The organism is Plantibacter sp. CFBP 13570 (assembly GCF_014841395.1).
In the GTDB taxonomy this organism is placed as follows: domain Bacteria; phylum Actinomycetota; class Actinomycetes; order Actinomycetales; family Microbacteriaceae; genus Plantibacter; species Plantibacter auratus.
In genome coordinates this window covers 1-56,478 of sequence record NZ_JACYTW010000020.1, presented here as the reverse complement: position 1 = coordinate 56,478, position 56,478 = coordinate 1, and the positions used below count along the sequence as shown (strand labels likewise).

Genomic DNA, 56,478 nt, shown 5'->3' with positions numbered 1-56,478 from the left:
GACCCGGCTGGGCGTGAGCACGCGGACGGTGACGCGCGCCTTCGAATCCGAGACCGGGTTGGGGTTCACCCGGTGGGTCGCCGCCGCCCGAGCTCAGCACGCGATCACCCGGCTGACGGCGGGTGACAGCATCGACGAGGTCGCGACCGCCGTCGGGTACCGCTCGTCGACGGCGTTCGGGACCGCGTTCCGCCGCGTCACCGGCATGAGCCCCGGGCGATTCCGGAACCGCTGACGACTGGGTCGCGAATCGATGATCGGGTGTCCGATTCGCGAAGGAACACGTCGGATCCGCTCGATTGCGCCAGGGTGGGATGCCAGCTAACTTTGGTTAGGCAATCCTTCATCATCCCCTCCTCGCGTGTGACGCCGGCCGTTCACGGCCGCCATACCCGACCCCTCGACGACGTCCTCCGACGCCGTCGTTCGTCGTGCCCGCACGCAGGTGTCAGCCAGCAGCACCCGAAAGGACCCCATGCAGCGCGCATCACGTCTCGTCGCCCTCTCCGCGGCGGCGTTCCTCACCATCGGCCTCGCAGCCTGCTCGTCGTCGTCGGCCGAAGAAGGCACCGGCAGTGGCGACGGCTTCACGCCGATCACGATCGAGCACGCCCTCGGCACCACGACGATCGACGCCAAGCCGAAGCGTGTCGCCACCGTGAACTGGGCGAACCACGAGGTGCCGCTGGCCCTCGGCGTCGTGCCCGTCGGGATGGCCGCTGCGAACTTCGGTGACGACGACGGTGACGGGATGCTCCCCTGGGTCGAGGAGAAGCTCGAAGCGCTCGACGCCGAGACCCCGGTGCTCTTCGACGAGACCGACGGGATCGACTTCGAGGCCGTCGCCGACACGAACCCCGACGTCATCCTCGCCGCATACTCGGGGCTCACGCAGGAGGACTACGACACCCTCACCGAGATCGCCCCCGTCGTGGCCTACCCGGAGACCGCCTGGGGCACGTCCTGGCGCGACACCATCCTCTTCAACAGCGAGGCGATGGGCATGGCCGACGAGGGCGAAGCACTCGTGACGCAGCTCGAAGACGAGATCAGCGACGCGGCGGCGGCGTACCCGCAGCTCGAGGGCAAGACCGCGATGTTCCTCACCCACGTCGACACCAGTGACCTCAGCGAGGTCAGCTACTACACGACCCACGACACCCGCACCGCGTTCTTCGAGGACCTCGGCCTCGCGTTCCCCGAGAGCGTCGCGACGGCCTCCACCGAGACCGAGTTGTTCTCCCTGACGCAGAGCGCCGAACAGGCCGACGCGTTCAGCGACGTCGACATCATCGTGACGTACGGCGGCGACGAGCTCATCGCGGCACTCGAGGCCGACCCGCTGCTGTCGCAGATGCCCGCCGTCGCGAACGGCGCCATCGTCGCCCTCCCCGGCACCAGCCCCCTCGGAACGGCCGCCAACCCGACGCCGCTCTCAATCTCCTGGATCCTCGACGACTACCTGAAGCTGCTCGCGCAGGCAGCTGACCAGGCGGCGTGATCACCGGTACCGCCACCCCACCCGCCTCGGGTGTCGCCGTCGTGCGACGCCCGAGGCGGGTTCGTGGGCTCTGGCTCCTCGTCGCAGCCCTCGTCCTCCTCGCCGCGATGCTCCTCTCCGTCACCGTCGGATCGCGTGACGTGGAGTGGTCCGCCGTGCTCGGCGCCTTCTCGGGCGGCGTGGACGGGTTCGATCAGGCCGCGGTGGCCAAGCGCATCCCGAGGACGCTCCTCGCCGTCCTCGCCGGTGCCGCCCTCGGCGTCTCGGGAGCCGTCATGCAGGGCGTCACCCGGAACCCGTTGGCCGACCCCGGCATCCTCGGGATCAACCTCGGCGCCTCCCTCGCCGTCGTGACCGGCCTCGCGTACTTCGGGCTCGCAGCGGCGAGCACCACCATCTGGGTCGCGATCATCGGCGCCGGAGCCACGGCGGTCTTCGTCTACACGGTCGGCTCGCTCGGCCGAGGTGGCGCGACACCGCTCAAGCTCGCCCTCGCGGGCGCCGCGACGTCCGCCGCGCTCGCCTCCGTCATCACGGCTGTCGTGCTGCCCCGCGGCGACATCGCGAGCAGTGTGCGGTCCTGGCAGATCGGTGGCGTCGGTGGCGCCACCGTCGTCCAACTCGAGCAGGTGCTCCCGTTCCTGGTCGTCGGGTTCCTCGTCTGCCTGCTGTCCGCACGCGGTCTCAACTCCCTCGCGCTCGGCGACGAGCTCGCCGCCGGCCTCGGTGAACGCGTCGCCATCGCACGCGGTGCGGCGGCCCTCGGTTCGGTGGTGCTCTGCGGGGCGGCGACCGCGGTCACCGGTCCCATCGGCTTCGTCGGGCTCGTCGTGCCGCATGCCTGTCGGCTCATCGTCGGCGTCGACCACCGGTGGCTCCTCCCCTTCTCAGCCGTCATCGGGGCGATCCTCCTCACCGTCGCCGACGTCCTCGGCCGCATCGTCGCCCGCCCCGCGGAGATCGACGTGGGCATCATCACCGCGTTGATCGGCGCTCCGATCTTCATCGCGATCGTCCGTCGGCAGAAGGTGAGCGCTCTGTGACCGTGCGCGAACCCTTGGCGTCGCCCGGCCTCAGTGGACGGACTCCCTCGACCCTCGACCGCGTCGTCGGTGGACGCCGGGTGCGCCGTCGTCGCCGGGCCGCCGTCATGACCACCCTCGCCGCGCTCATCGTCACGGTCTTCCTGATCTCCCTGATGGTGGGCAACACCTTCTATCCGCCGAGCGACGTCGTGCGCGTCGTCCTCGGTCACGACGTGCCGGGCGCCTCCTTCACCGTCGGACGGCTGCGGCTCCCCCGGGCGGCCCTCGCAGTCGTCGCCGGGGCTTCGTTCGGCCTGGCCGGCGTCACCTTCCAGACGATGCTGCGGAACCCCCTCGCGAGCCCGGACATCATCGGCATCAGCGCCGGGTCGAGCGCGGCCGCCGCCTTCGCGATCGTCACCCTCTCGCTCGGCGCGACCGAGGTGTCGGTCTTCGCCATCGTCGTCGGCCTCGCCGTGGCGGTCCTCGTCTACGTCCTGGCCCACCGCGGCGGCGTCGCCGGAACCCGACTCATCCTGATCGGCATCGGTGTCGCCGCCATGCTCGACAGTGTGACGACGTACATCCTGTCGCGGGCGGCCCAGTGGGACCTGCAGGAGGCGACCCGGTGGCTGACCGGCAGTCTCAACGGGACAAGCTGGTCGCAGGTCGGTCCGGTCGTCGTCGCGCTGCTCGTGCTCGGGCCCGTCCTCCTCACCCAGTCGAGGAACCTCGCCGCGACCCGACTCGGCGACGACACCGCCGCCGCACTCGGCGTCCACGTCGACCGGACGCGCCTGATCGTGATCGTCGCGGCAGTCGGCCTCATCGCGTTCGCGACCGCGGCGTCTGGGCCCATCGCGTTCGTCGCGTTCCTCTCCGGCCCCATCGCCTCGCGGATCGTCGGACGCGGCGGGTCGATGCTCGTGCCCGCCGCGCTCGTGGGTGCCCTCCTCGTCCTCGTGGCCGATCTCACCGGGCAGTACCTCCTCGGCGCGCGCTACCCCGTCGGCGTCGTGACCGGGGTGCTCGGAGCGCCGTTCCTCATCTGGCTCATCATCCGCACCAACCGCGCCGGTGGCTCGCTGTGACCGGCACACCGCCCGACCATCCCGGAGGCACCCTGTGACCACGGAACACCAGCTCCTCGTCGAGCGACTCGCACTCGGCTACGGCGACCGGACCGTCATCGACGGACTCGACCTCCTCGTTCCGCCCGGCCGGGTGACGGCGATCGTCGGCGCGAACGCCTGCGGCAAGTCGACGCTGCTGCGATCGATGTCCCGCCTGCTGACGCCTCGGAGCGGCCGCGTCGTCCTCGACGGCAAGGACGTGCACCGACTACCGGCGAAGCAGCTGGCACGCACGCTCGGCCTGCTCCCGCAGTCGCCCATCGCGCCGGAGGGGATCACGGTCGCCGACCTCGTCGGCCGGGGCAGGCACCCGCACCAGGGCTTCCTCTCGCGCTGGAGCACCGAGGACGACCTTGCGGTCGCTGCGGCGCTGGACGCCACCGAGACGAGCGAGCTCGCGGACCGGCACGTCGACGAGTTGTCCGGCGGACAACGTCAGCGCGTGTGGATCGCGATGGCGCTCGCGCAGCAGACCGACCTGCTCCTCCTCGACGAACCGACCACCTTCCTCGACGTGAGCCACCAGGTGGAGGTGCTCGACCTCCTCACCGACCTCAACCGTTCCCGCGGGACGACCATCGTCATGGTGCTCCACGACCTGAACCTCGCCGCACGCTATGCCGACCACCTCATCGCCCTCGCCGGTGGCCGTCTCCATGCGGCGGGGACACCCCACGAGGTGCTGACGGAGTCGACGGTGCGTGCGGTGTTCGGACTGCAGAACCAGGTCATCACCGACCCGACCTCGGGCAAGCCGCTCATGCTGCCGATCGGCCGTCACCACGTGACGGTCTGAACGGGGGCGTCACCGTCGACCGCGTCTAGGCTGGGCGCATGGGTGATGAGGACCGCCGGAAGCGAGCCGCCGAGCAGGAGGCCCGGGCGCTGCGGGCGCTCGAGTCGATCAGGAACGGCGGCGATCTCGGCAAGGAGACCCTCGACCTCTCGAACGAGTACTCCGACGGACTAGGCACCCGCGTCGCAGCGTGGTTCCGTGGCGCGAGGCGCCGGAAGGACTGAGCGCCGTCAGTCCGCCTGCTCCGGGTGCACCGGGTAGTGGCTCGTGATCGAGACGCGGTTGAAGGCGTTGATGACGATCGCCAGCCACCGGACCGCGGCGATCTGACCGTTCGTGAGCGTCGACAGGTCGTCGTCCGGCAGTCGCCGTCGGTGCTGCACGTCCGCGATCAGGGTGACGTCCTCGGTGATCGCGAGTGCGGCCTGCTCCACCGGGCTGAAGTACTCACTGTCGCGCCAGGCGGACAGGATGGCGAGGCGTTCCGTGGTCTCTCCGACCGCGATCGCGTCGGCGACATGGAGGCGCAGGCAGTACGCGCAACCGTTGATCTGCGAGGCCCGGATGCGGATCAGCTCGATGAGCCGCTTGTCGATGCCGGCGTCGAGTGCCGCGCGACCCGCGGCACGCCCGGTCTCGACGAGCGCCTGGTAGACCTCGGGTGATTCCTTGTCGAGCCAGACGTCGGCGCTCATGGGGTTCCTCTCGTCACTGGGCGGGCGCGGTCCCGCACGCATTCGTCCAACGCTAACGCGCATGGCGGGACGACGTCAGCGTGCCGCGTCACCGTGGCGGGATGTCCTGGCGTGTGACCGGCACGGCTGGTGCGTCGTCGTGGGGTCGCAGTTCCACCCGACGACTGCCGCAGGCGGCGCACCGGAGGTAGCGCAGCGACCCCTCCGAGGTGGTGTGCGCCGACTCCGTCGCCCAGGCGTGGGGGCAGGCGTCGAGGGCGTTCGGCGAGGGTTCGGAGGACTGCGGGGGTGCGTCGAGGAGGGTCATGACTCCACCATGATGTAATGGCGCTATGCATCTCAACCCTTACGGTTCGTACGCCGTCCTCCTGGCCGCGTCGCTGGCGAACGACTGGCCCGACGACCGGGACGGCATCGTCGCCCGCACCCGCGAACACGGGATGACGATGCCCTTCGCGGAGGTGACCCGTGACCACGCCCGCGTCCGCCAGGTCGTCGACGAGTGGCTGACCGTCGTCGACGCGGCCGACGATCAGGCCAGGGCGGCCGCGCTCAACCGCCAGATGGCTTCCGCCGCCGCGTTCCCGCGGCTGACGGACCACGACGGCGAGGGGTGGCACCTGCACTACCGCGACGAGCATCAGGCGCTCCCCGAAGTCCTGGCCGCGGTGATCAGCGTCGGGACCGCCCTCCACCTGACGACGAGGGGGATGCAGCGTCTCGGTCGGTGTGCCGCGGGGACCGAACCCGGCGACACGTGCCGGCGGGTCGTCGTCGACGTCACCCGCAACGGCCGTCAGCGCTACTGCTCGGTGCGGTGCGCCAACCGGTCGGGCGTCCGCAGGCACCGCGCACGCGCGGGCGGCTCAGCCCGCTGACCGGGCGTCGGGCAACAGGAACCAGACGCTCGCTCCCCCGAGCCCCGACTCGTCGATCTCGATCCGGCCACCGTGCGCCTCGACGATGCGTCGGCAGGTCGAGAGACCGATGCCGAGGCCGGCGACCTCGCTCCCCGCCGCGCGTTCCATGAGGTCGAAGACGCGCTCACGCTGCTCCGGAGCGACGCCGGGACCGTTGTCCTCGACCGCGACCAGCACGCCGGCCGAGACCCGCTCGGCCTGGACGAGCACGTGCGGGACGACTCCGGCGGCCGCACTGAACTTCACGGCGTTCGCGATCAGGTTCTGCAGCAGCGCGCGCAGCAGCGTCTCGTCGCCGTGCACCTGGAGGCGCGTGTCGACCTCGACGGTCGCGCCGGTCGACGTGACGGTCGCGTCGAGGTCCTCGACCACGGAGGACACGAGCGGCTCGAGGTCGATCGGGACGCGTCGCGGACGGGCGCCACCGATCCGGGCGAAGTCGAGCAGGTCGGTGATCATCGCCGCCATCCGGTCGGCGGCGGACTCGGCTCGCGCGAGCGCCTTCGCCGCGTGTGGCGCGTTCACCATCTCCGGGCTATCGGTCGCGAGCTCGAGGAACCCGGAGACCGCCATGAGCGGGTTGCGCAGGTCGTGGCTCACCTGGCCGGCGAACTGGGCGAGCTGCTCGTTGGACTGGCCGAGCTCGTGCGTCAGGCGGAGCAGCTCGAGGACGTCGACGACCTGCCTCGCGAGGAGGTCGAGCGCCTTGCCCTGTTCCGGAGTCAGCTCACGCACACGGTCGTCGAAGATGCACAGGGTGCCGATCGGGACGCCGTCGGGGGTGACGAGCGGGCTCGATGCGTAGAAGCGGACGTTGGCGAGCTCACCGGTGACGAAGGGGTTCGCCGCGAAGCGCGGGTCTTCCCGAGCGTCTGGAACGATCGTCCGCACCTGCTGTTGGAACACGACCGCGCACATCGAGTCCTCGCGCGAGCAGCTCGCCGGTTCCAACCCGACCGCAGCGATCTGGTGCTGGAACCGGTCGTCGATGATGTTGATGACGGCCGTCGGCACGCCGCACATGGCCGCGGCGAGGTGGACGAGGCTCTCGAGGTCCGTCTCGGGCGGACGACCGACGACCTGGTATTCGGCGATCGCGGAGCGCCTCGTGATGTCCTCTGCGGTGATCACGCGCGCCCTTTCGTCGTCGGAATCCGGAACGTGTCCATGCTACCCATCCAGGGCACATGCACTGCCCCGGCTGTCGGATACGTCCGGGATGTGCCACTCCCTACCCGGACGGTCGACCGTCGCTCACGCGAGCTGGAGACGTCTCCAGGCGAGTTCGGCGAGCACCGCGGACTGCAGGTCCAGGACGCCGTCATCGAACACCGCGCGTTCGGAATGCAGGGCGACGGAGCCCTCATCGGGGGCGGCACCGACGAAGACGAGCGTGCCGGGGACCTCGTCGAGGATGTAGGCGAAGTCCTCCGACGCCATCGACGGCACCTCCTGCCGGACGACCCGGTCGGGCCCCACGAGCGCGTCGAGCGTGCTGAGGACGAACCGCGTCTCCTCCGGGTCGTTGACGGTGACGGGGTAGGACGCGATGAACGTCGACTCGAGGGTGCAGCCGTGCGCCTCGGCGATCGCGGTCAGCAGCTCAGGCAGCTGCTCACGCACCTTCTCGAGCGTCGCCTTCGACAGCGTGCGGATGTTCGCCTCCAGGCTGACGGCCGAGGCGAGCACGTTGCTGGCCTCGGAGTCGCTGCTCAGCCGGGTGACGGAGATGACGGCCTGGTCGGTGGCCGGAAGCCGACGGGCCGCGAAGGTCTGCACGGCGAGGATGAGGTGTGCGGCGACCGGCACCGGATCGACGGCGAGGTGCGGGAACGCCGCGTGACCGCCCGTCCCGCGGACCGTGAGCTGCAACGCGTTGGCACTCGCCATCATCGCGCCCTCCCGCGTGACGAGCTGCCCACGTGGGGTGCTGCAGTCGACGTGCAGCGCATACGCCGCGACGGGTCGCTCTCCGGCGATGTCGAGCAGATCTTCCTCGAGCATGATCCGCGCGCCGGCCTGGCCCTCCTCCCCGGGCTGGAACATGAACACGACCGTGCCGGCGAGGTCGTCGCGACGGGCGACGAGCAGCCGGACGGCGCCGAGGAGACCCGCCATGTGGAGGTCGTGGCCGCAGGCGTGCATGGCCCCGGAGGTCGACGCGAACGGCAGCCCGGTCGCCTCGGTGACCGGCAGACCGTCCATGTCGGCACGGAGCAGCACGGTGGGGCCCGGGGCACCGCCCCGGAGGACGGCGACGACCGAGGAGAGTCCGGTGCCCGTCGTGACCTCCAGGCCGAGCCCCGCGAGTTCGCGCAGGATGATCCCCTGGGTCGCGGGCAGGTCGAGGCCGATCTCGACGGCCTGATGCAGTTCGCGTCGGACGGCCACGAGCTCGTCGCGCATCGCCGTCGCGTCCTCCCGGAAGCCGGTCACGAGCGCGCCCCCTCGTCCTGCGGCGAGCGCCGGTACACCTGCTCGCCGCGGATCCAGGTCTCGGCGACCCGGACGGTGGCGATCTCGTCCGCGGGGACGGAGAAGACGTCGCGGTCGAGGACGGCGAAGCTGCCGTCGTATCCCGTGGCGATCCGACCGACGCTCTCGAGCGGCGAGAGCAGGCCGGCTCGTCCCGTGTACAGCAGGAGCGCCTGGGCGACGCTGATGGCCTCCTCGGGGACGAAGTCGGCGCCGTTGTACGCCTGGCGTCGGACGGCGGCCTCGACGGAGAGCATGACGTCGTCGGCGCCGCTCCAGGCGGTGGCCGGGCGGTCGGAGGAGAGCGCGAGCGGCCCGATGGTGCGGAACAACCGGGCGATCGGGTAGGCGTCGGGGACCTGTTCGGCGCGGAGGGCGAGCTCGTAGCCGTCGTATTCGGCGAAGAAGAACACGGTGTGGGTGGCGATCCCGAACGTCATGCGCGCGGAGCGGAGCCGTTCGGCGTACTCCTCGCTGATGATGGTCGCGTGCTCGATGCGGACGGAGGGGATGCCGTCGAGCCAGGGCTCCTGGTCTTCGAAGAGGCTCGCGACGCGGTCGAGGGCGCGGTCACCCATGGCGTGCACCGCGAGCTGGACGCCGTTGCGGCGAGCCCAGGCGCCGGCTGCGAGGACGTCGTCGTCCTCGACGAGTCGGAGTCCGTGGTCGCAGGATTCGGGATACGGTTCGGCGACCCAGGCGGTGCGGTTCGAGTAGGCCCCGTCGAGGACGACCTTCACCCCGCCGATGCGGATCCGCCCCTCGCGATCGTCCGGAGTGAGCTCGGCGAGCGGCGCGGAGGGGTCCCAGCCCGGGTAGAGGGCGACGCGGGTGCGGAGCCCCTTGGCGGCAGCGGCGCGGAAGGCGTCGAGGGGGTCGTGCAGTCGGTTGGACAGCAGGTCGCACACGGCGACGATCCCTCGCGAGGCCAGTTCCTCGCCGATCGCGACGAGCGAGGCGACCTGTTCGTCTCGTTCCGGCACCGGGATGAACCTCGCGACCGCCTCGACCGCGGCGATCTCGGTGAGGACACCGTTCGGCTCGCCGTCCGGTCCGCGTTCGAAACGCGCACCGGCCGGGTCGGGTGTGGCGGCCGTGATGCCCGCGAGGCGGAGCGCCGCGGTGTTGCAGACGGCGGAGTGGGCGTCGCAGCGCCAGACGAGGACGGGGCGTTCTGCGGACACCGCGTCGAGGTCGGCTGTGGTCGGCATCCGCCCCTCGGGGAACTTCGTGTCGTCGAACCCGCGGCCGATCACCCAGGCGCTCGGCGCGGTCAGCGTCGCCTGGTGCTCTCGCAGCCGCTCCACGAGTCCGTCGATGGAGACCACTGAGGGCGGGAAGCACTCGGCGGCCACGGCGGTGGCGGCCATGAGCGCCGGGTGGGTGTGGCTGTCGATGAGGCCGGGGAGCACGGTGCGTCCGCCGAGGTCGACCGAGGGTTCCCCCGCGACCGCGGACGCCTCCCCCACCCAGTCGAAGCGGCCGTCTACGATGCGGAACGCGGAGGCGACGTCCGTCTCGTCGGTGCCGGTGAACACCCGGGCGTTCGTGAAGAGCTGCGAGTGGGTCGGCGTCGCGGTGGGTTGCGGTGTCACGGTGGGGGTCTCCGTCTCGGTCTCAGCTGCCATCAGATCGCGCGCCAGGTGAAGCGACCGCCGAGCAGGGTCGCGGCGACCGGCATCGACCGCAGCCGCTCGGCGTCGGCGTCGAACGGGTCGAGGTCCGTGATGACGAGGTCGGCGGGCTGCCCGACCGCGATCGACGTGCGGACGCTCGCGGCCAGGGCCACGTCCAGCGGGAGCCGTTGCTCGGGGTGCCAGGCGTCGCGGCCGTCGCGACTCCGGCTCGTCGCGGAGGCGATCGCCTGCCACGGGTCGAGTGGCGAGACCGGAGCATCCGAGCCGAGCCGGAGGCCGACGCCTGCGCGGTGCAGGGATCCGAACGCGAACGCGCGACCCGTGCGGCCGCTCCAGTGGCGGTCGGCGACGTCCCGGTCGTCCATCGCATGCTCGGGCTGCACGCTCGCGATCAGCCCGAGGCTCGCGAACCGGGCGAAGTCCTGCTCGCGCACGAGCTGGGCGTGCTCGATGACGCCGCGCATCCCGAGCGCTTCGAAGGTGTCGAGGACCTCGGTGTTGGCTCGGTCGCCGATCGCGTGGACGGCAGCCTCGATCCCGGCGCCCCTCGCACGTTCCAGCAGTCGGCGGAGCTCGTCGACCGAGACGCTCTCGACACCGCAGGCGTGCGCACTCGACGGGTCGACGCCCGGATACGGGTCCCAGCACCAGGCGGTCCTCGTGTTCAGGGAACCGTCGACGACGACCTTGAGTCGACCCATGGTGAGGAGTCCGGCCGGGTCGATCGCGTCGCCGGTGCGGAGTCCCGCCGCGATGACGGACTCCAGTCGGTCGGGCCACGCGGCGGCCTCGATCCGCAGGCTCGTCGCGCCGTCCGCGATGCGCTCGGACCATTCGCCGAGATTGTCGGTGTTCTCGAACTCGACGACCCCGACGACGCCGCGTCGGGCTGCCGCGTCGGCGGCATCCCGGTAGGCGTGCGCGGCGAGCCCCGAGTGCTGGTCGATCCGCTGCAGCGCCTCGATCCACGGCGCTTCGGCGACGACGCCGCTCGCGTCGAGGTCCAGGCCGAGTCGTCGCGCGGCGCGCGTGTTCATCCAGGCGCAGTGGAGGTCGCCGCTGACGAGGACGACGGGTACGTCCGATTCGGTGGCCTCCAGCGCGGCGAGCGTCGCCGGCTGCGCCCACAGGCCGTCGCGGAACCCGTACCCCATGAGGAACCCGTCAGTGAGGGGTGCACCGGTGTCGACCGCGCGACGGACGGCCGCGAGGACGTCGGCCGCGCTGGCGGTCTCCGTCAAGTCGATCCGTCGCCGCTGGATCACCCACTGGGTCATGTGGACGTGCGCGTCCCAGAGCCCCGGTCCGATCGTGCGTCCGGCGACGTCCACGACCTCGCCGGACGCCGGGGCCGTCCCGGCCGGTCGGATCTCGGCGATCCGACCGTCGCGGACGAGGATGTCGACGGGCTCGCCGCCGGAGGGCCGTGCGTTCCGGAGCGTGAGGTCGGTCGCGGTCACCGTGCCGGTGTCCCGTCGTCGGTGGTGGGCGCAGCTGTCCCTGCGTCGAGTCCGTGGAGGGCCGCCATGCGGGCGGCAAGGGTCACGTTCTGGTACGGACCCGGCTCCCCGAGCGCCGTGATCACCCGTTCGACGACCTCGGCCGGTTTGTCCTGGCTCATCTTCTCCTTGGCCTCGAACCGGGTCACGCGCAGGCGGAATCCGACCGTCCCATGGACGATGCGTGCCGCGTACTCGCTGTTCGCGATCGTCCCGTTCATCAGGTACGGCTCGGGCAGCACACGCTCGAAATGGGCGACGAGGCGGTCGAGCACCTGCAGGTTCTCCTCGTCCGAGAGCAGTTCGGGCACCCCGTACAGGTGCGCGACCGCGAAGTTCCAGGTGGGGACGGCCGGCGACGTGTCGTACCAGCTCGGCGACACGTACCCCTGGGGGCCGTAGACGATCACCATGGCCTCGTGCTGACCGAGCTCGTGCAGTCGCTCGTCCGGCCGCCCGACGTGGCTGAGGAGCACGATCCCGTCCTCGTCCTCCTCGAGCAGGACCGGATAGTGCGACGAGACGAGCCCACGACCGGGGACGTGACTGACGACCGTTGCCCAGGGGTGCTCGCGCACGAGTGCGCGGACCGCTTCGACGTCGCCCTGAACGTACTCGGTGGTGTGCCTCATCTGCCGCCTCCTGCGGTGCTCGGGGTGTCGACCGCGGACGCTGCGGCCGCCAGGGCCGTCGCCACGTTCGAGGGGGCTGCGACGCCCCGGACGCGCGCCAACCAGACGGTCGTCGCGGCGAGGGCCCCGAGGTCGAGCCCGGTCTCGATCCCGAGCCCGTGGAGCATCCACACGAGGTCCTCGGTTGCGAGGTTACCGGTGGCGCCCTTCGCGTACGGGCAGCGACCCAGGCCACCCACGGAGGAGTCGAACTCGGCGACGCCCAGCGAGAGCGCCGCGTACACGTTGGCGAGTCCCTGCCCGTAGGTGTCGTGCAGATGCAGCGCGACCGCCTCGACCGGGATCCCGGCGGCGAGCACGTCCCGGACGACCCGGGTCGTGAGCCCGGGCGTCCCCACCCCGATCGTGTCGCTGACGGCGACGGTCGAACACCCGGCGCGGTACAGCCGCACGGCGGCCTCGACGACCGTCGCCGGATCGACCGCACCCTCCCAGGGGTCCCCGAACGCCATCGACACGTAGCCGCGCACCGGCACCCCCTCCGCGGTCGCGGTGGCGACGACCTCCTCGGCCCGTTCGACCGCCCCCTCGCGCGAGGTGTTGAGATTGGCCCTGGCGAACGACTCCGACGCGCTCACGACGACGGAGACCTCCCGGACACCAGCGTCGATCGCCCGATGCAGGCCGCGCAGGTTCGGCACGAGGCCGACCGCCCGCGCACCCGTCGGCACCTCGAGGCCAGCGACGAGCCGTTCCGCATCCGCGAACTGCGGGATCCAGGTGGCCGGCACGAAACTCGTCACCTCGAGGTCCCGCGACCCCGCCTCGTACAGGCGCCGACAGAGCTCCGCCTTCACCGACGTGGGCAGGATGTCCGTCTCGGCCTGCAGCCCGTCGCGCGGCGCCACCTCGTAGACGCGCACCCGCGTCGGGAGGCCGTCCACCGGTTCCATCCGGGGCTGCGGAAGGCCGCTCATGCCGACGTCGCCCGGAGCTCGTCGAGCACCTCGCGCGCGTACTCGACCCGGATCCGACGGTCGGCGACGATCCTCGCCGCGACCGCCCCGATCTCATCCACGGTCGCACCGGCGCTCGCCGCGATCGTCCGGGCGTGCAGGGTCATGTGGCCGCGCTGGATGCCCTCGGCGGCGAGCGCCCGACATGCGGCCAGGTTCTGGGCGAGGCCCACCGAGGCGATGACGGCCGCGAGTTCCCGGGCCGTCTCGACGCCGAGGAGGGTCACGCCCGCCTGCGCCGTCGGATGCGCCTTCGTCGCTCCACCGACGAGCCCGACGGCCAGCGGGACCTCGATCGTGCCGACGAGGTTCCCGTCGGCATCCTGCTCGAACTGCGACAGCGCCGAATAGCGACCGGACCGAGCCGCGTGGGAGTGGCAGCCGGCCTCGACCGCCCGGGTGTCGTTGCCCGTGGCGAGCACGACGGCCGTGATGCCGTTCATGATGCCCTTGTTGTGCGTGGCCGCCCGGTACGGATCGGCCTCGGCGAACGCGCTCGCGGCGACGATGTCGGCGACGACCTGCGCACCACCGAGGAGGTCGGCGTCGAACACCGCCCTGGCACGGGTGATGCGCTGATCGGCCTTGTTCGTGAGGATCCGCAGGAGGGTCCGCGATCCGGCGATCTCGGCGATGCGGGGCGCGATCGCCTCAGCCATCGTGTTCACGGCGTTCGCACCCATGGCGTCGCGGACGTCGACGTGGAGGTGGACGATGACCTGCGTCCCCACGCGCGTCGGCAGGATCCGGACGTCGATGTCTCGGGCGCCACCGCCGAAGGAGACGAGGATCGGGTCGAGCTCGTTCGCGAGGGCGAGCAGTTCGTCTCTGGCCTCGAGGACGCGGAGCCGCGCGGCGTGCGGGTCGACGGCGTCGAGGATCTGGATCTGCGCGATCATGACGTCGCCCGACGACGACGTCCGGAAGCCGCCGTGCACGCGTGCGATGCGGGCGGCGTTGGATGCCGCGGCGACGACGCTCGGCTCCTCGGTCGCCATGGGGACGAGTCGGTCCTCGCCGTCGATGGTGAAGTTCGTCGCGACGCCCACCGGGACGGCGATGACGCCGACGACGTTCTCCACGAGGTGGTCCGCCTGGGCGATCGACAGGCCGGCATCGGGTCGCAGTGCGGCGAGCGCCTCCGCCGCGATCCCGGCCCCCTCGGCGACGAGGTCGAGCCGCTCGTCCGGCGTGTGGTCGCGCAGCCCCTGGATTCGGCTGTTTCTCGGCATGGGTCGCCCTTCGGTACAGGCAGACACCGGATCCTCGGTGCTGCGGTCAAGACGACCCTAGGAGCGGTGATCGTCGACGACGATGGGCGGATGACTCAGCGGATCGGCGATCGTGTGGGTGGATCCCACACCCCGCTGGACCGGCCGTCGCTTTAGACTCCTGAGGGACCAGTCAGGAGACCCGATGCGAGAGCCTGCCGACGTGCGAACGGCCACCGACCTCGTCGACGCCGAACCCGTCCACGACACCGAGCGGGAGCTGATCCGGTTGCGACGCCGCGAGCACGAGCTCTCCGCCCTGTTCTCGAGCGCCCGCGAACTGGCCGAGCTCCGCGACAGCGACGCCGTGCTCGCCAGGCTCGTCCAGCGCGCCCACCAGATGATGGGCGTCGATCTGGCCTACCTGTCCGAGTTCGACCCGGTCACCCACGAGCTGCGGGTCCGCGAGACGAGTGGCTCCGTCAGTCCGTCGTTCCAGACGCTCCGGGTGCCTCCCGGGCGCGGACTCGCGAGCGTCGTCGTCGAATCGCGCACGGCCCAGTGGGTCGCGGACTACTCCGACTACTCGACCGACCGACACGAGCGCGGCATCGACGACGCGGTCGCAGCGGAGGGGCTCGTCTCCCTGCTCGGCGTGCCGATGCTCACGAGCGACGACGTCCTCGGCGTCCTCTTCGTCGGCAACCGCGACCGGAAGGACTTCTCCCCCGACGAGGTCGCACTCCTGGCTGCGCTCGCGGACCACGCCTCGGTGATCCTCCAGACCACGCAGACCCTCCGCGACCTGCAGGACTCCGAGGACGCCAGCCGGCGGAACCTCGCGGACCTCACCGCCCACCTCGTCGAACGTGACCGGGCGAACACCGTCCACCAGGAACTCGTCCAGGCGGTCCTCGCCGGGGGCGGATTCGCGCCCGTCGCGGAGACGCTCGCCACCGCACTCGGCCGTGCGGTCGCCGTCACCGACGCGCAGGACCGGGTGATCGCGGCAGCCGGTCTCCCGCTCTCCCCCGGCATGCTCGACCTCGACGACGTCACCCGCGCGGCCATCACCGACAGCCGTCGCTCGGGCCACTGCGTCCTGGTCGCGAGCGGCGGTGTCGGAGCGGTCGCCGCCCTGTCTGCCGGCAGCCGGCATTTCGGCGCCCTCATCCTCGGCGACGGCGACTTCGAGCTCGGCGCCGTGGACCTCCGCACCGTCGAACGCGCGGCGCAGGTCGCGGCACTTCTCGAACTCCAGCAGGAGGCGGCCTCGGGCGCCGACCACCGTGTCCGCAGCGAGCTCATCGCCGACCTCCTCGACGACGTGCCCGAACGCCGATCCGACGTCGAACGACGCGCCAGGCGCCTCGGCATCGACCTGCACGAACTCGACTCCCTGCTCCTCCTCGCCGTCCCGGGAGACCAACAGACCACCGCCGCCCGAGCGCTCAGCCGCCGACTCGACGACCATGCGCTCGTCGGCGAGTACCGCGGGTACGTCGTCGCCGCACACTCCTCCGGCCGTCGGCCGCTCGACGCCGACGCCGTCCGCCGACACGTCGCCGGCAGCATCCAGCAGCCCGTCGTCGCCGTCGTGCCCCGCACCGCCCCCGACGCCCTCACCTCCGCGTTCACCAGCGCGATGCGCACCGCCAGACTCATCGCCGCACTGGAACTCTCGGACCTCACCGCATCGACCGACGACTTCCTGCCCTACTCGGCGATCTTCGACACCGATGCGCGGGCGCTCGCCGACTTCCTGCGAGACACCATCGGACTCGTCCGGCGCTACGACGCCGAGCGGAACGCCGACCTGCTCGGGACGCTGCGTGCGTTCGTGCGGAACAACGCGAGCCCCACCCGCACGGCGCGCGCCCTGAACTTCCACACGAACACGATCCTGCAGCGCCTCGACCGGCTCGACCAGGTCCTCGGAGCCTCCTGGCGCGAGGACGAGCGCATGTTCCGGCTCGGCATCGCCGTCCGCCTCGACGAGCTCCGCGAGCAGTTGCAGTCCGGACGGTAACCTGCAGCACTCGGACCGGCCCGCTCCACGCCGAGCTCCGGATCAGCTCGCGGAGGTCGGCATCGGTGAGACGCGGTCGGCGCTGCGGGCGTGGGACGGGGCGAAGCTCGAGATGTCGTCGCTCGTCTCCCCGTCGAGCGCGAGCTCCGCGAGGATGCGTCCGAACGCGGGCGTGAACTTGAAGCCGTGACCGGCGGCGAGGGCGACGATGACGTCCGGGTGCTCCTCGAGCGGGCCGAGGACGAAGTTCCGGTCCGGGGTGAGCGCGTACTGGCAGGTCACCGTGCGGAGCTCGGGGCCCGACGCCGGCACGAGGTCCGCCATGAAGCCGGCCAGCTGCCCGGTGAGGTCCGGAGACGGGACGAAGGTGCGCTCCGCCGGCGACATGCGGTTCTCCGAGACGTCGCGTGCGGCCTTCACCGTCGGTTCCCCGAAGGTCGGGAAGCCGTAGTAGCACTCCTCGTCCTCCCAGATCCACACCGGGAACCGCTCGCGATCGAGATGCTCGGCGTCGGCCGGGCGGAAGTAGGTGACCTGCTCCTGCATCACGTCGAGCGGGATCGCCGCACCGAGGGGTTCGAGCAGCTCGTTGGCCCACGCGTCGGCGGCGAGGACGACCTTGCCGGCACGCACCGGGCCGCCGGAGGTCTGCACCACGACGCCGGATCCATCAGGGGTCAGCGCGTCGACCCGGGTGCGGTCGCGGATGTCCGCACCGAGCGCCCGAGCACGGAGCTGCAGAGTCGCGACGGTGCGCGCCGCGTGGGCGATGCCGGTGTCGGCGGTGTAGACCGTCTCCACGTTCTCGGGGATCCGGAACTGCGGCCACCGCGCCTGCACCTCGGCCGGCGTCAGCAGCTCGTGCGGGACCCCGCACTCCTCCAGTGCCGCGGTGAAGTCGGTGGCCGAGTAGGGCCCGTCGACGGGCAGGAAGATGACCCCGCCGGTGATGGTGAGCAACCGCTCGCCCGACTCCTGCTCGAGGTCCGTCCAGTCACGGTAGGCAGACTGCGCGAGTCGCACGTACTGCGGTGCGCCGTACGACGTCCGGACGATCCGCGAGGTGTCGTGCGAGGCGCCGCGGACGTGCCCGAGTTCGAACTGCTCGAAGGCGACGACCTTCGCGCCCCGACGGGCGAGGTGGTAGGCGGCGGCACTGCCGAGAGCTCCCATGCCGACAACCGCGACGTCGAACGATTCCATCCGGTGGTGCTCCCTCGTGCTTGCCCGATCGATTCAGGCAAGTGTGCTGGAGCGCCGGAGACCGGCCTATGGACCGATGATCCAGGTTTTCGCGTCAGGAGTGTGCCGTGGCGACGACCCCTCGCCGGGGTCAGTGCCTGCGTCGCCCCGAGAAGAGTGCGTGGAGGAGCGGCACGGCGGAGACCACCATGAAGACGGTGCCGAGCACGGCGTCGTCGGCCCGGAGCACGGTGCCCGCGACGAGCAGCGCGGCGAACAGCACGGCCGAGACGACCCGGCCCGTCGTGCGGTCGAGCCGGGCGATCCGCTGTTCCAGTCTCGGGTTGGTGGTCGCGACCGTGCCGGCTTCGACCCGCGTGATGACCGCGTCGAGACGCTTCGGCAGGCGGACCGCGACCGTGGCGATGTCGAGTGCCTCGCGACCGAGGTCCTGGACGACGTTGCCACGCTCGTCGCGCAGCAGCTGCGCGGCGTAGGGCTCGACGGAGTCCCAGAGGTTGAACTCTGGGTCGAGGGCGCTGCAGACACCGGAGGTGAGCGAGATCGCGCGGATGATGAGCAGGAAGTTCTCGGGCAGCTGGAACGGCAGCGTGCGGATCACCTCGCTGAACTGGTTGCCGAAGTCGCGGAACTCCTTCGGATCGACGTCGCGCAGTTCCGCGAACCCCATGCCGCCGAAGCGCCCGAACAGCGCGGTCATGGCCCGTTCGAGCTCGGTCGTGTCGGCAGAGGGCAGGAGGACGCCGAGGTCGCGGATCGCGTCGACCAGGCCCTTGCCGTCGCGCGATGCGGCGGCGATGAGCAGCTTCCGGAGGCCGCGCCTCGTGGTCGGCGGGACCTCGCCCATCATCCCGAAGTCGATGAAGGTCAACTTCCAGGGTCGCTCGCCCGGGGCAGCCTCGACGGGCGTCACGAAGATGTTGCCGGGGTGCGGGTCGGCGTGGAAGAACCCGTTGGTGAAGAGCTGGTCGAACATGACGGCGGCGAACACGGGTGCCACGTCGACCGGATCGATGCCGGCGGCGCGCAGGGCGTCCGCGTCGGTGATCTTGATGGCGGTGACGTCTTCGAGCGTCAGGACGCGCTGGGTCGTGCGCTCCCACACCACCGCGGGTACGGAGACGCGGTCGTCGCCCGCGAAGTCGGCGGCGAACCGCTCGGAACTCGCAGCCTCATGGAGGTAGTCGATCTCCTCGAGGCTCGTCGCGGCGAACTCCTCGACGAGCGCAGGCATGTCGACGCGGTCGGACACGAGCCGGACGCGGCGCAACCAGCCGCCCACCTTGCGCAGGGCGGCGAGGTCGACGGTGACGATCTCGTCGATGCCCGGCCGCTGGACCTTGAGCACGACGGCGTCGAGCCCCGTGTCCGCGGCGAGCGCCGGAGCGAGCAGGGCGCGGTGCGCCTGGCCGAGCGAGGCCGCTGCGACGGGGCGTTCGTCGATGCCGGCGAAGACCTGCGAGAGCGGCACACGGAGTTCCGACTCGGCGAGCGCGCGGATGCGTGGGAAGGCGACGGGCGGGACTTCGTCCTGCAGGCCTTCGAGCTCCTTCGTGATCTCCGGCGGGAGCACGTCGAGGCGCGACGACATGAACTGGCCGACCTTGATCATGAGGCCGCCGAGGTCGACGGCGAGCACGTGGAACCGTCGTGCGAACTTCTGCATGCGGCGCGTGCGGGTCCGCTCCGTCAGCTTGATGAGCCCGAACCGCGGCAGGACGATCTCGAACCACCAGGCGGCGGCCAGGTGCCAGCTCGCGAAGCGGAGGATGCGACGGTACCGGGCGCGCCCGTGAGCGGGCGGACCGGCTGGAACGCCGGCCCGCCCGCTCATGGGGAGCTCGCCGAAACGGGACGCCGAGTCGCTGGGCGTCCCGCCGGTCGACGACACTCGGTCAGTCCTGGGCGAGGATCGCGTAGAGGCGCTTGCGAGCGTCGTCGAGGATGGTGACGGCCTGCTGGACCTGCTCGGGCGTGCCGGTGCGGCCGACCTGGGCTGCGGCCTGGGCCAGCTCGACGCCGGCCTTCGGCAGAGCGGTGAAGCCGGGGTGCTCGGACGACTCGGCGTTCTGCCACGGAGCGGATGCCCCGGACTCGGCGACCTCGTCGCGACCGGCCTCGGTCAGTGCGTAGGTCTTGCGGCCGCCCGACTCCTCGGCCGTGATGATGCCCTCGTCGGACAGCAGCTGCAGCGTCGGATAGACCGAGCCTGCGCTGGGCTTCCAGGAGCCGCCGCTGCGCTCCTCGATCTCGCGGATGATCTGGTAGCCGTGCATCGGCTGTTCGGCCAGGAGGGCCAGCACGGCGGAGCGGACGTCGCCTCGGCCGACGCGCGAGCCGGCGCTCTTCTCGAACTTCGAACGCAGCTGCTCCATCATCTGCCACATGCCGTCGGTACCGAAGCCGGCTCCGTTGCCGAAGCCTCCGCCGTTACCGAACCCTGCGCCACCGAATCCTGCGCCACCGCTTGGGAATCCACCCATGATTGCTCTCCTTCGTCGTACGTGAACGATGCTCAACGATATATCGGTGAAGCTGTGAACGATATGTGTAATCGGAAGATCGTGATGGCGTAACGTCGCCCTCATGAGCCCCTGGACCGCAGCAGACATCCCCGATCAGCACGGCCGCGTCGCGATCGTGACCGGCGCGAACAGCGGGATCGGCGCGGTCACGGCCCGCGAGCTCGCCGCCCACGGTGCCGCCGTGATCCTCGCCTGCCGCGACACGGACAAGGGCGCGCGGGCCGCGGCGACGATGACCGGCGACGTCGAAGTGCGGCAGCTGGATCTCGCCGACCTCGCGTCCGTCCGCCGATTCGCCGACGGCGTCGAGCGGGTCGACGTGCTGGTGAACAACGCCGGCGTCATGGCGGTTCCCGAACGACGCACGGCCGACGGCTTCGAGATGCAGATCGGCACGAACTTCCTCGGGCCCTTCGCGCTCACCGGCCTCCTGATCGACCGCATCACCACGCGGGTCGTGACGCTGTCGAGTGCTGCACACCGCGCCGGCAAGATCGACCTGGCCGATCTCAATTGGCGCAACCGGACGTATCGGCGCTGGTCCGCCTACGGCCAGTCGAAGCTCGCCGACCTCATGTTCTCGGCCGAACTGCAGCGACGCCTCACGGCGGAGGGTTCCTCGGTGCTGTCCGTGGCCGCACACCCCGGCTTCGCGTCGACCGAGCTCCAGTCCCACACCGAGTCCGCGCAGGGTCCGCTCCTCGCGTGGGGAACCCGGCTCCTCGGTCAGAGCGCCGAGATGGGTGCGCTTCCGACGCTGTATGCGGCGACGTCGCCCGATGTCGAGCCCGGCGGCTACTACGGTCCGAGCGGCTTCGGTGAGATGCGCGGTGCCCCGAAGCCCGTCGACCGGACCTCGGCGGCCCGCGACGAGCACGTCGCCGCCGAGCTCTGGAGAACGGCCGAGGCGCTCACCGGAGTCACCTACCGGTGAGCGCGCCCGGCCGTCCCGGCGTCACGCGGGAAGGCTGTCCTCGATCGCGGCGATGACCTCGGGGGCATCCGGCTCGGTGGTCGGACGGAAGCGGTGCACGGTGCCGTCGGGCGCGATGAGGAACTTCTCGAAGTTCCACTTGACGTTGCCGGCCTTGCCGTTCGCGTCGGCGGTCTTCACGAGCTCCTGGTAGAGCGGGTGCCGGTTCCGGCCGTTGACCTTCACTTTGTCCATCATCGGGAAGGTGACGCCCCAGGTGGCCGAGCAGTATTCGGCGATCTTCTCGTTGTCGCCGAGCTCCTGCAGGAACTGGTTGCTCGGGAAGCCAATCACCGTGAAGCCGCGGTCGGCGTACTCCTTCTGGAGCGCCTCGAGCTTCTCGTACTGCGGTGCGAGGCCGCAGCGGCTCGCGACGTTGACCACGAGTTTGGCCTTCCCGTCCCACTCCGCGAGGGTCGTGTCCCGGCCGTCGAGGGTGGTGACGGGGATGGTGTCCAGATCGGTCATGGTGTGATGCCTCTCATCTGTCGAACGACGTCCTGCTCGAGCACTGGTGTGCGCAAGCGGATCCACTCCGAACGCTACTCGCCCAGGACACGGCCGACGCCCTTTCGTCAGTGCGTTCTCAGCCGACAGCCGTTGACACCGCCTGCCCGCCGGTGGATCGTGAGTGCAGCAGATCGGAGCAGGACATGGGACGCATCCACATCGACCTCTTCATGACCCTCGACGGCGTCGCTCAGGCGCCCGGTGGGCCGGAGGAGGATCCCAGTGACGGGTTCGCGTTCGGTGGCTGGCAGGCGCCGCTCATCGACGAGGTCGACGGGGAGCAGATCGATGCCGGCATGGTGGGCATGGACGCCCTCCTGCTCGGGCGCCGGACCTACGACATCTTCGCCGGGTACTGGCCGCACCAGGAGGGTGGCCAGGACGACGGCATCGCCAGGCTCTTCAACCGACTGCCGAAGTACGTCGCGTCACGCGAGCCGAGGAAGCTGGGGTGGGGGAACTCGACGCAACTCGGATCGGACCTCCCCCAGGCCGTTCGATCACTGCGCGAGCGCCATGCGCAGATCCACGTCATCGGCAGCCTCGACCTCGTGCAGACCCTGCTCGCTGACGCACTGTTCGATCAGCTGAACCTCTGGGTGTACCCGATCACGCTCGGCACCGGGAAGCGGGTCTTCGCCACCGGCACGGTGCCGTCCTCGCTGCGCCTGCTCGGCCCGGCGACCACCTCCCCCGCAGGGACCGTCCACCTCAGGTACGAACGGATCGACGGCACACCGGCCACCGGCGACATGGGCGACCCGCGATGAGCGCGTCGGACGAGGCATCGGCGCAGACGCCCGAAGCCGACACCCGCTTCGACACGGTCGTCGTCGGTGCCGGCGTCGCCGGGCTCGTCGCCACACGACTCCTCGCGGCCGCCGGACGAGCAGTGGTCGTCGTCGAGGCCCGTGACCGGGTCGGCGGGCGGGTGTCGACCGAGCGTCGCGACGGTCAGGTGACCGATCTCGGCGCATCGTGGGTGCACGGGGTGAACGACAGTGCGGTCGCCACGGCGGCCGACGCGTTCGGGATGCGGACAGTTGAGTTCACCGTCGGCGGCTACCAGCCGGACAGCCGGCCGATCGCGTACTACGGGCCCGGCGGCGAGCGTCTGTCGGACGCCGAGGCTCGCGGCTTCGCCGAGGACGTCCACGCCCTCGACGCGACGCTCCTCGGTGTCGTCGCCGAGTCAGCCCCGGACGCGTCGTACCGTGACGTGACGGAGGCGGCGCTCGCGTTGCAGGGCTGGGACGCCGAGCGGGTGCAGCGGGTCCGCGAGTACCTGGAGCATCGTTCGGAGGAGCAGTACGGCGCATGGATCGAGGACCTCGCGGCCCACGGGCTCGACGACGACGCGATCGACGGTGACGAGGTCGTGTTCCCCGACGGGTACGACGTGCTCCCCCGGCGATTGGCCGAGGGGCTCGATGTGCGCCTGGAGCACGTGGTGACGAATGTGCGGTGGTCTGCGGACGGCGTCGAGGTCACCGCGCAGGGACCGATGGGCGAGGTGGTGCTGCACACGGGCTCGGTGGTGGTGACGGTGCCGGTCGGGGTGCTGCAGTCGGACGAATTCGCGATCGATCCCCCGCTGCCGGAGCCGGTCGCCGGCGCACTCTCCCGGTTGCGGATGAACGCGTTCGAGAAGGTGTTCCTGCGGTTCGAGCGGCGATTCTGGGACGAGGACGTCTACGCGATTCGACAGCAAGGCTCGGAGAGTCGACGCTGGCACTCCTGGTACGACCTCACGACGGCGCACAAATCGCCGACGCTGCTGACGTTCGCCGCCGGCCCGACGGCCGTGGAGATCCGGGACTGGGACGAGTCGTGCGTCGTGGAGTCGAACCTCGAGCAGCTGCGGCGCCTGTACGGCGACCGTGTCGAGGAGCCGACGGAGGTGCACGTCACGCGCTGGCAGGACGACCCGTTCTCGCGCGGGTCCTATGCCTACATGACCGTCGGCTCGACGACCGACGACCACGACGCCCTCGCGACCCCGGTCGGTGGCGTCCTGCACCTCGCGGGCGAGGCGACCTGGACCGACGACCCCGCGACGGTGACGGCGGCATTCCACTCCGGCCATCGGGCGGCGGAGCGCATCCTTGGTCAGTCGATCCCGATCGAGACCCTCTGGCGCGACGAGAGCGCAGTACCAGTCGTCAACCCGATCCGATAGCGACAACGAGTACGCTCTCGCGAGCGTCGAATGAGAGGAAACGTATGCGATTCATGATGTTCGTCCTCACGGACCCGGTGCCCGACGAACCGACCGACGACTCCGACGTCGACCACTGGGTCCAGGAGCTGGACACGACCAGGCGGCGGCTCCTCGGCGACGTGCTCGATCCGAGCGAGGCGCGCGGCGTCCGTGTCCGCGCCGGCGAGCGATTCGTCACCAACGGCCCGATCCCGGGTGCGACCGACACCCTCTGGGGCTTCGACATCCTCGAGTGCACCGACCTCGACGAGGCGATCGACATCGCGGCCCGCCACCCGATGGCCCGCAACGGCCGCCTGGAGCTGCGCCCCTTCCCTGCAACGAGCTGAACGGCACGCTGTCGAGACCGAAGGGTCAGTACTCGCGCATCTCGTAGAACGGCAGATCGTTGCAGCCTGCCTCCAGTGCGTCCATCCGCCGCTCCATGGGTGTATCGAGTAGTCGCTCCAGCGGCGAGTTCGAAGCCCCTGCGGCGATCGCATCACACGTGGCGACGGCACGGAAGTGGGCCGGGTAGATGAAGATCGCCAAGACGATCGCAGCAAGGCTGAAGAGCAACAGTCCTGGAGCGATGCCCCGTTCCTTCCGCTTGAGTTGGAATCCGACCCCGGCGATGATCGCTGCGATCGGCGCGAAGAGGGCCCCGGTAATGACGACACCCCCGAGCAAGGCGACGAGGGTAAGCCATACCTCTGGATTCCGCATTCGAACCTCCATTGGTTCCGATGCAGCTGATGCTCCTATCACGCCATGGCATCGACAACCCCCAAGGCGGGGGGCAGCTGGCGAGCTGAGCGGTCCTCACGCCGACCAGGATCCTCGGCATCGGTCGAAGCATCGGTGGCCGACCCGCGCTCCTCCCGGCACTGTGGACGCCGATGCGGAACCTGGACGACGCCCGTCGACTCTGGGACGAATCCGAGCGGCTCATCGGACGGTGACGCGGCGGCTGGGCGCTGGTCGGACGGCCGGCGCTCCGAGCACGCCCGCCGGAACCCCTGGCGGTCACCGCCACCCCGGGCGACCGGCGGCGTGCTTTGACGTGATTCGCACGGCCGCGCCCTACGGGAGCGGAGGCGTCCCATCCGCGCCGCGCGCGATGCGGAGCATCCGCGTCGCTGTCGCGTGGAGGAGTGCTCTGAGGTCTTCAGGCTCGTCGACGATCACCGCATGATCTCCCAGCCCGGCGATCACCGCTGGAAGCCAGTCGAGGCGTTTGGCTCGGATCGAGACCCGATGCCAGCCAGGTGCGTCCTCGATCGAGTCCACGACGGCCACGCTCTCCGGGAAGTGTGCCCGTATCTGCGGGACGCTCGCCTGGATGCGCAATCGGACGTGCCATCGGTAGTCCGCCCCCGCGAAGCGGTCGACGAGTGGAGGGCGCTCCGCTCGAGCAACCGGGTCTGGGAAGACGCCGGGCAACGTCCGCGCCGATCGGATGCGGTCGACCCGGAAGGTGCGCTCCTCCACTCGCTCGACGTCGAACGCGTCCAGGTACCAACGACCGGCGTGGACGAGCAGGTCGAACGGATGCACCGTGCGACGCGAGGGCGTGTCCTCCGCGTCGCGGTAGCGCAATTCCACGGGGCGTCTCGCTCGGATCGCGTCCGACACGGTGAGCAGGACTCCCGCGTCGGGCACGTCGTGGCGCGTCGGTCTCCGTGCTGCGGCCTGCAGGACCGCCTCGAGGCGGTCCACGGATGCGGCCGGGAGGGATCGTCGGATCTTCGCGAGGGCGATCTGCGCTGCGACGTCCGGGGAGTCCAAGGACGATTGAGCCTCACTCAAGCCGAGGAAGACGGCGACCGCTTCCTCGTCAGTGAGCATGATCGGCGACACCTGTCGGCCGACGGCGAGGCGGTACCCGCCGTAGCGGCCGCGCACCGACTCGATCGGGACATCCATGTCCACGAGACGCTGCACGGAGCGGCGCACGGTCCGTTCATCAACGCCCAACCGTTCGGCGAGCTCTGGCACGCTGCGGATCTCCGCCGATTGCAGCAACTCGAGCAGCTGCAGCGCTCGAGCAGTCGGCGAGCCGGCATGTCCCATCTCATGAGAATACCGGGCGAAATCTGTCCGGTATCGGCTCTATCGTCGTCACCGCCGCCGCACCCGCGCGGAACACCACCAGCCAAGGAGACACGCATGCAACTCGCAGCCACCCGGATCATCACCGACGACGTCGACACCCTGGTCGTCTTCTACGAGCGGGTCACCGGTGCGACCGCGACACGATTGCACCCACTGTTCGCCGAGGTGCGCACCGACACCGGCACGCTCGCCATCGCCAGTTCAGCGACCATCCCACTGTTGGGTGAGAACGCCGCCGCACCGCGAGCCAACCGATCCGTCATCCTCGATCTGCTCGTCGAGGACGTCGACGCGGCCTACACGACGCTGCAGGGCGTCGTGGAGACGTTCGTGAACGACCCGACGAACATGCCGTGGGGCAACCGCTCGCTGCTGTTCCGCGACCCCGACGGCAACCTCGTCAACGTCTTCACCCCAATCACCACTGACGCCGGTGAACGCGTCGGATCGTGAACCTGCACCTGCCGGCTACGCCGGGATGACGCTCGACAATAGTCGCGGTGCTGGCGGGAGCGCTTCGTGCCGGTCTGACGCACGCAGTCCGTCGATCACGAGCGCGGCGTAGCGTCGTGCAGCTCGGACGCGCTCCGTCTCCGTCGTACGTGAGAGTCCGCGAGCCGCGAGCAGGACCACGAGGAAGTCGTCGAGGACGAAGTCCGCGCGCAGCGCACCGACGTCGATGGCACGACGAGCGACGGCGGTGATCGCACGCACGGCCTGTTCACGCTGGGTCCGGAAGTCGACGGCATCGGGGTAGGCGGCGAGGAACGCGTCCGTGAACCCCTGGTTCCGAGCGTTGAGGACCAGGACCTCCTCGATGATGCCGCGGAAGCCACGCCAGGGGTCGACGTCTGCGCGGGCGTCGACCACGATCGAGCGGCAGGCGTCGAGCTCGTTCACGAAGGCGGCTCGGACCAGATCGGCTTTGGTCGGGAACCGTCGGTAGAGGGTGGCCGGCCCGACACCGGCTCGGCGGGCGATCTCTCGCATCGTCACGTGGAGACCGTCGGTCCCGAACAGTTCGCGGGCTGCCGCGAGGACGCGGTCACGGTTCTCCTGGGCGTCGGAACGCAGGTTCTGAGGCAGTGTTGCGGACATATGTCTCACATTACTCAAGTGGACGGGTGCGTCCGTTACGTTTCGGGAGGCGGGTCAGATCCCCCGCCGCGAAACGGAGTGCACCCATGCGCGCAGTGATCATCCGGACCTTCGGCGACCCGAGCGGGATGGAGGTGACAGACCTGCCCGTCCCCACGCCCGGGGCCGGTGAGGTCCTCGTTCGAACGGAGGCCGCAGGCGTCGGCGGGGTCGACGTCGTGATCCGCCGGGGCGGGATCGCCGAAGCCGCACGGGACTCGGGGATGATCCCGGGAAGTGAAGCAGCCGGTGTCATCACCGCGACCGGGCCCGACGTCGACCCCGCGTGGGTCGGTCGACGGGTCTGGGCGTTCACGGGGAGCTCGGGCGCCTACGCCGAGCACGTGATCGCGCGAGCAGACGAGATCGTCGAGCTGCCCTCCGACCTGACGCCCGTCCAGGCGGTGACGCTGGGCAGCGCGTTCCCGGTCGCGCACTTCGCGCTCGAACGCGCTCGCCTGACCGAGGGCGAATCCGTCCTCGTGCGCGGGGCCGCCGGGAGTATCGGCCTGGCCGGCGTCGAGCTGGCCGCTCGTGCCGGCGCCGGCGTCATCGCCGTCACCACCTCGTCCTCCGAACGCGGGGAACGTCTGCGGGCGTTCGGTGCAACCCATGTGCTCGACCGCTCCGGCGCAGACGATGCGGACGCCCCGGCGGAGTTCGACGTCATCCTCGACATCGTCGGCGGTCCCGATCTCCCCCGGTTCATCGAGCGGCTCTCGCCGAACGGCCGCCTGATCGCCGTGGGCGTGGTGGGCGGGTTCCCGCCCGCCGACTTCGGCACGGCTCTCCTGGCCGGCTTCCGCCGATCGATCACCTTCGGAACCCTGAGCCTCGACACCGTGCCGCGCGAGGAACTCGCCCGGGTGCGAGCCGAGGTGTTCGACGACGCCGTCCGAGGCGCGCTCTCGCCGGTGGTCCACGACACCCTGCCGCTGAGCGACGCCGCCGAGGCGCACAGTCTCATGGACGCCGGGGACGTGTTCGGGCGCATCGTGCTCGTCCCCTGAGCCGGCTGACGAGGCAGGGACCGATCCGCCACCGCTACAGCCAGATCGTCGCCAGCCAGATCTCGACGGCGGCGAGCACCAGCAGGGCGACGTTCAGCCCGAGGACCCGGATCTCGCCGCGACGCACGTGCAGGGTGATACCACCGATCTGCACCAGCACCAGCCCGACCGCCGCAGCGACGGTCAACCAGGTGAGGACGCCCACGAGCGGGGGCAGGATGAGGCCGACCACGCCCAGCACTTCGAGCAGTCCGATCACTCGAACCGCCGAGAGCGGCATGCCGTCGACCCACGCCATCATCGGGCGGAGCTGCTCTGCAGAGCGGACGAGCTTCATGCCGCCCGAGTACAGGTACAGGACCGCGAGCAGTCCTGCGACGATCCAATAGGCGATCACCATGTGCAACCTCCGAGTGCGTGTGCGTTGATGGTTACGATGGGTAACCAACGCAAGTGTGGACCGGATCGGACCGGCGTACAAAAGGCACACGCGTGTGACCGAGCCGCGAGGGGTGCCGTGTTCCGCTATCAGAGGCTGTGTTCCGTCAGGGGCGACCAGGGCAAGGCCATCCGCTCACTCCTCGACCGCATCGCCGACAAGTGGGCGCTCCTCCTCATCGCGACGCTCCATGACGGGCCGTTCCGCTTCACGGAGCTCGAGCAGCGCATCCCGGGCATCTCCCGACGCATGCTCACCCTCACCCTCAGGAACCTGGAACGCGACGGGCTCGTCACCCGCACCACCTTCGCCGAAGTGCCGCCACGGGTCGAGTACGAGCTGACGGACCTCGCGCAGTCGCTCATCCCCCATGCGGTGGGACTCGCCGAGTGGGCCGGAGAGCACGTCCCCATGATCGAAGCGAGTCGAACGGCATACGACGAGCGGTCCTGACCACCTGCCCGCGCTGCGGGCCAACGAAAAAGTCCCGGAAACCAGATCGTTTCCGGGACTTCATGGTCGGGCTAAACTACGTCCGTTTAAGGATTTCGGGGCCCGTGACCGCCCTCGGCGAGACGACTGGATTGCAGCCAATGTCCCGTCGCTCGCCGGATAAGGTCATGCAAAGGTAGACATGTGTCGCACTTTCGCTATCGTCTTGGTCCTCCAATCAAGGTGAATGGCGAAAAGATCACCGTAATGCGTGTCGTCCGCCTCAAAGGCAAGCCGACCCTCTGAGGACGGCAGGCACGGCGATAGGGATCGGGGGCTACACGTTCGCACGCAGCCACTAGACAGCGTGCAGAACACTGTAGGCCTCGGCGATGACTAGAACTCATCGCTTACGAACTTCTCGCTAGCTAGGTACGGGTCAGCGTCCAGTTCTTTCCGATGTTGGATAGCACAGGCACGCTCGCGAACAACCCGACCGACTGTTGACTGCACCTCGTAGACCTCCTCGGCGCCCGAAGATGTTCCCGATGATGTTGCTCATGGCAATTATCGGCGGATGGTCGCATATACGCTCATCGCGAAGCTTGTGGACGAGGACGGTCGTGTGCTGTGCGATTGGGCAAGACAGGCAACAGACGCGCGTGGAATCGGGATCACGCGCCGAGGACCCAAGCATCGTGATTGCCGCATCGTGGCCACACACTCCGACATTTTCACTTAAAGCGCAAGCTCTAAGTGCTCCCACTTACCTTCCTTCGAAGTACTGGCGATCCGTCAGCGAACGACTACAACGTTCTCGGCGCGATATCTACCCTCAGCGTCCTGCGAGACATCAAACTCGACCGCAAGACCCTCCATCAGCGCACCACGATCATCAGGATGCGCTAGAGCACCAAAATGGAAAAACAGATTTTCCGGAAAATCCGGATGGGATATGAAGGCGTATCGTTCCCTCACCGAGAGTATAGCTCCACTGAATCTGCGCGCCTCACTGACTTGCTCGCCAGACCACTCGAGGCCCACAATCTGGTCACGCTCGGCCCGAGGACTTCCTGCGGTAATCAAGAATCGCTTCTGATGAAGCAGGAAATCATCCGGCAACTGAGCGACTACCCGTACCAGACGCTCCCACGAATCGACCGTTCGAAGTCTCTGATCATTCATTGCAAACTGGAGCTCTGATCCAACGCGCAAGCGTTGACTATCTGACGGATCATTCATGCTCTTGATGGCACGGACCGATACCACGATCGAGCGGACGACTGCATCCGCGAGTCTAAAGTCGTGCGCACTCTCCACTAGCAGTAGCTTGCCGGTGTGCGTGCCCGATAGGCCCTTCTCCAACGCCGATTCCGGCATTTTGTCATCTAGCTCAGCCTCCGCCCATCGACGCCAGCTATCGACGATAGCGGTCGTTATAATCCGCCTGAGCTTGTGGCTACCAGTTTCTTCGAGTGCAGACTCCAGAAGTTCTTGCCCAAGCGAATAGCGGCGATCCCAAACGTAGTAGTTACCAAGCGCCATGGCCGTATCGGCGGTCGGCAGCGTCGCGTAAGCAAACTCGGCGTGAGGCAATGCACCGCCCAGATCATGACCGGCTCGCGCGAGATGGCCAGCCAAGAAGTAGCTGACTCTAGCTCTCTCTTCGTCTGTGACACATTGGGACCTAGCATCCCTATACCGGGCGCTAGCCACCGGCGAATTCCCGCGATTACTCAGAATGAAAGCTTCTACGCGATCTACCTCAAAGTATCCAGGGTTGAGCATTCGCGCACGTGACAATTGAGCCTCGGCTCCGTCAAAGTCAGCATTTCGTGCGAGGCGAAGAGCTAGTCGGAGGAGGTGAGCCGTTGGTTCGTCTTCGTCCGAGCGCGCAATAACCACATTAGGGTCAAATACGCGCTTGGCGGCGTTCAACCTTGCTTCTTCACGATCACGGACAAAAGCCGCTTCTCTGTCCAAAACACCGCTCATCACGCTACTATTAGCGTCAACCCTCGGTAGGTACGCGCGTGCGGTCGCCGAGAGCTCTAGCAGGTCCGGGGCCCCAACTTCTAATGCCGGGGTCCTAACCACGAGAGAACCCTGAGCAAGCACCTGGGCAGCCATCCGCAGTGTGTCAATATTCAGAGCTGCAACCACGGCTAATTCGTCAAAAGAAATCGGACGATCTAGAGTTCGAAGGATTGCTAGAACCAGTTTCGCGTCAGCGGATAGCGCCTCGTAGACGTTGTCAACACAGAACCGAAGAAGCTCGGTCTGATTTCGAAGCGCATCGGTGGGCGTCTTGCCCGCTTCGACGCTCAGGACATACCATCTAATAGCGAGAGGGGAGTGCCTAAGCCGCTGCACGACATCACGGCCAACAGGATCGGTCAAACTCGCTATAGACGACTGCCCTCGCCTGGACGCGAACTTCCTCAAGAGCAACAAACTGTCGCGTTCACTCAGACCCGCTATGGCAATCCGTCGTTCAATCTGCCCGATACCGACACGACTTGTGAATAGGAACGAGACAGACTCCGGGAGCGCATCATATAGCGCGACCACTTCGTCACCTTGAGCGGACTCCAGATTATCGATTACTACTAGCGCCCGAAGGCCAGAGAGATAATCGGCGAGCTCTTCCAGGCTACCCCCAAATGATGGGTCTAGAGAACGCCCCAGCTCCCCCGCCGCTCCGCTTATATCGCGTATCGCATCAGAGATTCCTCTGACTCCGTCGGCAGTGAGACGTTCATTCTTTAATGAAACCCAAAGTACCGCCTCAAAAGGCGGATCAGTAGAATCTACTAGGCTGTAGCAGGCATCCAAGGCCAGCGCCGTCTTGCCAATACCACCTTCACCGGTGAGAGTGATCATCCTATCGCGACCTTTGACCAACAGGTCGGTGATCTGGCGTCCCTCCACGGATCGGCCCACTAGCCCCGTCTCGTCGAAATCAGCGGAGGGTAGGTTGTGGAGCACTCGATCGAAAGGGGCTGGCTTGGTCTCGAATGCCGGTTGCCACGCTGGGTCCCGCTCGAGGCTCTTCAATATCGCCTCCGTTGTCGGGAAGTAGCGAGAGCGCAATCGAGCAATGAAAGTGTGCGCGCTATCCAGATCATCGAAACGTAGGGGACGCCCGTGCATGACCCTATTTCGAACCGCCACAAATCCATCCATCGGGCCCACATTTAAGGTCAACAGATCACCAAGGTCACGAGGAATTATCTGCTTGTGCCGCAATAGAGTGTCATAAGCTTGCCTCAAGAATAGGTAGTCGGTGAGTAGCCCAGATTCTCCATCGGGATCAGAGTCTCGTCGGCTGCGAAGACCGGCGGCTTCGGCTCCAAACACTTGATCCTGATCGAGATGATCAAGTAGATACTCAAGAATGCACCGCCTAAGATCCTGCTCCAAGGCGTCGATCGCGACAAAGGCTCGTGCTTTCGACGTGAAAGATTGCTGGTCCATTCATGCTTCTCTCTAGAATTCCCAATACCGGGAGTGTCCGTGACCTGCTCATTCGCAAGCGGCCGGCGCAATTTGATAACGTCGGGGCGAAGTCCCAATATCCCGGCTTCATCCATTCTCTGTAAATGTGAGATCCTCATTTGCGAGCCATAGCGAATTTCTTGGTGCCAGCCACATGCGACGCAGGGGTGGCTGGGTGCGCTGAAGCCTAAAGCTGACTGAGGAAATCATGCCCAATTGGCGAGGGTACCTGGTCGTTCACATCCTATCTAGGTTGGCCGGCACGTCATCCTGCCCCGCCCCACACCCGAAGCGCGATCTAGTGCTACATACTCTGCCAGAAAGATGTCGAAAGTACCGCTCAAGACCGAACATTCGCTCTCCCGTGAGACACGACCATCCCTGAGTCCGCCACCACCTCGCGACCGAGCCCAATTGTTGGGTCTGCAGGTCTGCGCGCATTTTCGAAATGTCGACTGCGGAATGGTGAGTGGACTCACTGACCAAGGGCTTGCAGGCACAGTCAAAATTTCTACTCGAACGCTGGCGCATCGTTGTTTGCCCACCTCTCCGNGCCGCGCAGGTTTGCTCATTCTCGTATGGTCGGGTGTCACCATGACGGCGTGCCGACTAAGTTGACGGCTGTTGGCTTACTGCGCCGTCCGGAATCTAAACACGCTGGCTGTTACTCATGGAGACGTGCTGGACCCAAGCGAGACGCGCAGCCTCCGTATTCACGCAAGCGAGTGACCGGCTACAGGCGTCCGGATTCCGGGTGCTACCGGCAGCTCGAGATTCGGGAATACACAGGGGCTCCTCGTTGAACAAGGCAGTAAAAATCTCTGCCCGAAGTCCTTCGGCGCCCGAATGAACGACGCATCAAGCGCCCCCTCTCGCGGGCACGACGAAGCCCTGGTGGGAAGTCGATCCACACCAGGGCTTTTCTGTCGGGCTGACAGGATTTGAACCTGCGACCCCTTGACCCCCAGTCAAGTGCGCTACCAAGCTGCGCCACAGCCCGATGCCATCCCCGCGGGCGGAGAAGACAACTCGAACAGTCTAGCGGATTCCGAGGGCGCTCCGTGACACGGCTCCGGCGACGGCAGCCCGGTCCAGACAAGCCGCACTCGTCGGGTGGGAGGTCTCCCCTGCCCGCCCCCGCACGGGGCACGCTACCGTGACTCGTCCGCGCCCGCGTGACAGGACGAACCGACCGATCCGGTCACCCGACGAAGGACCACCATGCGCTACAGCCACTACTGGAAAGAGGTCCGTGTCGCGGCCCTCACCGCCCTGCCCGTCGCGATCGTCTCGGGCATCGTGCAGGTCAGCCGCAACACACCGATCGACGACGCCATCATCGGCGGCGCCATCACCTTCGTCGCACTGTCACTGCTCATCCCCGTCGTACGTCACTGGCTGCACCCCGAGTCCCGCGGCTGACCACTGCGGCACGCCGAAGTCCTCGCGGCACGTCTTGTACGACGTGCCGCGAGGACGGGCACGTGCCCGGACGCAGGCGGCTACTCGGACTTGCGATCCGCGACGAGCTGGTCGCGCACCTTGCGGCGCAGCACCTTGCCGATGAGCGACGTCGGCAGCTCGTCGAGCTGCACGACCCGCTTGGGCACCTTGTACGCCGTGAGGCGGGTCCGGCAGTAGTCGCGCAGCGAACCGGCGTCGAACACCGTCCCGGCACGCATGACCACCGCGGCCGTCACATCCTCGCCACCGGAATCGCGCGGCAGGCCGACCACGGCGGCCGACTCGACGTCCGGGTGCGACAGGAGCGTCTCCTCCACCTCGGACGGGCTCACGTTGAACCCGCCGGTGATGATGAGCTCCTTCACCCTGTCGATGACCGTCACGAAGCCGTCAACCGACACCGTCACGATGTCGCCGGTCCGCAACCAGCCGCCCTCGAGCAACGCCTCGCGCGACTCGTCCGGACGACCCCAGTACCCCTGGAAGACCTGCGGGCCACGGAGCAGCAGCTCGCCCGACTCCCCCGCCGCACGGTCGACCGTCGGGTTCTCGGGATCGACGACACGGATCTCGGTGCTCGGGAACGGCACCCCCACGGTGCCCGGCCGACGCGACGGACCGATCGGGTTGCCGAGTGCCACCGGCGACGATTCCGTCATTCCGTAGCCCTCGACGAGTAGACCGCCGGTCGCCTCCTCCCACCGCGTGACCGTCGACACCGGGAGGCTCATCGCCCCGGAGATCGCGAAGCGGACACTCGTCAGGTCGACGCCCTTGCGGCTCGACGCACGCGACAGCGCGTCGTAGATGGGCGGCACCGCCGGCAGGAACGTCGGCGGGGACTTCTTCGCCGCCGTGAGCACCAGCTCCAGGTCGAACTTCGGGAACAGCACGAGCCGCGCCCCGATGCTCATCGCGAACGTCAGGCACAGCGTCATGCCGTACGCGTGGAACAGCGGCAGCACCCCGTAGAAGACCTCGCCACCCTCGCTCAGGCCAGGCACCCAGGCGCGTCCCTGCTCGGCGTTCGCCCGCAGATTGCGATGCGTGAGGATGGCACCCTTGGGTGCCCCCGTCGTCCCGCTCGTGTACTGCAGGAGCGCGGTGTCGTCGAGCGTCGGACGCACGACCCGCTTCGACAGCTTCCGTCCGCCGATCAGCCGCTCCCACGGGAGCACGTGCTTCGCCGACGGGGTCGCGGTCATCGCCGCACGCGACTCACGCGCACGCTTCACCGGCAGCCGGAGCGCCAGACGCTTCGACAACGGCAGAGCCTGGGTGATGTCGACGGACACGATCCGGCCGCGCATGACATCGGCCGGGAGGTCGGCCACGAGGTCGTAGACCTTGTCCCACACGATCGCGACGTGCGCGCCGTGATCCTCGAACTGATGCCGCAGCTCGCGAGCCGTGTAGAGCGGGTTGTGCTCGATGACCGTCGCGCCGAGCCGGAGCGCCGCGTAGAACGCGACGACGTGCTGCGGGCAGTTCGGCAGGACGAGGGCCACGCGGTCGCCCGGCTTCACACCGAGCTTGCGGAGCCCTTCGGCCGCTCGCGCGACCTGTTCGCCGAGCTCGCTGTAGCTGGTCTCCGCGCCGAAGAACTCGAGGGCGATGCGATCACCGAAGCGCTTCACCGAGGTGTCGAGCAGGTCGACGAGCGTCTCGGTGACCTCGTCGATGTCGGCGGGCACGCCACTGGCGTAGGACGACAGCCACGGCCGCTCGGCCAGGCGCTGACGCTGCGCCTCGCCGGCCTCGGTCGGCTCCGACGACTGCTCGCCCTCGCGCTGCTCGGCTGTGTTTCCTCGATGGTCCACGACGATCCTCCAGATGACACCCGTGCGCACCGCACGCATGCCTCCACCCTAGGCGGGCATGTATGCCCGACCGGGGATGCAACCGGACCGCTTGACAAGCTCCAAACCGACACCGGTGAATCGCCCGAGGAGTCGTGGAACAACGCCAGAAGCCGGCCACCCGAAGGCGACCGGCTCCCAATGGTCGAGCGACTCAGACGGCGTCGGGTGACGCGGGCGTCTTCGGCTGACGCTTCGCGGCCGCAGCGGCGTTGTCGGACATCGCCTGCTGGAGGTTCTCCCCCAGCGCGCCACCGGCGACCCCGCCCAGGAGGGCGGACAGGTCGAGCCCGGTGATGTCCTTGACGACCTTCGGCACCTCGCTGACGACCTGGCCAACCGTCTTTGTGACGGCGGACGCGCCCTCAGTCGAGATGACCGTGAGATTCGAGATGTTGCCGAGCGGCTCGGACACGGCACGAGTGATCTCGGGCAGACGGGCGATGATCTCGGACGCGAGCCCGGCCTCACCGTACTTCTTCAGTGCCTCCGCCTTCGCGTCGATCGCCTCGGCCTCCGCCAGGCCCTCCGCGGCCACAGCCGACGCCTTCGCGTCACCCTGGGCGCGGATACCCTCGGCCAACGCGATCTGCTTGTCGCGCTCAGCGGTACCGGCGAGACGCACGGACTCTGCAGCCGCCTGGGCGTCCTGCACCGCCGCGACCTTGTTCGCCTCGGCGATGGTCTTGCGCTTGAACGCGTCGGCTTCCGTCGCGGCGTTTGCCGCATCACGAGCCGCCTGCGCGCGCTGGACCGTCGCGTACGCGTCGGCCTCGGCAGGCTTCCGCACCTCGATGTCGAGCCGCTCCTGCTCCACCTTCGCCTTCTCGGCGAGCGCCTCACGTTCCTGCTCCGCGACCAGGCGGTCCTGCTGCGCCGTGGCGAGCTGACCGGAGGCCTCGGCCTCGGCGTTCGCGCGGTCGGTCTCCGCCTTGATGGTCGCCTGCTTGAGGCTCAGGGCCTTCTGGCGCTCCGCGACCTGCTCCGCCGCTTCGATCCGCGCGAACTCGGACGCACGAGCGGTCTCGGCCTCCTTGATCTCCGCGTTCTGCCGGGCGAGCGCGTTCTCCGCTCGACCGAGGTCGGCGAGGTAGTTGGTGCCCGGCGTCGAGATGTCGGAGATGTTCAGCAGGTCGACCTGGAGGCCCTGCTCGGCGAGATCCGTCTTGGTCGCCTCGACCACCGCTTCGGACAGGGCGTTGCGGTTGGAGATGATCTCCTTGATCGGCATGTTGCCGATGATGGAACGCAGCGACCCTTCGAGGGATTGCTGGATGATCTGCGTCAGGGACCCCTGCTGGGAGAGGAAGCGCTGCGCGGCACGGCGCACACCCTCCGGCGTGCCTGAGACCTTGAAGTTCACACTCGCCTGGATGGCGACCTTGATGAAGTTGGTGTCGACGCCCTCCACGACGATGCCGATCTGGCGCTGCTCGAGCGAGATCGGGAAGCCCTGCTGCAGGATCGGCCAGATGAACACCCGCCCACCGATGACGACGCGCTGCCCGCCGTCGGGCTCACCCGTCTTGGCACCGGCCCCCCGACCGACGATGACGAGCGCCTGGTTCGGCGGTACGCGCTTGATCCGTCCGGCGACGAACGCGACGATCGCGAGCGCCACCACGACGAGCGCGATCACGGCGATCACCGTGATGTTGGTGGTGATGAAGTCCATAGGGCAGGTGCCTTCCCCTCGAGGGCGTGCTGGTGGATGGATGGAATCAGGGCTGCATGTCGGCAGCGGCTCCGCTCGATGCGGGTTCGACCTTCACGCGGGAGCCCTGGAGCTCGACCACGCGGATCCGGCTGCCCGTCTCGATCCGGGTGTCGGAGAAGGCGAGGCGGGTCTCGATCTCGTGCGGACCGTCGAGGCTGACCTCGCCGAAGGAAGCCGAGATGGTCGACCGGGCGACCCCGTAGAGCCCGAGCGGTGAGCTCGGCGTGCCGTCCTCCGAGCGTTTGAAGCTCCGGATCATCAGCTGGACGCCGACGAGCACGAGGACACCGATCACGGCGGAGATGACATACGCGGACCAGACGGGCAGCCCGTTCGCGAGCACGATCGCGCCGACCGCTCCGAAGACGGTGAACGCGCTCCCGAGCGCGGTGGCCGAGACGGCCCCGTCCAGGAAATCGAAGATCTCACCGAAGACCAGGGAGATGAGGACGATCACGAGACCGACGGCGCCGACGATGATGAACAGGGTCATGGCACCAACCCTACTGAACGCCCAGGCGACGTGCAGGAAAGCGGTCTCCCGCGATGGCGACGACGGGCTGCGGGCTCCTGTGGAGCGACTGCCGCTGCCCTCAGACCACTGCGTCGAGCAGGTCTGTCAGCCAGCCGGCACCGCGCGTCGTCGCGCCCAGACCCTCGACGCGTTCCCGCAGCTCACGGTCCGAGGTGACCACGACGACCGCGCCGTCGAGCCCACGGACGACGTCCACGATTGCGTCGTCACCACTCCCCGCCGCGTCGACGACCGAGACGCCCGCCCGCAGCTCATGCCCGGGCTCTCGCACGTTGTCATCGGTGTGGACGCCACGGGCCTGTCCTTCGACGACGGCGACGTAGGCCGGCCACCAGCGGTTGAAGTCGAGGTCGAGCGCCTGGGCGTCGAGTCCCTCGTGCGCGAGGCGGCCGAGTCGCGCGACGAACCGCTGCGCGGCTCCGGCACGGTCCTTCCACCACCCGTCCGGTCGCGACCCGACGACGTTCGCGACGTCGACGACGACCGTGACGCGGCGCTCGAGCTGCGACCGAAGGCCCGGCCACGAATCGGCGAAGCCGGGGTGCAACGGCAATGTCTCGACCTCGGCGAGTGGCACCCAGGCGAGGGCAATGCTCTCCGGGTCGGACACCACGGGTTCGAACGGCTGGACCGCCTCCACGATCACCGTCGTGTACGACCAGAACCCGAGATCGAGCACGGAGTCGAACCGCAGCTCGATCGACTCGGCGGGGACTCCCGCCTCCTCGTGGGACTCGCGGACCGCGCCGTCGACGGCACTCTCGAACTGGTGACGCGCACCGCCCGGGATGCCCCAGGTGCCGCCGAAGTGGCTCCAACCGGCCCGATGCTGCAGCAGCACGCCGCGCTCTCGATCGTGCACCAGGAGTCCGGCTGCACCGAACCGCCCCCAGTACTTCCGGCCGTCTCCGGATTCGACCCAGGCATCCCCGGCGTCCCGGACGGGGCCGCCGGGAGGATGCGCATCAGTCATTGGACCAGCCTGGCACGAAACGCTGTGCGCCACCCCCTTGGTCAGGGTCATCTCCACCGCACGTGCGGAATATGTTATATATTGAACTCCAGTATTGCATCGGCCGCGCTCGCGCCCGCCGCACCGAACCCACGTGAAGGACCCTCATGGATGCACGTCAACGCCGGACGCGGGCACGGCTCGCGCGCACGATCCTGCAACTCGCCGCAGAACGCCCCACCTCCGAGATCTCCGTCTCGGAGATCGCCGCACGCGCCGGCATCAACCGATCGACCTTCTACCAGCACGCGGCGGCGCCGTGCGAGCTGCTCGAATCGGTCCTCGCCGAGGAGCTCACCGAACTGAGCATGACGCACCTGGCGACCGTCTCCGCGGACGACGCCCCGGCGGCGATCACCCGGGCCACGGTCGCCGCGCTCCGCCACATCGACGAGCGCGCCGACATCTACCGCGTCGGTCTCGGCGACGACCTCATCGGCGCGAGTCTGCAGCCCATGCTCAACCGGGTCTTCACCTCGACGGTGCTCGACATCTTCGAGCGCGGGGCGATCACCCTCCCCCACGCCGAATGTCTGAGCGAGGAGCAGCGCGAGCTGTTCATGCGATCAGCGGCGCACTTCGTCGCCGCAGGCTCCGTCGCGACGTTCCGGGTCTGGCTCGACACCCCCGCACCACGCGATGTCGAGTCGTTCCTCGAGGTCATCGGCGAACTGCTCCCGAGCTGGTGGCCGTTCGAGACCGAACACGGGCCCGCCCTGGCGCCCGCGGACGAATCCGCCCTCGCTCGCTCCTGAACACGCCTCGACCAGTACGACGAAGGCCCGGGACCACTCCATGGAGTGGTCCCGGGCCTTCGTCGTCGCCGTCCTGCAGACGGACGCGGTGGGTCAGCGCTGGCGCTTCTCGCGGACGCGCATGTTCACGTTGATCGGCGTGCCCTCGAAGCCCCAGATCTCGCGCAGGCGACGGATCACGTAGCGACGGTAACCGGGGTCGAGGAACCCGGTCGTGAAGAGCACGAAGGTCGGCGGACGGCTCGCGGCCTGCGTACCGAACAGGATGCGGGGCTGCTTGCCACCGCGCAGCGGGTGCGGGTGCGCCGCCGTGAGCTCGGCGAGGAAGGCGTTGAACTTACCAGTGGGGATACGCATGTCCCACGACTCGAGTGCGACCTCGAGGGCCGGGACGAGACGCTCCAGGTGGCGACCCGTCCGCGCGGAGATGTTGACGCGCGGCGCCCACGACACGTGCGAGAGGTCCTGCTCGATCTCGCGCTCCAGGTACTTCCGGCGTTCGTCGTCGAGCTGGTCCCACTTGTTGAAGGCGAGCACGAGGGCACGACCGCTCTCGAGGACGAGGTCGATGATGCGCACGTCCTGCTCGCTGATCACCTCGGTGACGTCAATGAGGACGACGGCCACCTCGGCCTTCTCGAGCGCCGTGCTCGTGCGGAGCGACGCGTAGAAGTCGGCACCCTGCGACAGGTGCACACGACGACGGATACCGGCGGTGTCGACGAAGCGCCAGATCTTGCCGCCGAGCTCGATCTGCTCGTCGACCGGGTCGCGGGTGGTCCCGGCGAGGTCGTTGACGACGACGCGCTCCTCGCCTGCGGTCTTGTTGAGCAGGCTGGACTTGCCGACGTTCGGGCGCCCGAGGATCGCGACGCGGCGGGGTCCGCCGAACTCGTCCTTCGCGACGGCCGAGACCTGCGGGAGGACCTTGAGGATCTTGTCGAGGAGGTCGGCGACACCACGGCCGTGGATCGCGGAGACCGGGTGGGGCTCGCCGAGACCGAGGTTCCAGAGCGCTGCGGCCTCCGGCTCCTGACGGGCGTCGTCGACCTTGTTGGCGACGAGGAAGACGGGGCGTCCGGTCTTGCGGAGCAGCTTGACGACCTGCTCGTCGGTCGCCGTGGCGCCGACCATGGCGTCGACCACGAAGATCACGACGTCGGAGAGGTCGATGGCGATCTCGGCCTGCGCCGCGACAGACGCGTCGATCCCCTTGGCGTCGGGCTCCCACCCACCGGTGTCGACGACCGTGAAGCGACGGTCGTTCCACTCGGCCTTGTAATTGACGCGGTCGCGGGTGACACCGGGGGTGTCCTCCACGACGGCCTCACGACGACCGAGGATGCGGTTCACCAGTGCGGACTTGCCCACGTTCGGGCGTCCGACGATCGCCACGACGGGCAGCGCCGGCAGGAAGCGGATCTCGTCCGGGTCCTCCGTCGCGCCGTCGAGGATGTCGAGGTCGTCGCCCTCGAGGTCGTAGTCGGCCAGGCCGGACCGGAGGGACGCGGCCCGCTGGGTCGCGAGCTCCTCGTCCATGTCCTGGAGGCGGTCCGCGAGGTCGTCGGGGCCTCCGTCGAACTGCTCGTCATCGTGAGCCATGGGAGTTCCTTGCTGTGAGGGATTCGGTGACGCGGACGACCGCGTCGACCGTCTCGTCGAAGTCGATGTGCGTGGAGTCGACCGTGGTCACTCCGTCCGCCGCGTTCATGAAGTCGACGACCCTGGAGTCCGCCCGATCACGCCGCTGCAGTTGTTCCGCGACGTCGCCGGCAGGGTGGCTCTCGAATTCCGCTGAACGCCTGGCCATTCTAGCCGCTTCGGATGCCGTGAGCAGGATCCGAGCCTGAGCATCCGGTGCGACCACCGTGGTGATGTCGCGTCCCTCGACGACGATGCCCGGGCGGTCGACGTCGGCGATGAGCGATCGGAAGGTCTCGTTGATCCACGCACGCACCTCCGGGACACGGGCGACCGCGGAGACGACGGCCGTCACGCGAGGGCCGCGGATCTCGTCGGTGACGTCGCGACCCCCGAGCGTGAACGCGGTCACGTCCGGGTCGAGGGAGACGGTGAAGGCACCACCGAACGCGTCGAGCGAGCCGATCACCGCCGCCGAGTCCTCGGGGTCGACGTCCGCATCGAGCGTGTGGAGCGCGAGCGCGCGGTACCAGGCGCCCGTGTCGAGGTAGCGGTAGCCGAGCCGGCGGGCGACGGCCTTGCTCACGCTGGACTTGCCGCTGCCGGCCGGTCCGTCGATCGCGACCACGACGGGTTCGTCCGGCGTCGTCGACGCGTCGGTGCTGGTGGAGTGCTGTTCGGTCATGTCTCTTCCTATACTTCCGCGATGCGCCAACCGCGCGACTCGAGGTCGTCGACGGTGCGCTGCTTGACCTCAGGGAGGACCTGGACCTCCGCGAGACCGATGTTCGCGCCGGGCGAGTGCTCCAGACGCAGGTCTTCGATGTTGACGCCGATCTCGCCCAGCTCCGTGAACAGGGCGCCCAGCTGGCCGGGGCGGTCGTCGAGGAGCACGACGATGCTCGCGAACCGGCGGTTCTGGCCGTGCTTGCCGGGGAGCCGTGCGACGCCGGTGTTGCCGGCGGCGATCGTGTCCGCGATCGTGCGGCGAGCGCCCGGCACCTCCGGATCCCGGAGTGCCGAGATGACCGACGTGAGGTCGGTGGACAGCTGCTCCAGCACGGGGAGGACCTCGGCGTGGTTGGCGCTGAGGATCTGGACCCAGAGCTCGGGAGCGCTCGAGGCGATGCGGACGGTGTCGCGCAGGCCCTGTCCGGCGAGCTGGATGGCGCCCTCCTCAGCGTCCTGCAGCTGGGCGGCCAGGAGGCTCGCGACGAGTTGCGGCGTGTGCGAGACGAGCGCGACGAAGCGGTCGTGTTCGTCGGGCGTCATCTCCATCGGGATGGTGCCAAGGTCGAGCGCGAGGCCCTCCACCTGCGACAGCGCCCAGGCGGGTGTCTCGGCGTCGCGGCAGATCACCCAGGGGCGGCCGAGGAAGAGGTCGGCCCTGGCGGAGATCGCTCCCCCTCGCTCACGGCCGGCGAGCGGGTGGGAACCGATGTACCGGGTGAGGTCGACGCCGCGCTCGAGCAGTGCGCGGTACGGTTCGAGCTTCACGCTCGCGACGTCGGTCACGACGGCGCGCGGGAACGCGGCGAGTTCGGCCTCGATGACGCGGGCGGTGACGTCCGGTGGGACGCAGATGACGACGACGGACGGGTCGTCGGTGGGTTCCGCTGCACGACCCGCGCCGTAGTCGATGGCGAGGCGCAACTGGCTGGGCGACGCGTCGTCGAGGATGATGTCGACGCCCTTGGCGCGCAGCGCGAGTCCGATGCTCGCGCCGAGGAGGCCGGCTCCGACGATGCGGACCGACCCCTGCACGCGCGCGGGCGCGGAACTCAGGTCGCTCATGCCGTCGGCTCCGACGCCTCCGCTGCCGTGCCGTCGGCCGCGCGGGCTTCAGGACCGTGAGCGCGGGCGATGGTCAGGATGGCGCCGAGTTCGTCCTTGCTCAGCTCGCGCAGCTGGCCGGATCCGAGGGTCCCGAGGTGCAGGGGGCCGAACTGACGGCGCACGAGGTCGACGACCGGGTGGCCGACCGCGTCGAGCATGCGACGGACGATGCGGTTCCGCCCGGAGTGCAGCGTGAGCTCCACGAGGCTGAAGCCGTCCTCGGTGCCGAGCAGGCGGGCCTTGTCGGCGGAGATCGGTCCGTCCTCGAGCTCGATGCCCGCGGTCAGCTTCGCGAGGACCTGCGCGGTGACCTTGCCGGTGACCTTCGCGATGTACGTCTTCTGCACACCGAACGACGGGTGCGCGAGCACGTGCGCGAGGTCGCCGTCGTTGGTGAGGATGAGCAGGCCGCTCGTCTCGGCGTCGAGGCGGCCCACGTTGAAGAGCCGTTCCTCGTACTGCTCGGTGAAGCGGCGCAGGTCGGGGCGACCGCGGTCGTCCTTCAGCGAGCTGTAGATGCCCACCGGCTTGTTGAGCATGAGGTAGCGCTTCGAGGCGTCGAGCTGGATGGCGCTGCCGTCGACCGACACGAGGTCGTGCTCCGGATCGATCCGCGAGCCGAGCTCGGTGACGACGACGCCGTTCACCTCCACGCGGCCGTCCTCGATGAGCTGCTCCGACACACGCCTGGAGGCGACGCCGGCGTTCGCCAGCACCTTCTGCAAGCGGATGCCCTCTGATTCAGTGCTGGTCACTGTCGAATCCTTCCCGGCCATCGTCGAGCAACGGCGAGATCCGCGGCAGCTCCTCGATGGCGTTGATACCAAGTTGGGTGAGCAGGAGATCGGTGGTGCCGTAGTTGATGGCACCCGTCTCACTGTCGGTGAACATCTCCGTGATGAGTCCGCGCCCGAGAAGGGTGCGGACGACGGAGTCGACGTTGACGGCGCGGATCGAGGCGATCGCGCCGCGGCTGATCGGCTGCTTGTAGGCGATCACGGCCAGGGTCTCGAGCGCCGCCTGCGACAGCTTCGTCGGGTTCTGGGTCACGACGTAGTCGGTGACGAGCGCGTCGTAGTCGGCTCGGACGTAGATCCGCCAGCCGCCGCCGACCTCGCGGAGTTCGAACCCGCGTCGGACGCCACCGCGTTCGCCGTCGTAGTCGGCGACGAGTTCGGCGATGGCTCGTCGGACGGCGCCGACCGGGACGTGCACGGCGGCGGCGAGGTTCACGAGGCTCTGCGGTTCGTCGGCGACCATGAGGATCGCCTCGAGCGCCCTCGGGACGTCCGGTGCGGGCACCGGCGCGGGTTCGGCCGGCAGGCCCTGGGCGGCGTCCGTCGGCCGCTCGATCGACTCGGGTGTCGCGTCAGGCATCGTAATCGGCTCCCAGGTTGGCGAGGCTGTCGTCGTTCCAGGTCTCGGCGGTCCAGCGGAGCGTGAGCTCGCCGAGCGGTTCGATCTGCTCGAAGGACAGCGCAGCGTGTCGGTACAGTTCGAGCACGGCGATGAAGCGCGCGATGACCACGCCCTTCAGCTCCGCACCGGCGACGAGCTCGCGGAAGGTGTGGGACCCGCCGCGGCGCAGGATGGCGACGACGTGCGCCGCCTGCTCCCGGATGCTCACGAGCGGTGCGTGCAGGTGGTCGAGGCCCACGGTCGGCACCTCGCGCGGCGTGAACGCGAGCGTCGCGAGTGCGCCGAAGTCCTGCGCGGTCAGCGTCCAGACGAGTTCCGGGGTCTGCTGACGGTACTGCTCCTCCAACCGGACCGCCCGGAAGTGGCGTGCCGCCTCCAGGTCGAGGCGCTCCGCGAACCACGCCGACGCCTGCTTGAACGCGCGGTACTGCAGCAGTCGTGCGAACAGCAGGTCACGCGCCTCCAGCAGGGCGACGTCCTCCGCGTCGACGAGCTCACCCTGCGGCAGCAGCCCCGCGATCTTGAGGTCGAGCAGGGTGGCCGCGACGACGAGGAACTCGCTCGCCTGGTCGAGTTCGTCGTCGGCCTCGAGCGTGCGCAGGTAGGCGATGAACTCGTCGGTCACGCGGCTGAGCGAGACCTCGGTGATGTCGAGTTCGTGCTTGCCGATGAGGGTCAGCAGGAGGTCGAAGGGCCCTTCGAAGCCCTCGAACGAAACCCGGAACGACGGTGCCGGTGCGGGGTCGACGGGCGTCGCCTCATCGGAGCGCGAGCCGGTGTCGCCGGCCGGAGGGAGGACGGCCACGGGCGTCCGCGCGGGATCAGGCGATCGCGCCACGGGAGATGAGCTCTCTCGCGAGCTGACGGTAGGCCTTCGCGGCGGCGTGCTCCGGTGCGAACTCGGTGATCGGGGTTCCGGCGACGCTCGCGTCGGGGAACTTCACGGTCCGTCCGATGACCGTCTCGAGGACCTTCTCGCCGAACGCGTCGACGACGCGCTCGAGGACCTCACGCGAGTGCAGGGTCCGGGAGTCGTACATGGTGGCGAGGATGCCGTCGAGCTCGATCGCCGGGTTGAGGCGGTCGCGCACCTTGTCGATGGTCTCGATGAGCAGCGCGACACCGCGGAGCGCGAAGAACTCGCACTCGAGCGGGATGAGGACCCCGTGGCTGGCGGTGAGGGCGTTGACCGTGAGCAGGCCGAGCGAGGGCTGGCAGTCGATCAGGATGACGTCGTAGTCGTCGGACACCTTGCGGAGCACCCGGGCCAGGATCGTCTCGCGCGCGACCTCGTTGACGAGGTGGACCTCGGCGGCCGAGAGGTCGATGTTGGCCGGGAGCACGTCGAGACCCTCGATGGCGGTGTGCTGGATGACCTCGGCCGGGTCCTTCACGGTGCCGAGCAGCAGGTCGTAGACGGTGTTGGAGTCGTGGGTGGAGATGCCGAGACCGGCGGACAGCGCACCCTGCGGGTCGAAGTCGACGACGAGCACCCGGCGGCCGTATTCGGCCAGCGCGGCGGACAGACTGATGGTGGTCGTCGTCTTGCCGACGCCACCCTTCTGGTTGCAGAGCGAGATGATGCGTGCCGGACCGTGCTGCGCCAGTGTGGGCGGCACGGCGAACTCACGACGCGGGCGGCCGGTCGGGCCGTTCGGGTTCAGTTCGGCGGCGGTCTTGCGCGCAGAATCCTGCACTGCGCTCGTGTGCTTCGTACCGGCCACCGGTGTTGCCTCGCTCCCGCTTGCTGTCGTTCGAGTGACGAGTCTACCGGGCCACGGGTCAGGCCTGCGGTGCCGCTCCGCCCGTGGTCCATCTGGCCCGGGGATGGGACTGCGTGTACACGTCGCGGAGGTTGTCGACCGTCACCAGCGTGTACAGCTGCGTCGTCGCCACCGAGGAGTGACCGAGGAGTTCCTGCACGACGCGGACGTCGGCTCCGCCCTGCAGGAGGTGCGTCGCGAAGGAGTGTCGGAGGGTGTGCGGCGAGACGTGCGACTCGAGTCCTGCGCGCTCGGCGGCGCGTTGGAGGACGAGCCACGCGCTCTGCCGGGACAGCCGCGCACCGCGCTGCCCGAGGAAGAGCGCCGGCGTGGACCGGCCGAGGCCGGAGAAGACCGGCCGGACGCGCACGAGGTAGCGGTCGACGGCGTCACGGGCGAAGCTGCCGAGCGGCACGATCCGCTGCTTGCCGCCCTTGCCGAGGAGCCGGACGATGTCGGTGTCGATGACGTCGTCGACGTTCAGGCCGACGGCCTCGGAGACGCGGGCACCCGTCGCGTAGAGCAGTTCGAGGAGCGCCTTGTCGCGGACGGCGAGCAGGTCGTCGCCGTCGGTCGTCTCGAGCAGCGCGCGGACCTGGTCGATCGTGATCGCCTTCGGGAGCCGTCCCGGGAGCTTCGGCGGGCGTACCTCGCGCGCGACGTCGACCTCGACGAGCTGTTCGTCGAGCAGGAAGCGGTGGAGACCACGGATCGACGACAGCACCCTGGCGAGCGAGGACGCGCGCACCGGCTGACCCTCCGGTGTCCGGAGCGACGCCGTGTACTCCGACACGTGCGCAGCGGTGACGGCCGGTGCCTCGACGACACCGTGCGCGCCGAGCCAGGCGAGGTAGCCCTCGAGATCCCGCCGGTAGGCGGCCTGCGTGTTGGCCGACAGGCCGCGCTCGATCGCGATGTGCCGCAGGTAGTCGGCGACCGCGCGATCGAGCGCCACGCCTCAGGCTCCGCCCGGCCCGATCGTGGAGTCGCCGCTGTCGCGCAGCGTCGACCACCCGCGATCGCGAGCCGCAGCGGCCGTGAGGACGCCGAGCATCAGGATCGAGTTGTGGAGCCGGCCGTCGAGCACCGCGGCCACGGCGTCGTCGAGGGGCACCCACTCCACGAGGATGTCCGCCTCCTCCTCAGCACGGGCGAAGGCCTCGGCGGTCGCGGTGAGGTCGCGCGCGAGGTAGATGCGGATCGACTCGTCGCTGCCACCGGGCGTCGTGTAGAACTCCGTCAGCAGCTGGAGCGAACCGGCGACGAGGTCGGCCTCCTCCTCCAGCTCGCGACCCGCGGCCACGGCCGGGTCCTCCCCCGCGATGTCGAGCAGGCCGGCCGGCAGCTCCCAGTCCCGCTCACCGATCGGGTGGCGGTACTGCTGGATGAGCAGGACGCGCTCGTCGGCGTCGAGCGCCAGCACCGCGACCGCACCGGTGTGGTCGACGAACTCGCGCACGACCTCGCCGTCGCCGTAGCGGAACGTCTCCCTGCGGATGTCCCACACCTTGCCCGCGAACGCGCGCTCGGAGGACACCACCTGGACGGGGTGCGGCTCGTCGCGCAACGACGCGGCGTCGCCGATCGACTCAACCATTGGCGACGTCGAACAGGCGGCTCGCCTGCTGGCGCTCGAGCGACGCACCGACGAGGCCGGCGAACAGCGGGTGCGCGTGGTTCGGGCGCGACCGCAGCTCGGGGTGCGCCTGCGTCGCGACGTAGAACGGGTGCACCTCGCGCGGCAGCTCGACGTACTCGACCAGCGTGCCGTCGGGCGACAGACCGGAGAACTGGAGGCCGGCGTCCGCGATCTGCTGGCGGTAGCCGTTGTTCACCTCGTAGCGGTGACGGTGACGCTCGGACACCTCGTCCGCACCGTACAGCTCGGCGACGATCGAGCCCTCGTCGAGCTTCGCCGCGTACAGACCGAGGCGCATCGTGCCGCCGAGGTCGCCGCCGGCGATGATCTCGACCTGCTCGGCCATCGTCGCGATGACGGGGAACTGCGTGTCGGGGTCGAACTCGGAGGAGCTGGCGCCCTCGAGCCCGACGACGTTCCTGGCGTACTCGATGACCATGCACTGCAGGCCGAGGCAGAGTCCGAGCACCGGGATGCCGTTCTCGCGGGCGAACTTCAGGGCGCCGAGCTTGCCCTCGATGCCGCGGATGCCGAAGCCACCGGGGACGCAGATGCCGTCGACGTCGGCGAGGGCCTTGATCGCTCCCTCGACGGTCTCGCAGTCGTCGGACGGGATCCAACGGATGCTGACCTTGGTGTCGTGGGCGAAGCCGCCGGCCTTGAGCGCCTCGGTCACCGACAGGTAGGCGTCGGGCAGGTCGATGTACTTGCCGACGAGGCCGATGGTGACGGCGTGCTTCGGGTGGTGGACGGCCTCGAGGAGGTCGGCCCAGCCGCTCCAGTCGACCTCGTTGGTGACGAGACCCAGGCGGTCGGCGATGTACGCGTCGAGGCCCTGGTCGTTCAGCATCGTGGGGATGTCGTAGATGCTCGGGACGTCGACCGCGTTCACGACCGCGTCCTCGTCGACGTCGCACATGAGCGCGATCTTGCGCTTGTTGCTCTCGGTCACCGGGCGGTCGCTGCGGAGCACGAGTGCATCGGGCTGGATGCCGATGGACCGGAGGGCCGCGACCGAGTGCTGCGTCGGCTTCGTCTTCTGTTCACCGGAGGCGCCCATGTACGGCACGAGGGACACGTGGACGAAGAACACGTTGTTCCGGCCGAGCTCGTGTCGGATCTGGCGAGCCGACTCGATGAACGGCTGCGACTCGATGTCGCCGACCGTGCCACCGATCTCGGTGATGATCACGTCGGGCTGCGGCGTCTCGGACGCCTGGAGGCGCATGCGGCGCTTGATCTCATCCGTGATGTGCGGGATCACCTGCACGGTGTCGCCGAGGTACTCGCCGCGACGCTCCTTGGCGATGACGGTCGAGTAGATCTGACCGGTCGTCACGTTCGCGGCCTGGCTCAGCTCGATGTCGAGGAACCGCTCGTAGTGGCCGATGTCGAGGTCGGTCTCGGCGCCGTCGTCGGTCACGAAGACCTCGCCGTGCTGGAACGGGTTCATCGTGCCCGGGTCGACGTTGAGGTAGGGGTCGAGCTTCTGCATGACCACTCGGAGCCCCCGCGCGGTCAGCAGGTTGCCGAGGCTGGCTGCGGTGAGCCCCTTGCCCAACGAAGAAACGACACCACCAGTCACGAAGATGTGCTTGGTCGTGCCGTTGGAGCCCGAGACGATGCCGTCGATCGGAGAGTTCAGGTTGCCCGCTTCAGAAGTATTCACCACGGGCTTTTATCCTACCATCCAGTTCGGGTTCATGTGTCGCTTCCTTCGCGGTCGCGTCGTCAGGAGGCTGCGAGGGCGAGCAGTTCGCGGGCGTGGGCGAGACCGCTGTCGGACTCCGCGAGCCCGGAGAGCAGCCGCGCCATCTCCGCCTCCCGCTCGGCGCCGACGAGCTGGCGCACACTCGAGGCCGTCACCGAACCGTCGCCGCCCTTGACCACGCTCAGGTGGTTGTTGGCGAAGGCCGCGACCTGCGCGAGGTGGGTGACGACGATCACCTGCGAGCGCTCGGCGAGGGCTGCGAGGCGACGCCCGATCTCGATCGCCGCGGCTCCGCCGACGCCGGCGTCGACCTCGTCGAACACGAAGGTGGGCACGGGGTCCGCGCCGGCGATGACGACCTCGAGGGCGAGCATCACACGGGACAGCTCTCCGCCCGAGGCGCCCTTGCCGAGCGGTCGGGGCTCGGCACCGGCGTGCGGCCGGAGGAGGAAGGCGATCACGTCCTTGCCGTGCAGCGTGAGGTCGTCGCGATCGGACACCTCGACGACCAGCTCCGCCTCGGCCATCGCGAGCGAGCGCAGTTCCGCGCTCGCTGCTGCGCCGAGTCGAGCGGCGGCTTCGACCCGGACGGCGCTCAACGTCGCGGCAGCGGCGTCGACCTCCCCGGAGAGTCGTTCGACGTCGCCCTCGAGCTGGGTGATGCGGTCGGAGTCGCCGTCGAGTTCCATCAGGCGCGTGCTGCCCGTCTCGAGCAGGTGCAGGACATCCTCAGGGGTCGGCCCGTACTTCCTGGCGAGCGTCGCAAGAGTGGCGCGGCGCTCCTGGACGACCTCGAGTTCGCGAGCGCCGTCCTCGTCGAGTCCGGCGAGGTAGCTCGAGAGCTCGGCGGCGATCTCAGCGGCCAGGTAGCTCGCATTGGCCACACTCGCGGCGATCGCGCCGAGGGCGGGATCGTGCACCGAGGCCCGGTCGAGCTGCCGCCGCGCGCCTTCGAGCAGTCCGACGACGTCGCTCTCCTCGCCGGCCTCGGCCGAGACGAGTTCTCGGGCGCCGGCCGCCGAGAGGCGGAGCTCTTCGAGGTTCGTCAGTCGATCGGCGCGCTCTGCCAGCTCGGCGTCCTCGCCGGGCTGCGGGTCGGCCTGCTCGATCTCGGCCAGCGCGACGCGCAGCTGCTCGGCCTCGAGGAGTCGCGTGTCGCGCTCGTTCGTCAGGGTCTCGAGTTCCGTCCGCAGCTCCAGGAGCTCCGTGTAGCGCCGCTGGTAGTCACCGAGGGCCAGTTGGAGCGGTTCACCGGCGAAGCGGTCGAGGGCGTCCCGCTGGGCCGGCGCGGCCCGCAGACGGATCTGATCGGACTGCCCGTGCACGACGACGAGCTGCTCGCCGAGTTCGGAGAGGATACCGATGGGCGCCGTCCGGCCACCGACGATCGCGCGGCCGCGGCCCTCGGCGGTCACGATCCGGCCGAGCAGCAGCTCTGCCGCATCACCCGCGGGATCGAGGTCTCCCCCGGCCTCGCGGACGCGCTCGGCGACCGAGCCGTCGCCCGGCACCAACCAGCGTCCCTGGACACTCGTCTGCTTCTGGCCCGCTCGCACGACGCCGCTGTCCGACCGCTGACCGAGGAGCAGCCCGAGGGCGGTGACCACCATCGTCTTGCCCGCGCCGGTCTCACCCGTCACGGCGGTGAAACCGGGTCCGAGTGGGAGCGTCCCGGACGCGATGACGCCGAGGTCGCGGATCTCGATCTCCTCGATCATGCGGTGCCCTCCTGATCGCTGTGGTGTCGGGTGGCCGTGGAGGCCGGGAGGTGGATCGTGCCGGTCATCGGCTCCTCACGTCCGACGGGGCCGCGCCAACCGGTGACCGGCAGCCGGAACTTGTTGACGAGTCGATCGGTGAAGGTGCTCTCGTGGAGGCGCGCGAGGCGGACCGGCACCGAGGAGCGTCTGACGACCACCCGGGCGCCCGGCTGGAGGTCCTTGGCCCGGCGGCCGTCGCACCAGAGCACGCCGAGGCCGTCGGTGCGTTCCAGCACCTCGACGGCGAGGGACGACTCCGGACCGACCACGAGCGGCTTCGCGAACAGGGCGTGCGCGCTGAGCGGGACGAGGGTGATGGCCTCCACCGACGGCCACACGACCGGCCCGCCCGCGGAGAAGTTGTAGGCGGTGGAGCCGGTCGGCGTCGAGATGACCACCCCGTCGCACCCGAAGGAGGAGAGCGGACGCTGATCGACCTCGATCACGACCTCGAGCATCCGTTCCCGGCTCGCCTTCTCGACCGTGGCCTCGTTGAGCGCCCACGTCTCGTAGACGACCTCCGCGCCGACCTTGACCCGGACGGAGAGCGTCATGCGCTCCTCGACGAAGTAGTCGCGACGTACGACGCGTTCGACCGTCTCGGCGAGGTCGTCGCGCTCGCTCTCGGCGAGGAAGCCGATGTGGCCGAGGTTCACCCCGAGCAGCGGCGCCGCCGATCCTCGCGTGACCTCGGCCGCGCGCAGGATCGTGCCGTCGCCGCCGAGGACGATCGCCAGTTCGATATCGCCGAGGGAGACCTCCTCGTCGAGGATGGAGACGACGTCGAGCTCCGGGTCGACGGCGATGAGATCGGCCCGCTCCAGCGCGCTGAGGACCGGACGGACGCCCGCTTCCAGGAGCAGCCTGGAGACAAGCACGGCGGCGTCGCGCGAGTCGTCGCGGCCGGTGTGCGCGACGATCAGGATGTTCCTCGCCGCGACCGCAGGATCGGAGGAATGTGCCATCGGGTTACGCTCCAGCCATCGAGGTGATCTGCTGCATCCATTCTGTCGGATTGGTTCCGTGCTCCGCCGATATCCACACCACGTACTCGCGGTTGCCGTGGGTGCCGACGATCGGCGACGGGATGAGCCCGGCCGTCCCGAGACCGAGGTCCCAGGCCGCCCACAGGACGCCTGCGACGGCGTCGGCACGGAGCGCGGGATCGGTGACGACGCCCTCACGGACGCCACCACGACCGACCTCGAACTGCGGTTTGACGAGCAGGACGAGTTCCGCCGGTGACGCGACGACCGAGACGAGTGCCGGGAGCACCTGCGTGAGGGAGATGAACGAGAGGTCGCCGACCACGAGCGACGGACGCTCGTCCAGGCCGGTGAGCTCGCTGAGCTGCTCCGGCGTCAGGAAGCGGACGTTGCACCCCTCGACGACCCGCACCCGCTCGTCGTCTCGGAGCTGCGGCACGAGCTGGTCGTGCCCGACGTCGAGGGCGATCACCCGACGCGCTCCACGCTCGAGCAGGACCTGGGTGAATCCGCCGGTGGAGGCGCCGGCGTCGAGGACGAGTGCGTCGTCGACCACGACCGGGAAGGCGTCCAGGGCGGCGAGCAACTTGTGGGCGGCGCGACTCACGTAGTGGTCGGCGCCGGCGACGACGACCCGAGCATCCGGGTGGACCCGGTGGGAGGCCTTCACGATCGTGCGGTCGTCGACGCTCACGAGCCCGTCGGCGATGAGCTGGGCCGCATGGGTCCTGGAGCGGGCGAGTCCGCGCGCGGCGAGGGCGGCGTCGAGGCGGGCGGGCTGCGCGGCGGCGTCCGGCGAATCGGCTGCAGCCGGCGGTTCGGGTGTGTTCTCCATGCGCTACGCCGAGGTCTTCGGCGAGTCGCTCCCCTCGAGCGTCGCCCGTAGTTCGTCGACGAGCTGGCTGTATGCGGCGGCCCGCTCCTCGAGCGGCTGCTCGTCGATGAGGTGGACGCGGGACACGAGGCCGTCGGTCGGGTGCTCCGGTTCGTTCGTCACAGGGCAACCCTACCGGCCGCCACCGTCCCCGCCCCCGGGAACCGCTGTGGGCGAACACGCGTGGCGAACCGCGCCTCCCGAGGGCTGGGCATCACTCCGCGTACAGGTGCTCCGGGACGTTGAGCCCGTAGATGGCACGGCCGGACGCCCAGATCGCGGCGCACGCGGCACGCAACAGGTCGATCCGGGACGGGCCGTCGGATTCCACCACGACGTCGTTCCCTCGGATCCGCACCGTGGCCGCACCGACCGTCGCCGCCTTGCCGTCGCGCGACATGGTGGTGGCCGGATACGGCTCGTGCAGCTGCCGCAGGTCCTCGAGGATGAAGGTCGGCCGGGAGTGCTGATCGGCCGCGAGGACGTGCTTGGCCCGATCGATGCCGGTCAGGACCAGGGCTGACGCGATCCCGGCGCGGTTCGCGCCGAGGATGTCGGTGTCGAGTCGGTCGCCGATGAAGAGCGGCTTCGATGCGCCGAAACGCACCTTCGCCTCGTCGAAGATCGGTACCTCCGGCTTCCCGGCGACGGTCGCCAGACGGCCGACCGCCGTGTGGACGGCCGACACCAGCGTGCCGTTCCCCGGAGCGATCCCGCGAGCCTGCGGGATGGTCCAGTCCGTGTTCGTCGCGACCCACGGCAGCTCGGATCCGTCGGCGGTCGGCGTCTGCAGCGCGAACGCCGCTTCGGCCAGCTGCGACCAGCCGACCTCGGGAGCGAAGCCCTGGATCACCGCAGCCGGCGAGTCCTCAGCCGAGCGGGTGACGACGAAGCCACCCTTCTCGACCTCGTCGACGAGCCCGGCGCCACCGACGACCAGGATCGTGGACCCGGCGGGCACCAGGCCCGCCAGCAGCCGGACCGCGGCCTGTGGGCTCGTGACGACCTCTGCCGGCGCGACACTGAGACCGAGATCGGTCAGGTGCTGCGCGACGGAGGCGTCCGTCCGGGAGGCGTTGTTCGTGATGTATCCGACGCGAACGTGCTCCGCCGCCAGGTTCAGCGACTCGACCGCGTGCGGGATCGGATTCGGGCCGGCGTAGACCACGCCGTCCAGATCCGCGAGGACCACGTCGACGCCGTCGAGCGGGGTCACGGGCTTAGGCCTTCTCGTCAGCAGCGGACTCACCGGACGGCTCCTCCCCGGGCTGATCGTCGGACTCAGTGGCATCAGCCGTGGGCGACTCGGGTTCGTCGTCGAACTCGAGGAACTCCTCCACGACCACCATCGTCTCGCCCTCGTCGTCCGCAGCGGACTGCTCGAGCGCCTCGGAGGCGATCATCGCCCGGTCGTGCCAGACGGCAGCCTCCTCCTCGCGACCGAGGACCTCGAGGGTCTCGGCGTACGCGTTGAACAGCGCAGGGCTGTAGGAGAACGCACGCTTCGGGTCGAGCTGTGGGATCTGGAGCTCGAGCAGCGCGTCCTCGGTCTGCCCGAGGTCGAGCCGGGCACCCGACATCGCGATCGCGAGGGCGACGCGGACCGGCACGTCGAGGGTCGAGCGATCGACGGACCGTCCGAGTTCCAAGGCACGCTCCGGTCGGCCGACCCCGCGTTCACTGTCCACCATGAGCGGCAGCTGGTCGTCCTTGCCGGAGATACGGCGATAGGTCCGCAGCTCGCGAAGCGCGAGGGCGTAGTCGCCGGTCTCGTACGCGGTGATGGCGAGGGTCTCGCGGACCATCGCGATTCGGCCGGCGCGACGGGCAGCGGACATCGCGTGGAGGTGGGCCAACGCAGGATCGCTGTCGATCAGACGCGCCGCCATCGCCAGGTGCTGGGCGACGCCGTCGGCGTTCTCCTTGCTCAGGGTCTTCAGCTCGTTCCGCGCACCCTTGTCGAGGTCCTGCGGCGTGACGTCCTCAGGGATCTCCGGGTCGTCGTGGCGCGGACGGATCGACTTGAGCTCGAACGCGATGCGCTCTTCCTCGGTCAGCTCGCGCTCGCGTCGGAACGCGTCTCGGTCGCCGCGGGCCGGAGCGCCATCGCGCGTCCACAGCTCGCGTCCACCGCTGTCGCGCCCGCGGTCGGGACGGCCACCTCGCTCCGAGGAGTGTCCACGGTCGGTCCGGTTTCCGCGGTCCGGACGATCGCCGGACGACGGACGGTCACCGCTGCGTGCGGGACGGTCTGAGCGCTGCGGACGATCCCCCGACGACGGCCGGTCCTGCTGCCAAGCGGGACGGTCCGACCGTTGCGGACGGTCGCCGGACGCTGGACGGTCCTTCTGCCAGGCCGGGCGGTCCGAACGCTGCGGACGATCTCCGGATGACGGACGGTCACCACTGCGCGCGGGACGGTCCGAGCGCTGCGGGCGGTCCCCGGACGCCGGGCGATCGTTCTGCCAAGCAGGACGATCCGAACGCTGCGGACGGTCCCCGGATGACGGACGGTCACCGCTGCGTGCTGGACGGTCGGATCGCTGCGGACGATCCGTGCGTGGACGATCGCTCCTGGGCGCGTCGGACCGCTGCGGGCGGTCGGTGCCGCGAGCACGATCATCGCGCCGTGGAGCACCACCGTTCCCACGGTTGTCACCGGAAGATCTCGGAGGACGTCGCTCACCCTTGTCGGGCTGGTCTGCTGACTGGTCACTCACGATGATCTCCACGGTGCTCGGACGCCGTCACCCGGCGTCAACCTACTGTTGAATTCTTGTCCCACGGTACCCGTGAAACGACGACTTCACGCACAAAGCGTGTTAACGCAAAATGGCCACCCAAGAACCTTGGGTGGCCATTTCAACGAAGAAGTCCGGCGGTGTCCTACTCTCCC

At 69.1% G+C, this 56,478-nt stretch carries 56 protein-coding genes and 1 tRNA gene (1 of these 57 only partly in view); 18 read left to right on the top strand and 39 right to left on the bottom strand.

Going from position 1 to position 56,478, the window contains the following annotated elements:
* From IFT89_RS20770 to IFT89_RS09105, 6 genes are all read left to right on the top strand, one after another.
* Nucleotides 1–235, top strand: partial view of a helix-turn-helix domain-containing protein gene (locus tag IFT89_RS20770; protein ID WP_137241579.1) — the 3' end only. It extends 593 nt beyond the left edge of the window; 235 of the gene's 828 nt are visible here — the last part of the coding sequence; its start codon lies beyond the left edge, outside the window; its stop codon occupies nt 233–235.
* Nucleotides 236–475: 240 nt separating this feature from the next.
* Nucleotides 476–1,501, top strand: a complete 1,026-nt coding sequence (locus tag IFT89_RS09125; protein WP_202938791.1) for an iron-siderophore ABC transporter substrate-binding protein — start codon at nt 476–478, stop codon at nt 1,499–1,501.
* Complete coding sequence (locus IFT89_RS09120; protein WP_307783482.1) at nt 1,501–2,544, top strand: FecCD family ABC transporter permease; 1,044 nt, start codon at nt 1,501–1,503, stop codon at nt 2,542–2,544. Before IFT89_RS09125 ends, IFT89_RS09120 begins: the two co-directional genes overlap by 1 nt.
* Nucleotides 2,545–2,546: 2 nt before the next feature.
* Complete coding sequence (locus tag IFT89_RS09115; RefSeq protein ID WP_240044007.1) at nt 2,547–3,617, top strand: FecCD family ABC transporter permease; 1,071 nt, start codon at nt 2,547–2,549, stop codon at nt 3,615–3,617.
* Between the two features lie 34 nt (nt 3,618–3,651).
* The gene (locus IFT89_RS09110) at nt 3,652–4,455 is read left to right on the top strand and encodes an ABC transporter ATP-binding protein (protein ID WP_137241577.1); all 804 of its coding nucleotides are present in this window, start codon (nt 3,652–3,654) and stop codon (nt 4,453–4,455) included.
* A gap of 38 nt (nt 4,456–4,493) precedes the next feature.
* Nucleotides 4,494–4,679, top strand: coding sequence for a hypothetical protein (locus IFT89_RS09105; protein ID WP_086475374.1), 186 nt, complete (start codon nt 4,494–4,496; stop codon nt 4,677–4,679).
* 6 nt (nt 4,680–4,685) lie between these two features.
* Here IFT89_RS09105 and IFT89_RS09100 read toward each other — a convergent pair whose 3' ends face one another.
* Complete coding sequence (locus IFT89_RS09100) at nt 4,686–5,150, bottom strand: carboxymuconolactone decarboxylase family protein (protein WP_137241576.1); 465 nt, start codon at nt 5,148–5,150, stop codon at nt 4,686–4,688.
* Nucleotides 5,151–5,238: 88 nt separating this feature from the next.
* Complete coding sequence (locus IFT89_RS09095) at nt 5,239–5,457, bottom strand: hypothetical protein (RefSeq protein ID WP_137241575.1); 219 nt, start codon at nt 5,455–5,457, stop codon at nt 5,239–5,241.
* Nucleotides 5,458–5,482: 25 nt separating this feature from the next.
* Between IFT89_RS09095 and IFT89_RS09090 the strand changes: the two genes are divergently transcribed.
* On the top strand, nt 5,483–6,028 hold the full coding sequence (locus IFT89_RS09090; protein WP_137241574.1) for a CGNR zinc finger domain-containing protein: 546 nt from the start codon (nt 5,483–5,485) through the stop codon (nt 6,026–6,028).
* On the opposite strand, the gene IFT89_RS20765 is transcribed toward IFT89_RS09090, so the two are convergent.
* From IFT89_RS20765 to IFT89_RS09055, 7 genes are all read right to left on the bottom strand, one after another.
* Nucleotides 6,017–7,201: a sensor histidine kinase gene (locus tag IFT89_RS20765; RefSeq protein WP_202938790.1), complete on the bottom strand. Its 1,185-nt coding sequence runs from the start codon at nt 7,199–7,201 to the stop codon at nt 6,017–6,019. The two genes, IFT89_RS09090 and IFT89_RS20765, sit on opposite strands and share 12 nt — an antisense overlap.
* Nucleotides 7,202–7,324: 123 nt before the next feature.
* A complete protein-coding gene (locus IFT89_RS09080; protein WP_307783481.1) occupies nt 7,325–8,506 on the bottom strand; it encodes a M20 metallopeptidase family protein in 1,182 nt (393 codons plus the stop codon).
* Nucleotides 8,503–10,173, bottom strand: coding sequence for an amidohydrolase (locus tag IFT89_RS09075; protein WP_202938789.1), 1,671 nt, complete (start codon nt 10,171–10,173; stop codon nt 8,503–8,505). Before IFT89_RS09075 ends, IFT89_RS09080 begins: the two co-directional genes overlap by 4 nt.
* On the bottom strand, nt 10,173–11,642 hold the full coding sequence (locus IFT89_RS09070) for an amidohydrolase (RefSeq protein WP_202938788.1): 1,470 nt from the start codon (nt 11,640–11,642) through the stop codon (nt 10,173–10,175). Before IFT89_RS09070 ends, IFT89_RS09075 begins: the two co-directional genes overlap by 1 nt.
* Nucleotides 11,639–12,313 carry an FMN-binding negative transcriptional regulator gene (locus tag IFT89_RS09065; RefSeq protein ID WP_202938787.1) on the bottom strand — a complete coding sequence of 225 codons (675 nt, stop codon included), beginning with the start codon at nt 12,311–12,313 and terminating at the stop codon, nt 11,639–11,641. The genes IFT89_RS09070 and IFT89_RS09065 overlap by 4 nt, the downstream gene beginning before the upstream one ends.
* Nucleotides 12,310–13,290: a hydroxymethylglutaryl-CoA lyase gene (locus tag IFT89_RS09060; RefSeq protein WP_202938786.1), complete on the bottom strand. Its 981-nt coding sequence runs from the start codon at nt 13,288–13,290 to the stop codon at nt 12,310–12,312. The genes IFT89_RS09065 and IFT89_RS09060 overlap by 4 nt, the downstream gene beginning before the upstream one ends.
* A complete protein-coding gene (locus tag IFT89_RS09055) occupies nt 13,287–14,561 on the bottom strand; it encodes a hydroxymethylglutaryl-CoA reductase, degradative (RefSeq protein WP_085514388.1) in 1,275 nt (424 codons plus the stop codon). The genes IFT89_RS09060 and IFT89_RS09055 overlap by 4 nt, the downstream gene beginning before the upstream one ends.
* A gap of 202 nt (nt 14,562–14,763) precedes the next feature.
* On the opposite strand from IFT89_RS09055, the gene IFT89_RS09050 reads away from it, so the two are divergent.
* Nucleotides 14,764–16,569 (top strand): GAF domain-containing protein, encoded by a 1,806-nt coding sequence (locus IFT89_RS09050; RefSeq protein WP_202938785.1) that lies wholly within the window; start codon nt 14,764–14,766, stop codon nt 16,567–16,569.
* A gap of 42 nt (nt 16,570–16,611) precedes the next feature.
* Here the strand turns inward: IFT89_RS09050 and solA are convergent, their stop codons facing one another.
* The 3 genes from solA to IFT89_RS09035 form a co-directional block, all read right to left on the bottom strand.
* On the bottom strand, nt 16,612–17,772 hold the full coding sequence (gene solA, locus IFT89_RS09045) for an N-methyl-L-tryptophan oxidase (RefSeq protein WP_202938784.1): 1,161 nt from the start codon (nt 17,770–17,772) through the stop codon (nt 16,612–16,614).
* 130 nt (nt 17,773–17,902) lie between these two features.
* Complete coding sequence (locus IFT89_RS09040; protein ID WP_202938783.1) at nt 17,903–19,606, bottom strand: ABC1 kinase family protein; 1,704 nt, start codon at nt 19,604–19,606, stop codon at nt 17,903–17,905.
* Nucleotides 19,607–19,667: 61 nt separating this feature from the next.
* Complete coding sequence (locus IFT89_RS09035; RefSeq protein WP_085514431.1) at nt 19,668–20,159, bottom strand: PadR family transcriptional regulator; 492 nt, start codon at nt 20,157–20,159, stop codon at nt 19,668–19,670.
* Between the two features lie 199 nt (nt 20,160–20,358).
* On the opposite strand from IFT89_RS09035, the gene IFT89_RS09030 reads away from it, so the two are divergent.
* On the top strand, nt 20,359–21,231 hold the full coding sequence (locus tag IFT89_RS09030) for an oxidoreductase (protein WP_192017861.1): 873 nt from the start codon (nt 20,359–20,361) through the stop codon (nt 21,229–21,231).
* Nucleotides 21,232–21,252: 21 nt separating this feature from the next.
* Here the strand turns inward: IFT89_RS09030 and IFT89_RS09025 are convergent, their stop codons facing one another.
* Nucleotides 21,253–21,738 (bottom strand): glutathione peroxidase, encoded by a 486-nt coding sequence (locus tag IFT89_RS09025; protein ID WP_202938782.1) that lies wholly within the window; start codon nt 21,736–21,738, stop codon nt 21,253–21,255.
* Between the two features lie 185 nt (nt 21,739–21,923).
* On the opposite strand from IFT89_RS09025, the gene IFT89_RS09020 reads away from it, so the two are divergent.
* The 3 genes from IFT89_RS09020 to IFT89_RS09010 are packed head-to-tail and all read left to right on the top strand — an operon-like array spanning nt 21,924 to nt 24,330.
* Nucleotides 21,924–22,550 carry a dihydrofolate reductase family protein gene (locus IFT89_RS09020; protein WP_202938781.1) on the top strand — a complete coding sequence of 209 codons (627 nt, stop codon included), beginning with the start codon at nt 21,924–21,926 and terminating at the stop codon, nt 22,548–22,550.
* On the top strand, nt 22,547–23,959 hold the full coding sequence (locus IFT89_RS09015) for a flavin monoamine oxidase family protein (protein ID WP_202938780.1): 1,413 nt from the start codon (nt 22,547–22,549) through the stop codon (nt 23,957–23,959). The genes IFT89_RS09020 and IFT89_RS09015 overlap by 4 nt, the downstream gene beginning before the upstream one ends.
* 44 nt (nt 23,960–24,003) lie before the next feature.
* Entirely contained in the window at nt 24,004–24,330 is a 327-nt protein-coding gene (locus IFT89_RS09010) for a YciI family protein (protein WP_192004813.1), read from the top strand.
* Nucleotides 24,331–24,355: 25 nt separating this feature from the next.
* Here the strand turns inward: IFT89_RS09010 and IFT89_RS09005 are convergent, their stop codons facing one another.
* Nucleotides 24,356–24,706, bottom strand: a complete 351-nt coding sequence (locus IFT89_RS09005; RefSeq protein ID WP_159878965.1) for a hypothetical protein — start codon at nt 24,704–24,706, stop codon at nt 24,356–24,358.
* A gap of 357 nt (nt 24,707–25,063) precedes the next feature.
* Nucleotides 25,064–26,053 (bottom strand): helix-turn-helix transcriptional regulator, encoded by a 990-nt coding sequence (locus IFT89_RS09000; protein WP_202938779.1) that lies wholly within the window; start codon nt 26,051–26,053, stop codon nt 25,064–25,066.
* A 96-nt stretch (nt 26,054–26,149) separates the two neighbouring features.
* Between IFT89_RS09000 and IFT89_RS08995 the strand changes: the two genes are divergently transcribed.
* On the top strand, nt 26,150–26,548 hold the full coding sequence (locus IFT89_RS08995; protein ID WP_202938778.1) for a VOC family protein: 399 nt from the start codon (nt 26,150–26,152) through the stop codon (nt 26,546–26,548).
* A 15-nt stretch (nt 26,549–26,563) separates the two neighbouring features.
* Here the strand turns inward: IFT89_RS08995 and IFT89_RS08990 are convergent, their stop codons facing one another.
* A complete protein-coding gene (locus IFT89_RS08990; RefSeq protein ID WP_244650667.1) occupies nt 26,564–27,193 on the bottom strand; it encodes a TetR/AcrR family transcriptional regulator in 630 nt (209 codons plus the stop codon).
* Between the two features lie 86 nt (nt 27,194–27,279).
* Here IFT89_RS08990 and IFT89_RS08985 point away from each other — a divergent pair, with 86 nt between their 5' ends.
* Complete coding sequence (locus tag IFT89_RS08985) at nt 27,280–28,242, top strand: zinc-dependent alcohol dehydrogenase family protein (RefSeq protein WP_202938777.1); 963 nt, start codon at nt 27,280–27,282, stop codon at nt 28,240–28,242.
* Between the two features lie 34 nt (nt 28,243–28,276).
* On the opposite strand, the gene IFT89_RS08980 is transcribed toward IFT89_RS08985, so the two are convergent.
* Nucleotides 28,277–28,642 (bottom strand): DoxX family protein, encoded by a 366-nt coding sequence (locus IFT89_RS08980; RefSeq protein WP_194600381.1) that lies wholly within the window; start codon nt 28,640–28,642, stop codon nt 28,277–28,279.
* A 117-nt stretch (nt 28,643–28,759) separates the two neighbouring features.
* Between IFT89_RS08980 and IFT89_RS08975 the strand changes: the two genes are divergently transcribed.
* Entirely contained in the window at nt 28,760–29,134 is a 375-nt protein-coding gene (locus tag IFT89_RS08975; protein WP_307783480.1) for a winged helix-turn-helix transcriptional regulator, read from the top strand.
* Between the two features lie 774 nt (nt 29,135–29,908).
* Here the strand turns inward: IFT89_RS08975 and IFT89_RS08970 are convergent.
* A complete protein-coding gene (locus IFT89_RS08970; RefSeq protein WP_202938775.1) occupies nt 29,909–32,590 on the bottom strand; it encodes an NB-ARC domain-containing protein in 2,682 nt (893 codons plus the stop codon).
* Nucleotides 32,591–33,537: 947 nt separating this feature from the next.
* Nucleotides 33,538–33,611 (bottom strand) — tRNA-Pro (locus tag IFT89_RS08965).
* A 221-nt stretch (nt 33,612–33,832) separates the two neighbouring features.
* Here IFT89_RS08965 and IFT89_RS08960 point away from each other — a divergent pair.
* On the top strand, nt 33,833–34,033 hold the full coding sequence (locus IFT89_RS08960) for a hypothetical protein (RefSeq protein WP_056005177.1): 201 nt from the start codon (nt 33,833–33,835) through the stop codon (nt 34,031–34,033).
* Nucleotides 34,034–34,113: 80 nt separating this feature from the next.
* On the opposite strand, the gene IFT89_RS08955 is transcribed toward IFT89_RS08960, so the two are convergent.
* The 4 genes from IFT89_RS08955 to IFT89_RS08940 form a co-directional block, all read right to left on the bottom strand.
* Entirely contained in the window at nt 34,114–35,934 is a 1,821-nt protein-coding gene (locus tag IFT89_RS08955; RefSeq protein ID WP_202938774.1) for a long-chain-fatty-acid--CoA ligase, read from the bottom strand.
* A 154-nt stretch (nt 35,935–36,088) separates the two neighbouring features.
* The gene (locus IFT89_RS08950) at nt 36,089–37,609 is read right to left on the bottom strand and encodes a flotillin family protein (RefSeq protein ID WP_064295482.1); all 1,521 of its coding nucleotides are present in this window, start codon (nt 37,607–37,609) and stop codon (nt 36,089–36,091) included.
* Between the two features lie 46 nt (nt 37,610–37,655).
* Nucleotides 37,656–38,144, bottom strand: coding sequence for an NfeD family protein (locus IFT89_RS08945; RefSeq protein WP_202938773.1), 489 nt, complete (start codon nt 38,142–38,144; stop codon nt 37,656–37,658).
* A 100-nt stretch (nt 38,145–38,244) separates the two neighbouring features.
* Nucleotides 38,245–39,159: an NUDIX domain-containing protein gene (locus tag IFT89_RS08940; RefSeq protein ID WP_202938772.1), complete on the bottom strand. Its 915-nt coding sequence runs from the start codon at nt 39,157–39,159 to the stop codon at nt 38,245–38,247.
* Nucleotides 39,160–39,305: 146 nt separating this feature from the next.
* Here IFT89_RS08940 and IFT89_RS08935 point away from each other — a divergent pair, with 146 nt between their 5' ends.
* Nucleotides 39,306–39,953, top strand: a complete 648-nt coding sequence (locus tag IFT89_RS08935; protein WP_202938771.1) for a TetR/AcrR family transcriptional regulator — start codon at nt 39,306–39,308, stop codon at nt 39,951–39,953.
* A 93-nt stretch (nt 39,954–40,046) separates the two neighbouring features.
* On the opposite strand, the gene der is transcribed toward IFT89_RS08935, so the two are convergent.
* The 16 genes from der to IFT89_RS08855 all read right to left on the bottom strand — a co-directional run bounded on the left by der (nt 40,047) and on the right by IFT89_RS08855 (nt 55,471).
* Complete coding sequence (gene der, locus IFT89_RS08930) at nt 40,047–41,555, bottom strand: ribosome biogenesis GTPase Der (RefSeq protein WP_085514417.1); 1,509 nt, start codon at nt 41,553–41,555, stop codon at nt 40,047–40,049.
* Nucleotides 41,542–42,279: a (d)CMP kinase gene (cmk, locus tag IFT89_RS08925; RefSeq protein ID WP_202938770.1), complete on the bottom strand. Its 738-nt coding sequence runs from the start codon at nt 42,277–42,279 to the stop codon at nt 41,542–41,544. The genes der and cmk overlap by 14 nt, the downstream gene beginning before the upstream one ends.
* Nucleotides 42,280–42,287: 8 nt before the next feature.
* Entirely contained in the window at nt 42,288–43,388 is a 1,101-nt protein-coding gene (locus IFT89_RS08920; RefSeq protein ID WP_138944566.1) for a prephenate dehydrogenase, read from the bottom strand.
* Nucleotides 43,385–44,206, bottom strand: coding sequence for a pseudouridine synthase (locus tag IFT89_RS08915; protein WP_086475416.1), 822 nt, complete (start codon nt 44,204–44,206; stop codon nt 43,385–43,387). The genes IFT89_RS08920 and IFT89_RS08915 overlap by 4 nt, the downstream gene beginning before the upstream one ends.
* Nucleotides 44,172–44,807 carry an SMC-Scp complex subunit ScpB gene (gene scpB / locus IFT89_RS08910; protein WP_137241546.1) on the bottom strand — a complete coding sequence of 212 codons (636 nt, stop codon included), beginning with the start codon at nt 44,805–44,807 and terminating at the stop codon, nt 44,172–44,174. Before scpB ends, IFT89_RS08915 begins: the two co-directional genes overlap by 35 nt.
* Nucleotides 44,800–45,654, bottom strand: a complete 855-nt coding sequence (locus IFT89_RS08905; protein ID WP_202938769.1) for a segregation and condensation protein A — start codon at nt 45,652–45,654, stop codon at nt 44,800–44,802. Before IFT89_RS08905 ends, scpB begins: the two co-directional genes overlap by 8 nt.
* Nucleotides 45,655–45,670: 16 nt before the next feature.
* Nucleotides 45,671–46,546 (bottom strand): ParA family protein, encoded by an 876-nt coding sequence (locus tag IFT89_RS08900; protein ID WP_071260744.1) that lies wholly within the window; start codon nt 46,544–46,546, stop codon nt 45,671–45,673.
* An 85-nt stretch (nt 46,547–46,631) separates the two neighbouring features.
* Entirely contained in the window at nt 46,632–47,567 is a 936-nt protein-coding gene (gene xerD / locus IFT89_RS08895) for a site-specific tyrosine recombinase XerD (protein WP_086475418.1), read from the bottom strand.
* Nucleotides 47,568–47,570: 3 nt separating this feature from the next.
* Nucleotides 47,571–48,209, bottom strand: coding sequence for an NUDIX domain-containing protein (locus IFT89_RS08890; RefSeq protein WP_202938768.1), 639 nt, complete (start codon nt 48,207–48,209; stop codon nt 47,571–47,573).
* Nucleotides 48,202–49,896 (bottom strand): CTP synthase, encoded by a 1,695-nt coding sequence (locus IFT89_RS08885; RefSeq protein WP_194718987.1) that lies wholly within the window; start codon nt 49,894–49,896, stop codon nt 48,202–48,204. The genes IFT89_RS08890 and IFT89_RS08885 overlap by 8 nt, the downstream gene beginning before the upstream one ends.
* A gap of 86 nt (nt 49,897–49,982) precedes the next feature.
* Nucleotides 49,983–51,680 (bottom strand): DNA repair protein RecN, encoded by a 1,698-nt coding sequence (gene recN, locus IFT89_RS08880; RefSeq protein ID WP_202938767.1) that lies wholly within the window; start codon nt 51,678–51,680, stop codon nt 49,983–49,985.
* Nucleotides 51,677–52,687: an NAD kinase gene (locus IFT89_RS08875; protein ID WP_137241540.1), complete on the bottom strand. Its 1,011-nt coding sequence runs from the start codon at nt 52,685–52,687 to the stop codon at nt 51,677–51,679. Before IFT89_RS08875 ends, recN begins: the two co-directional genes overlap by 4 nt.
* Before the next feature lie 4 nt (nt 52,688–52,691).
* A complete protein-coding gene (locus IFT89_RS08870) occupies nt 52,692–53,543 on the bottom strand; it encodes a TlyA family RNA methyltransferase (RefSeq protein ID WP_124769481.1) in 852 nt (283 codons plus the stop codon).
* 3 nt (nt 53,544–53,546) lie between these two features.
* Nucleotides 53,547–53,705: a hypothetical protein gene (locus tag IFT89_RS08865; RefSeq protein WP_162852287.1), complete on the bottom strand. Its 159-nt coding sequence runs from the start codon at nt 53,703–53,705 to the stop codon at nt 53,547–53,549.
* A 91-nt stretch (nt 53,706–53,796) separates the two neighbouring features.
* Nucleotides 53,797–54,873 carry an HAD-IIA family hydrolase gene (locus IFT89_RS08860; RefSeq protein ID WP_202938766.1) on the bottom strand — a complete coding sequence of 359 codons (1,077 nt, stop codon included), beginning with the start codon at nt 54,871–54,873 and terminating at the stop codon, nt 53,797–53,799.
* Nucleotides 54,803–55,471 (bottom strand): hypothetical protein, encoded by a 669-nt coding sequence (locus IFT89_RS08855; protein ID WP_244650666.1) that lies wholly within the window; start codon nt 55,469–55,471, stop codon nt 54,803–54,805. Before IFT89_RS08855 ends, IFT89_RS08860 begins: the two co-directional genes overlap by 71 nt.
* Nucleotides 55,472–55,477: 6 nt before the next feature.
* On the opposite strand from IFT89_RS08855, the gene IFT89_RS20035 reads away from it, so the two are divergent.
* The gene (locus IFT89_RS20035; protein WP_213014229.1) at nt 55,478–55,837 is read left to right on the top strand and encodes a hypothetical protein; all 360 of its coding nucleotides are present in this window, start codon (nt 55,478–55,480) and stop codon (nt 55,835–55,837) included.
* Nucleotides 55,838–56,478 lie beyond the last annotated feature (641 nt).

Coding starts and splice junctions, on each gene's coding strand:
- IFT89_RS09125 (WP_202938791.1), top strand. CDS start 476: ATGCAGCGCGCATCACGTCTCGTCGCCCTCTCCGCGGCGGCGTTCCTC.
- IFT89_RS09105 (WP_086475374.1), top strand. CDS start 4,494: ATGGGTGATGAGGACCGCCGGAAGCGAGCCGCCGAGCAGGAGGCCCGG.
- IFT89_RS09100 (WP_137241576.1), bottom strand. CDS start 5,150: ATGAGCGCCGACGTCTGGCTCGACAAGGAATCACCCGAGGTCTACCAG.
- IFT89_RS09095 (WP_137241575.1), bottom strand. CDS start 5,457: ATGACCCTCCTCGACGCACCCCCGCAGTCCTCCGAACCCTCGCCGAAC.
- IFT89_RS09090 (WP_137241574.1), top strand. CDS start 5,483: ATGCATCTCAACCCTTACGGTTCGTACGCCGTCCTCCTGGCCGCGTCG.
- IFT89_RS09075 (WP_202938789.1), bottom strand. CDS start 10,173: ATGGCAGCTGAGACCGAGACGGAGACCCCCACCGTGACACCGCAACCC.
- IFT89_RS09065 (WP_202938787.1), bottom strand. CDS start 12,313: ATGAGGCACACCACCGAGTACGTTCAGGGCGACGTCGAAGCGGTCCGC.
- IFT89_RS09060 (WP_202938786.1), bottom strand. CDS start 13,290: ATGAGCGGCCTTCCGCAGCCCCGGATGGAACCGGTGGACGGCCTCCCG.
- IFT89_RS09055 (WP_085514388.1), bottom strand. CDS start 14,561: ATGCCGAGAAACAGCCGAATCCAGGGGCTGCGCGACCACACGCCGGAC.
- solA (WP_202938784.1), bottom strand. CDS start 17,772: ATGGAATCGTTCGACGTCGCGGTTGTCGGCATGGGAGCTCTCGGCAGT.
- IFT89_RS09040 (WP_202938783.1), bottom strand. CDS start 19,606: ATGAGCGGGCGGGCCGGCGTTCCAGCCGGTCCGCCCGCTCACGGGCGC.
- IFT89_RS09035 (WP_085514431.1), bottom strand. CDS start 20,159: ATGTGGCAGATGATGGAGCAGCTGCGTTCGAAGTTCGAGAAGAGCGCC.
- IFT89_RS09030 (WP_192017861.1), top strand. CDS start 20,359: ATGAGCCCCTGGACCGCAGCAGACATCCCCGATCAGCACGGCCGCGTC.
- IFT89_RS09025 (WP_202938782.1), bottom strand. CDS start 21,738: ATGACCGATCTGGACACCATCCCCGTCACCACCCTCGACGGCCGGGAC.
- IFT89_RS09020 (WP_202938781.1), top strand. CDS start 21,924: ATGGGACGCATCCACATCGACCTCTTCATGACCCTCGACGGCGTCGCT.
- IFT89_RS09015 (WP_202938780.1), top strand. CDS start 22,547: ATGAGCGCGTCGGACGAGGCATCGGCGCAGACGCCCGAAGCCGACACC.
- IFT89_RS09010 (WP_192004813.1), top strand. CDS start 24,004: ATGCGATTCATGATGTTCGTCCTCACGGACCCGGTGCCCGACGAACCG.
- IFT89_RS09005 (WP_159878965.1), bottom strand. CDS start 24,706: ATGCGGAATCCAGAGGTATGGCTTACCCTCGTCGCCTTGCTCGGGGGT.
- IFT89_RS09000 (WP_202938779.1), bottom strand. CDS start 26,053: ATGGGACATGCCGGCTCGCCGACTGCTCGAGCGCTGCAGCTGCTCGAG.
- IFT89_RS08995 (WP_202938778.1), top strand. CDS start 26,150: ATGCAACTCGCAGCCACCCGGATCATCACCGACGACGTCGACACCCTG.
- IFT89_RS08990 (WP_244650667.1), bottom strand. CDS start 27,193: ATGTCCGCAACACTGCCTCAGAACCTGCGTTCCGACGCCCAGGAGAAC.
- IFT89_RS08985 (WP_202938777.1), top strand. CDS start 27,280: ATGCGCGCAGTGATCATCCGGACCTTCGGCGACCCGAGCGGGATGGAG.
- IFT89_RS08980 (WP_194600381.1), bottom strand. CDS start 28,642: ATGGTGATCGCCTATTGGATCGTCGCAGGACTGCTCGCGGTCCTGTAC.
- IFT89_RS08970 (WP_202938775.1), bottom strand. CDS start 32,590: ATGGACCAGCAATCTTTCACGTCGAAAGCACGAGCCTTTGTCGCGATC.
- IFT89_RS08960 (WP_056005177.1), top strand. CDS start 33,833: ATGCGCTACAGCCACTACTGGAAAGAGGTCCGTGTCGCGGCCCTCACC.
- IFT89_RS08955 (WP_202938774.1), bottom strand. CDS start 35,934: ATGCGTGCGGTGCGCACGGGTGTCATCTGGAGGATCGTCGTGGACCAT.
- IFT89_RS08950 (WP_064295482.1), bottom strand. CDS start 37,609: ATGGACTTCATCACCACCAACATCACGGTGATCGCCGTGATCGCGCTC.
- IFT89_RS08945 (WP_202938773.1), bottom strand. CDS start 38,144: ATGACCCTGTTCATCATCGTCGGCGCCGTCGGTCTCGTGATCGTCCTC.
- IFT89_RS08940 (WP_202938772.1), bottom strand. CDS start 39,159: ATGACTGATGCGCATCCTCCCGGCGGCCCCGTCCGGGACGCCGGGGAT.
- IFT89_RS08935 (WP_202938771.1), top strand. CDS start 39,306: ATGGATGCACGTCAACGCCGGACGCGGGCACGGCTCGCGCGCACGATC.
- der (WP_085514417.1), bottom strand. CDS start 41,555: ATGGCTCACGATGACGAGCAGTTCGACGGAGGCCCCGACGACCTCGCG.
- cmk (WP_202938770.1), bottom strand. CDS start 42,279: ATGACCGAACAGCACTCCACCAGCACCGACGCGTCGACGACGCCGGAC.
- IFT89_RS08920 (WP_138944566.1), bottom strand. CDS start 43,388: ATGAGCGACCTGAGTTCCGCGCCCGCGCGCGTGCAGGGGTCGGTCCGC.
- IFT89_RS08915 (WP_086475416.1), bottom strand. CDS start 44,206: ATGGCCGGGAAGGATTCGACAGTGACCAGCACTGAATCAGAGGGCATC.
- scpB (WP_137241546.1), bottom strand. CDS start 44,807: ATGCCTGACGCGACACCCGAGTCGATCGAGCGGCCGACGGACGCCGCC.
- IFT89_RS08890 (WP_202938768.1), bottom strand. CDS start 48,209: ATGGTTGAGTCGATCGGCGACGCCGCGTCGTTGCGCGACGAGCCGCAC.
- recN (WP_202938767.1), bottom strand. CDS start 51,680: ATGATCGAGGAGATCGAGATCCGCGACCTCGGCGTCATCGCGTCCGGG.
- IFT89_RS08875 (WP_137241540.1), bottom strand. CDS start 52,687: ATGGCACATTCCTCCGATCCTGCGGTCGCGGCGAGGAACATCCTGATC.
- IFT89_RS08870 (WP_124769481.1), bottom strand. CDS start 53,543: ATGGAGAACACACCCGAACCGCCGGCTGCAGCCGATTCGCCGGACGCC.
- IFT89_RS08860 (WP_202938766.1), bottom strand. CDS start 54,873: ATGCCACTGAGTCCGACGATCAGCCCGGGGAGGAGCCGTCCGGTGAGT.
- IFT89_RS08855 (WP_244650666.1), bottom strand. CDS start 55,471: ATGGCGGCGCGTCTGATCGACAGCGATCCTGCGTTGGCCCACCTCCAC.